The 55,184-nt window shown below is 40.7% G+C and carries 64 protein-coding genes, 4 tRNA genes and 1 pseudogene; 17 read left to right on the top strand and 52 right to left on the bottom strand.

Annotated elements, in window-relative coordinates; translation table 11 throughout:
- The first annotated feature begins 20 nt into the window (after positions 1-20).
- From QZ106_RS01490 to QZ106_RS01465, 6 genes are all read left to right on the top strand, one after another.
- Complete coding sequence (locus tag QZ106_RS01490; RefSeq protein WP_295973350.1) at positions 21-227, top strand: hypothetical protein; 207 nt, start codon at positions 21-23, stop codon at positions 225-227.
- Positions 228-254: 27 nt separating this feature from the next.
- Positions 255-713, top strand: a complete 459-nt coding sequence (locus QZ106_RS01485; RefSeq protein WP_295973347.1) for a hypothetical protein — start codon at positions 255-257, stop codon at positions 711-713.
- A gap of 233 nt (positions 714-946) precedes the next feature.
- Complete coding sequence (locus QZ106_RS01480; protein WP_295973344.1) at positions 947-1,405, top strand: hypothetical protein; 459 nt, start codon at positions 947-949, stop codon at positions 1,403-1,405.
- Between the two features lie 22 nt (positions 1,406-1,427).
- Positions 1,428-1,715 carry a hypothetical protein gene (locus QZ106_RS01475; RefSeq protein ID WP_295973342.1) on the top strand — a complete coding sequence of 96 codons (288 nt, stop codon included), beginning with the start codon at positions 1,428-1,430 and terminating at the stop codon, positions 1,713-1,715.
- Between the two features lie 19 nt (positions 1,716-1,734).
- The gene (locus QZ106_RS01470) at positions 1,735-2,070 is read left to right on the top strand and encodes a hypothetical protein (protein ID WP_295973339.1); all 336 of its coding nucleotides are present in this window, start codon (positions 1,735-1,737) and stop codon (positions 2,068-2,070) included.
- Between the two features lie 32 nt (positions 2,071-2,102).
- Entirely contained in the window at positions 2,103-2,696 is a 594-nt protein-coding gene (locus QZ106_RS01465) for a recombinase family protein (protein ID WP_295973337.1), read from the top strand.
- A 36-nt stretch (positions 2,697-2,732) separates the two neighbouring features.
- Here QZ106_RS01465 and QZ106_RS01460 read toward each other — a convergent pair whose 3' ends face one another.
- From QZ106_RS01460 to QZ106_RS01445, 4 genes are all read right to left on the bottom strand, one after another.
- On the bottom strand, positions 2,733-3,494 hold the full coding sequence (locus QZ106_RS01460) for an N-6 DNA methylase (protein ID WP_295973334.1): 762 nt from the start codon (positions 3,492-3,494) through the stop codon (positions 2,733-2,735).
- A 108-nt stretch (positions 3,495-3,602) separates the two neighbouring features.
- On the bottom strand, positions 3,603-4,550 hold the full coding sequence (locus tag QZ106_RS01455; RefSeq protein ID WP_295973332.1) for a zincin-like metallopeptidase domain-containing protein: 948 nt from the start codon (positions 4,548-4,550) through the stop codon (positions 3,603-3,605).
- Positions 4,551-4,691: 141 nt separating this feature from the next.
- Complete coding sequence (locus tag QZ106_RS01450) at positions 4,692-4,922, bottom strand: hypothetical protein (RefSeq protein ID WP_295973329.1); 231 nt, start codon at positions 4,920-4,922, stop codon at positions 4,692-4,694.
- A gap of 81 nt (positions 4,923-5,003) precedes the next feature.
- On the bottom strand, positions 5,004-5,348 hold the full coding sequence (locus QZ106_RS01445; RefSeq protein WP_295973328.1) for a hypothetical protein: 345 nt from the start codon (positions 5,346-5,348) through the stop codon (positions 5,004-5,006).
- A gap of 393 nt (positions 5,349-5,741) precedes the next feature.
- Between QZ106_RS01445 and QZ106_RS01440 the strand changes: the two genes are divergently transcribed.
- From QZ106_RS01440 to QZ106_RS01420, 5 genes are all read left to right on the top strand, one after another.
- A complete protein-coding gene (locus QZ106_RS01440) occupies positions 5,742-6,182 on the top strand; it encodes a TIGR03757 family integrating conjugative element protein (protein WP_295973325.1) in 441 nt (146 codons plus the stop codon).
- A gap of 1 nt (position 6,183) precedes the next feature.
- Positions 6,184-7,104, top strand: coding sequence for a TIGR03756 family integrating conjugative element protein (locus QZ106_RS01435; protein ID WP_295973322.1), 921 nt, complete (start codon positions 6,184-6,186; stop codon positions 7,102-7,104).
- Between the two features lie 12 nt (positions 7,105-7,116).
- Positions 7,117-9,126, top strand: a complete 2,010-nt coding sequence (locus QZ106_RS01430) for an integrating conjugative element protein (protein ID WP_295973320.1) — start codon at positions 7,117-7,119, stop codon at positions 9,124-9,126.
- 11 nt (positions 9,127-9,137) lie between these two features.
- Entirely contained in the window at positions 9,138-9,548 is a 411-nt protein-coding gene (locus tag QZ106_RS01425) for a hypothetical protein (protein ID WP_295973318.1), read from the top strand.
- A gap of 185 nt (positions 9,549-9,733) precedes the next feature.
- Positions 9,734-10,069 carry a hypothetical protein gene (locus QZ106_RS01420; RefSeq protein ID WP_295973315.1) on the top strand — a complete coding sequence of 112 codons (336 nt, stop codon included), beginning with the start codon at positions 9,734-9,736 and terminating at the stop codon, positions 10,067-10,069.
- A 54-nt stretch (positions 10,070-10,123) separates the two neighbouring features.
- Here QZ106_RS01420 and QZ106_RS01415 read toward each other — a convergent pair whose 3' ends face one another.
- From QZ106_RS01415 to QZ106_RS01285, 27 genes are all read right to left on the bottom strand, one after another.
- Entirely contained in the window at positions 10,124-11,644 is a 1,521-nt protein-coding gene (locus QZ106_RS01415; protein WP_295973312.1) for a conjugal transfer protein TraG N-terminal domain-containing protein, read from the bottom strand.
- 8 nt (positions 11,645-11,652) lie between these two features.
- Positions 11,653-11,976 carry a hypothetical protein gene (locus tag QZ106_RS01410; RefSeq protein WP_295973309.1) on the bottom strand — a complete coding sequence of 108 codons (324 nt, stop codon included), beginning with the start codon at positions 11,974-11,976 and terminating at the stop codon, positions 11,653-11,655.
- Positions 11,977-11,985: 9 nt separating this feature from the next.
- Positions 11,986-12,396, bottom strand: a complete 411-nt coding sequence (locus QZ106_RS01405) for a hypothetical protein (RefSeq protein ID WP_295973307.1) — start codon at positions 12,394-12,396, stop codon at positions 11,986-11,988.
- 1 nt (position 12,397) lies between these two features.
- On the bottom strand, positions 12,398-15,271 hold the full coding sequence (locus tag QZ106_RS01400; RefSeq protein WP_295973305.1) for a conjugative transfer ATPase: 2,874 nt from the start codon (positions 15,269-15,271) through the stop codon (positions 12,398-12,400).
- A 14-nt stretch (positions 15,272-15,285) separates the two neighbouring features.
- Complete coding sequence (locus QZ106_RS01395) at positions 15,286-15,696, bottom strand: TIGR03751 family conjugal transfer lipoprotein (protein WP_295973300.1); 411 nt, start codon at positions 15,694-15,696, stop codon at positions 15,286-15,288.
- Between the two features lie 9 nt (positions 15,697-15,705).
- On the bottom strand, positions 15,706-17,097 hold the full coding sequence (locus QZ106_RS01390; RefSeq protein ID WP_295973298.1) for a TIGR03752 family integrating conjugative element protein: 1,392 nt from the start codon (positions 17,095-17,097) through the stop codon (positions 15,706-15,708).
- 10 nt (positions 17,098-17,107) lie between these two features.
- Positions 17,108-17,971 (bottom strand): TIGR03749 family integrating conjugative element protein, encoded by an 864-nt coding sequence (locus QZ106_RS01385; RefSeq protein WP_295973296.1) that lies wholly within the window; start codon positions 17,969-17,971, stop codon positions 17,108-17,110.
- Entirely contained in the window at positions 17,971-18,615 is a 645-nt protein-coding gene (locus QZ106_RS01380; protein ID WP_295973293.1) for a PFL_4703 family integrating conjugative element protein, read from the bottom strand. The genes QZ106_RS01385 and QZ106_RS01380 overlap by 1 nt, the downstream gene beginning before the upstream one ends.
- Before the next feature lie 11 nt (positions 18,616-18,626).
- Complete coding sequence (locus tag QZ106_RS01375; protein WP_295973290.1) at positions 18,627-18,998, bottom strand: TIGR03750 family conjugal transfer protein; 372 nt, start codon at positions 18,996-18,998, stop codon at positions 18,627-18,629.
- Between the two features lie 19 nt (positions 18,999-19,017).
- Positions 19,018-19,425: a DUF2976 domain-containing protein gene (locus QZ106_RS01370; RefSeq protein WP_295973289.1), complete on the bottom strand. Its 408-nt coding sequence runs from the start codon at positions 19,423-19,425 to the stop codon at positions 19,018-19,020.
- A 17-nt stretch (positions 19,426-19,442) separates the two neighbouring features.
- Complete coding sequence (locus QZ106_RS01365; RefSeq protein ID WP_295973286.1) at positions 19,443-19,691, bottom strand: hypothetical protein; 249 nt, start codon at positions 19,689-19,691, stop codon at positions 19,443-19,445.
- A 3-nt stretch (positions 19,692-19,694) separates the two neighbouring features.
- On the bottom strand, positions 19,695-20,015 hold the full coding sequence (locus QZ106_RS01360) for an RAQPRD family integrative conjugative element protein (RefSeq protein ID WP_295973284.1): 321 nt from the start codon (positions 20,013-20,015) through the stop codon (positions 19,695-19,697).
- 158 nt (positions 20,016-20,173) lie between these two features.
- On the bottom strand, positions 20,174-20,863 hold the full coding sequence (locus QZ106_RS01355; RefSeq protein ID WP_295973280.1) for a TIGR03747 family integrating conjugative element membrane protein: 690 nt from the start codon (positions 20,861-20,863) through the stop codon (positions 20,174-20,176).
- Positions 20,863-21,198, bottom strand: a complete 336-nt coding sequence (locus QZ106_RS01350) for a hypothetical protein (protein ID WP_295973277.1) — start codon at positions 21,196-21,198, stop codon at positions 20,863-20,865. Before QZ106_RS01350 ends, QZ106_RS01355 begins: the two co-directional genes overlap by 1 nt.
- Complete coding sequence (gene traD / locus QZ106_RS01345) at positions 21,182-23,431, bottom strand: type IV conjugative transfer system coupling protein TraD (RefSeq protein WP_295973275.1); 2,250 nt, start codon at positions 23,429-23,431, stop codon at positions 21,182-21,184. Before traD ends, QZ106_RS01350 begins: the two co-directional genes overlap by 17 nt.
- Positions 23,428-23,934 carry an integrating conjugative element protein gene (locus QZ106_RS01340; RefSeq protein ID WP_295973271.1) on the bottom strand — a complete coding sequence of 169 codons (507 nt, stop codon included), beginning with the start codon at positions 23,932-23,934 and terminating at the stop codon, positions 23,428-23,430. The genes traD and QZ106_RS01340 overlap by 4 nt, the downstream gene beginning before the upstream one ends.
- A gap of 15 nt (positions 23,935-23,949) precedes the next feature.
- Positions 23,950-24,708: a transglycosylase SLT domain-containing protein gene (locus QZ106_RS01335; RefSeq protein WP_295973269.1), complete on the bottom strand. Its 759-nt coding sequence runs from the start codon at positions 24,706-24,708 to the stop codon at positions 23,950-23,952.
- A complete protein-coding gene (locus QZ106_RS01330; RefSeq protein ID WP_295973266.1) occupies positions 24,687-25,424 on the bottom strand; it encodes a TIGR03759 family integrating conjugative element protein in 738 nt (245 codons plus the stop codon). Before QZ106_RS01330 ends, QZ106_RS01335 begins: the two co-directional genes overlap by 22 nt.
- Before the next feature lie 4 nt (positions 25,425-25,428).
- Complete coding sequence (locus QZ106_RS01325; RefSeq protein WP_295973263.1) at positions 25,429-25,971, bottom strand: hypothetical protein; 543 nt, start codon at positions 25,969-25,971, stop codon at positions 25,429-25,431.
- A 177-nt stretch (positions 25,972-26,148) separates the two neighbouring features.
- Positions 26,149-26,916, bottom strand: a complete 768-nt coding sequence (locus QZ106_RS01320; protein ID WP_295973261.1) for a TraX family protein — start codon at positions 26,914-26,916, stop codon at positions 26,149-26,151.
- 127 nt (positions 26,917-27,043) lie between these two features.
- The gene (gene radC / locus QZ106_RS01315) at positions 27,044-27,514 is read right to left on the bottom strand and encodes a DNA repair protein RadC (protein WP_295973259.1); all 471 of its coding nucleotides are present in this window, start codon (positions 27,512-27,514) and stop codon (positions 27,044-27,046) included.
- Between the two features lie 253 nt (positions 27,515-27,767).
- Entirely contained in the window at positions 27,768-28,040 is a 273-nt protein-coding gene (locus QZ106_RS01310) for a hypothetical protein (protein WP_314370765.1), read from the bottom strand.
- A 132-nt stretch (positions 28,041-28,172) separates the two neighbouring features.
- On the bottom strand, positions 28,173-28,607 hold the full coding sequence (locus tag QZ106_RS01305; protein ID WP_295973254.1) for an STY4534 family ICE replication protein: 435 nt from the start codon (positions 28,605-28,607) through the stop codon (positions 28,173-28,175).
- Between the two features lie 83 nt (positions 28,608-28,690).
- Entirely contained in the window at positions 28,691-28,846 is a 156-nt protein-coding gene (locus tag QZ106_RS01300; RefSeq protein WP_295973252.1) for a hypothetical protein, read from the bottom strand.
- 861 nt (positions 28,847-29,707) lie between these two features.
- A complete protein-coding gene (locus tag QZ106_RS01295; protein ID WP_295973249.1) occupies positions 29,708-31,744 on the bottom strand; it encodes a DNA topoisomerase III in 2,037 nt (678 codons plus the stop codon).
- Between the two features lie 10 nt (positions 31,745-31,754).
- Positions 31,755-32,021, bottom strand: a complete 267-nt coding sequence (locus QZ106_RS01290) for a hypothetical protein (protein WP_295973247.1) — start codon at positions 32,019-32,021, stop codon at positions 31,755-31,757.
- Positions 31,996-32,208, bottom strand: a complete 213-nt coding sequence (locus tag QZ106_RS01285; protein ID WP_295973245.1) for a hypothetical protein — start codon at positions 32,206-32,208, stop codon at positions 31,996-31,998. Before QZ106_RS01285 ends, QZ106_RS01290 begins: the two co-directional genes overlap by 26 nt.
- Before the next feature lie 124 nt (positions 32,209-32,332).
- Between QZ106_RS01285 and QZ106_RS01280 the strand changes: the two genes are divergently transcribed.
- The gene (locus tag QZ106_RS01280) at positions 32,333-33,013 is read left to right on the top strand and encodes a hypothetical protein (protein WP_295973242.1); all 681 of its coding nucleotides are present in this window, start codon (positions 32,333-32,335) and stop codon (positions 33,011-33,013) included.
- On the opposite strand, the gene QZ106_RS01275 is transcribed toward QZ106_RS01280, so the two are convergent.
- From QZ106_RS01275 to QZ106_RS01210, 14 genes and pseudogenes are all read right to left on the bottom strand, one after another.
- Positions 33,010-33,432, bottom strand: coding sequence for a hypothetical protein (locus QZ106_RS01275; RefSeq protein WP_295973239.1), 423 nt, complete (start codon positions 33,430-33,432; stop codon positions 33,010-33,012). The two genes, QZ106_RS01280 and QZ106_RS01275, sit on opposite strands and share 4 nt — an antisense overlap.
- A gap of 243 nt (positions 33,433-33,675) precedes the next feature.
- Complete coding sequence (locus tag QZ106_RS01270) at positions 33,676-34,191, bottom strand: membrane lipoprotein lipid attachment site-containing protein (protein WP_295973235.1); 516 nt, start codon at positions 34,189-34,191, stop codon at positions 33,676-33,678.
- Positions 34,192-34,274: 83 nt separating this feature from the next.
- Positions 34,275-34,616: pseudogene (gene ssb / locus QZ106_RS01265) on the bottom strand (single-stranded DNA-binding protein); the annotation flags it as partial.
- 231 nt (positions 34,617-34,847) lie between these two features.
- Positions 34,848-35,336, bottom strand: coding sequence for a DUF3158 family protein (locus tag QZ106_RS01260; protein ID WP_295973233.1), 489 nt, complete (start codon positions 35,334-35,336; stop codon positions 34,848-34,850).
- A gap of 17 nt (positions 35,337-35,353) precedes the next feature.
- Entirely contained in the window at positions 35,354-36,118 is a 765-nt protein-coding gene (locus QZ106_RS01255) for a PFL_4669 family integrating conjugative element protein (RefSeq protein ID WP_295973232.1), read from the bottom strand.
- A gap of 335 nt (positions 36,119-36,453) precedes the next feature.
- Positions 36,454-37,671 carry an STY4528 family pathogenicity island replication protein gene (locus QZ106_RS01250; protein WP_295973229.1) on the bottom strand — a complete coding sequence of 406 codons (1,218 nt, stop codon included), beginning with the start codon at positions 37,669-37,671 and terminating at the stop codon, positions 36,454-36,456.
- 153 nt (positions 37,672-37,824) lie between these two features.
- The gene (locus QZ106_RS01245) at positions 37,825-38,376 is read right to left on the bottom strand and encodes a DUF2857 domain-containing protein (protein WP_295973228.1); all 552 of its coding nucleotides are present in this window, start codon (positions 38,374-38,376) and stop codon (positions 37,825-37,827) included.
- Positions 38,373-40,082: a ParB family protein gene (locus tag QZ106_RS01240; RefSeq protein ID WP_295973225.1), complete on the bottom strand. Its 1,710-nt coding sequence runs from the start codon at positions 40,080-40,082 to the stop codon at positions 38,373-38,375. The genes QZ106_RS01245 and QZ106_RS01240 overlap by 4 nt, the downstream gene beginning before the upstream one ends.
- Positions 40,075-41,451, bottom strand: a complete 1,377-nt coding sequence (gene dnaB / locus QZ106_RS01235; protein ID WP_295973223.1) for a replicative DNA helicase — start codon at positions 41,449-41,451, stop codon at positions 40,075-40,077. The genes QZ106_RS01240 and dnaB overlap by 8 nt, the downstream gene beginning before the upstream one ends.
- A gap of 5 nt (positions 41,452-41,456) precedes the next feature.
- Complete coding sequence (locus tag QZ106_RS01230; RefSeq protein ID WP_295973220.1) at positions 41,457-42,290, bottom strand: ParA family protein; 834 nt, start codon at positions 42,288-42,290, stop codon at positions 41,457-41,459.
- 77 nt (positions 42,291-42,367) lie between these two features.
- Positions 42,368-42,443: transfer RNA gene (locus QZ106_RS01225), tRNA-Lys, on the bottom strand.
- A 50-nt stretch (positions 42,444-42,493) separates the two neighbouring features.
- Positions 42,494-42,580 (bottom strand) — tRNA-Leu (locus tag QZ106_RS01220).
- A 27-nt stretch (positions 42,581-42,607) separates the two neighbouring features.
- Positions 42,608-42,681, bottom strand: a tRNA-Cys gene (locus QZ106_RS01215).
- Positions 42,682-42,688: 7 nt separating this feature from the next.
- Positions 42,689-42,764, bottom strand: a tRNA-Gly gene (locus tag QZ106_RS01210).
- Positions 42,765-43,005: 241 nt separating this feature from the next.
- Here QZ106_RS01210 and QZ106_RS01205 point away from each other — a divergent pair.
- The 3 genes from QZ106_RS01205 (at position 43,006) to trxA (ending at position 45,574) form a co-directional block, all read left to right on the top strand.
- The gene (locus QZ106_RS01205) at positions 43,006-44,115 is read left to right on the top strand and encodes a methionine biosynthesis PLP-dependent protein (protein WP_295973217.1); all 1,110 of its coding nucleotides are present in this window, start codon (positions 43,006-43,008) and stop codon (positions 44,113-44,115) included.
- A 19-nt stretch (positions 44,116-44,134) separates the two neighbouring features.
- The gene (locus QZ106_RS01200) at positions 44,135-45,130 is read left to right on the top strand and encodes a 2-hydroxyacid dehydrogenase (protein WP_033002311.1); all 996 of its coding nucleotides are present in this window, start codon (positions 44,135-44,137) and stop codon (positions 45,128-45,130) included.
- 120 nt (positions 45,131-45,250) lie between these two features.
- On the top strand, positions 45,251-45,574 hold the full coding sequence (gene trxA, locus QZ106_RS01195) for a thioredoxin (RefSeq protein ID WP_021615158.1): 324 nt from the start codon (positions 45,251-45,253) through the stop codon (positions 45,572-45,574).
- Positions 45,575-45,851: 277 nt separating this feature from the next.
- On the opposite strand, the gene QZ106_RS01190 is transcribed toward trxA, so the two are convergent.
- The 7 genes from QZ106_RS01190 to QZ106_RS01160 all read right to left on the bottom strand — a co-directional run bounded on the left by QZ106_RS01190 (position 45,852) and on the right by QZ106_RS01160 (position 52,422).
- On the bottom strand, positions 45,852-46,802 hold the full coding sequence (locus tag QZ106_RS01190; protein WP_021615156.1) for a ribose-phosphate pyrophosphokinase: 951 nt from the start codon (positions 46,800-46,802) through the stop codon (positions 45,852-45,854).
- A gap of 41 nt (positions 46,803-46,843) precedes the next feature.
- The gene (ispE, locus tag QZ106_RS01185) at positions 46,844-47,770 is read right to left on the bottom strand and encodes a 4-(cytidine 5'-diphospho)-2-C-methyl-D-erythritol kinase (protein WP_295973208.1); all 927 of its coding nucleotides are present in this window, start codon (positions 47,768-47,770) and stop codon (positions 46,844-46,846) included.
- 3 nt (positions 47,771-47,773) lie between these two features.
- Positions 47,774-48,400 (bottom strand): lipoprotein insertase outer membrane protein LolB, encoded by a 627-nt coding sequence (lolB, locus tag QZ106_RS01180; protein ID WP_295973205.1) that lies wholly within the window; start codon positions 48,398-48,400, stop codon positions 47,774-47,776.
- Between the two features lie 6 nt (positions 48,401-48,406).
- On the bottom strand, positions 48,407-49,699 hold the full coding sequence (locus QZ106_RS01175) for a multifunctional CCA addition/repair protein (RefSeq protein WP_295973203.1): 1,293 nt from the start codon (positions 49,697-49,699) through the stop codon (positions 48,407-48,409).
- A complete protein-coding gene (locus QZ106_RS01170) occupies positions 49,699-50,310 on the bottom strand; it encodes a TIGR04211 family SH3 domain-containing protein (protein ID WP_021615152.1) in 612 nt (203 codons plus the stop codon). The genes QZ106_RS01175 and QZ106_RS01170 overlap by 1 nt, the downstream gene beginning before the upstream one ends.
- Before the next feature lie 141 nt (positions 50,311-50,451).
- Entirely contained in the window at positions 50,452-51,717 is a 1,266-nt protein-coding gene (locus QZ106_RS01165; protein WP_290521527.1) for an inorganic phosphate transporter, read from the bottom strand.
- Positions 51,718-51,741: 24 nt separating this feature from the next.
- Positions 51,742-52,422, bottom strand: a complete 681-nt coding sequence (locus QZ106_RS01160; RefSeq protein ID WP_295973197.1) for a TIGR00153 family protein — start codon at positions 52,420-52,422, stop codon at positions 51,742-51,744.
- A 162-nt stretch (positions 52,423-52,584) separates the two neighbouring features.
- On the opposite strand from QZ106_RS01160, the gene QZ106_RS01155 reads away from it, so the two are divergent.
- Both QZ106_RS01155 and radA read left to right on the top strand, forming a co-directional pair.
- Positions 52,585-53,658, top strand: a complete 1,074-nt coding sequence (locus QZ106_RS01155) for a CYTH domain-containing protein (protein WP_295973195.1) — start codon at positions 52,585-52,587, stop codon at positions 53,656-53,658.
- Positions 53,659-53,667: 9 nt separating this feature from the next.
- Positions 53,668-55,041: a DNA repair protein RadA gene (radA, locus tag QZ106_RS01150; RefSeq protein ID WP_295973193.1), complete on the top strand. Its 1,374-nt coding sequence runs from the start codon at positions 53,668-53,670 to the stop codon at positions 55,039-55,041.
- Positions 55,042-55,184: the final 143 nt, after the last annotated feature.

Raw genomic sequence — 55,184 nt, 5'->3', positions numbered from 1 at the left:
GACTATACCAAGGGGAATGAATGAAACCTAGCTTCACTAAATTAGAAAAAATATTAGGAATTATTTTTCTTATGTTAATGCCTATTTTTTCGTTATTAGTCCTTTTTGTTAAGGGTTACACTGAATGGATTCTGTTACTTGGGCTAATTACATTCATTGTTGGGTATTTACCAGTAAAGAAATATGGAAAAATAAAAGATTTTGAGAAGGAATCAAGAACATTTTAAGTTTTGCACATACATAGGAGAAGATTTATGGATCAAGAAGAAGCTATCACAGGCATTAGAAAAATCAATATAAGTTTAGCTGAACGAGAGTTTAAAGCTAAACCAATCTATGCTTATGATGTATTTATAAGTGAAAAAGAATATGCGGAAATGTTGGCAAATGAGAAGAAAAGTTTGCGTAATTGGGCTTACCAAATTTGGTACTATATTTTGTATTTTGCAAGACTTGCCTATAAATCAGTGAGTGTTGCGCTAAGTATTATTTTTGTAATATTGTTTTTTTCTTTTATAACAAACGATCCTGTAAAAGTAATGAGTTTAGATGAACTAATACTACTAATTAGAAGCCTCACTCCTTTAATATCTATATTTGCTTGCGTTGTTTTATTGTTATCAAATCCTAGTTTAAGATACCCTAAAAATATATTTATGGTTGAGGTGTTAAAAAAACTTTATCGGAAAGCTCAAGAAAACAATAATTGTTAAGTTTTGAATAGGGATAAATCTTATGGAGATGATATTATCATATGTTTCTTTTATATCTCTCACCATTTCAATGTATATAAACATTTGGAATTTAATATCAAGTAAAACAACAATAAGAAGAATAAAGTTTTTTTACTTTTTTTTGATATTAGGTATTGTATCAATCCTATTAGATATTTATTGGCAAGGTAAGTTTTTCTAAGTGTTAAGTTTTGAATATAAGGAGTTAAAAAATGGAAGAAACTGGAATTTATGTAAACGGTGCATTTATCAATTGCGATATAAAAAACTTAGAAATTTTGATTAAGGGTAATGTTCAAAAGCTAAATATTGGAACAAATGCTCAAGCAGTAACAACAACGAATACTCATACTGTTACAAATATAGGAAATATAGGAAATATAGGAAATATAGGAACAATTATCAACTATTCAGTAGATAATGAAAAAATAATTGAAGAGATTCCATCTATAAGAATAAATGTAGATGGTGATATAAATAGTCTTATAGCCAATATCGGTAATGTTTTTTGTAAAAATACAAACTCAATTGAAACAACATCAGGTGGGGTAAATGTAAGTGGTAATGTATCTGGCTCAGTCAAAAGTATGTCTGGGGGTATCAATGTTAAAGGTAATGTAGGAGGCAATGCAAGTTCTATATCTGGCTCAGTAATTGTAAATAAAATTTAAGTTTTGAACAAAGGAACAAAAAATGGAAAAAATCACAATTCGCCTAAATTATTGTCTAGCAGACAATGAAATTCGATTAGCAAACATAGATAAATTAAAGCTAATCATTTATTTATGTGAAATGAAATTGGAAAAAGGTATTGATTTACCTTTTAAAGAGGTAACAGTAATAGGTACAGATTATATATCTGATGATTACACTCTGACAAAATCGTTGGGGCAGGTTGTAGCACAATCAAGAAAAATAGGGGTCGTTTTCATTCTATGGGAAAAATGGGAACAAAAAGAATCTGATTTTTCTAAGTGTTGAAAATATAAAAGGAGGATATATGATTACAAAATTACATTATCTAGAAAAAATATCTTCATTAGAGGAACGATTAAGTGAAATTAATGCCAAGGTAAAAAATGATAATCCTGAGTTCATGCAAGAAGATATTGAATCTATAACAATTGAAGCTTATTTCTCACAATTAAACAAAGTACATTATCGTTCAAGGGTTCACCTGATTTTTGTTAAATTAGACTTAATTAAGTCAAGTATAATAAATCTTAATGAACGATTTACTATAGAAGATCTTTCGGAAGATGAGATGAAGGTTATAAATTTTATTATTGAATGTACTGAAGAAGAGTTAGATGAGCTAAGTACTAAAATTGAATAGAAAAAATAGCTTTTATTACCGGGGCATAAGGTATGGCAAAAATTGGTTTTGCTCGTGTTTCTACACTACAACAAGATTTAAATGAACAAATTCGGATTTTACAAGAGTATGGATGTAAAAAAATATTCTCAGGCAAGCATTCCGGAGTATCAATTAAAAATAAAGAACAACTTGATGAGCTTCTTAATTATATCCGTGAGGGAGATGTTGTCGTTGTGACAAAACTTGACCGACTAGGGCGGAGTCTGACCCAGTGCCTAAATACGCTTGAACTATTTAAAAAGAGAAAAGTTGGATTTATAGCTATTCAACAGGGTATTAATACACAAACCCAAGATAACCCAATGGGAACGGCATTGATTCAACTATTGGGCATTTTTGCTGAATTAGAGCGTTCTTTCATTGTGGAGCGTACTCAAGAGGGTAAGCGAGCAAAACTGGCCGCCGGACAAAAAAATGCCCTGGGTGGTCGCCCTCCCAAAGTTACAGATAAACTCCGACGTGAAATTTATAAAGATTTTGAAAAAGGGGTATCAATAAATATTGCAACACAAAAATACAATCTCTCTCGAGCAACTATTGCAAGACTGAAAGGCAATTTTAATCGTTCCAAAATCAGCACCTAATAAAAAAGGCGCCCACCTCCTGGTAAGCGCGCTTTATTAATAAAACATCGGTTCATTTTCCCAGTCAATATCAAACGGCAATTCTTTTACTGGTTCAGTCTTAATTATTCCAGAATCTGATTCAGTTCCTAAATTGACTCGTTCTAATTTACTGTTCCAATTCCCCAATATATGAGCAGGCGTGTATAAATGAAAGTGAACTTCATTTGTTAGGCTATTTCCAATTATGACTTCTCCTGGAATATGTAAGAGAGTCATTTGTATATAACACATTAATGCAGCAGTAAAATCCAAATCTCTTGCTTGAACCCACATTTGTTGCTGAGGGTTAAAGTCCTCTTCACGCAAATAATTATAGGCCTCGATAATCATTACGCCCGAACCACAAGTTGGCTCTTGCAATGTCAAAAAACCACGTCGCTGAATTAAAGCGTGACAATCTGATAATGTCATTGCAGCCATTGCATGTGCGATGTGACTGGGCGTGAAGTGTTGCGCTTTATATCTATCGCCGAGTTCTAATCCCATAAAGACCGAGCCTAGAAAGTCGTAACTTTTATACTCTAAGGCTTGAACGAGAATTACCGACAAGCGAACAAGCGCTTGTTTTTCTTCTTCCGTATAATGCGACACAGCAGTTTGATAACGTTGTTTTAACGTTTCGTCTGCGTGCACTCCATACAAAATGAGATAAAACTCAAGTCCGATAATTGTAATAAAGTCATAAAATACTTCAGAACGTCTATAGTGCGGTGCAATCGATTTAAAAAGTGCGGTAAATTCTTTCTCAAAATCCATAAGATTACTCCTAAAATAACGGGAGTAATCCCACTTTGGGGAATACTCCCCAAAGGGTGGAATGGAAAGTGCCAACAAATTTGTTGGCACAGTAGGTCAAATAAAGATTTAAGCGGCTAATTTATCTTCCGGTAATTTGGAAGCCAAAGCATCAAGCAAGAATTGTGTTGCTTCACGCGCTTGTGAAGATGCGCGGAAAATGGCTTTCTTATCTGCTTTTAGCGCTTTAATCCAGCTGTCGATATACGCTGCATTCTGGGAAATATCATTGCGAACATGAACGTGAGCGCAAGTAAATGCACTGGTGAGTTCGGCGATTAACTCTTCAAATGCATATTGCTCAGAGCCAAATTTATCAAATTTAGCTACACCGTCACGATTTAATCGGTCTTTATGCCCAGTGGCGTGACCACATTCATGCAGTAGTTTTGCATAGTAGTCGTCAGCTGTATTGAATTTTTTGAAATCCGGCATCACAATGCAATCCTTGCGCGGGATATAACAAGCACGATCTTGTGCTTTGTTATAAAGTTGTATACCCATTTTATTGGGTAATACATCTAAATCCGGTCTAGGTTGCATTTCTGAAGATTTTTCCGGTTCAGGAAATTCTTCATAGTATTTTTCTAGACCATCACACTGTTCAATATTGAACACATGATGGCCACGAATAAATACCGATGACTTCATTTTCGGATCACCGTTTTCATCAAGTACAACGTTTCCGTTATCATCTTTTTCTTCAAACATATTTTGTTTATAGAAAATAATAACCGTACTTTTTTCACCAGTACGCACTTGACCACCTAAATGATTTGCACCTTGAAAAGTTACCCACTTGCGTTGAGTAAAGTTTTTTCTCATTGCGCTCATCCAAAGCAGAAGTACGTTGATTCCGGAATATTGACGACCGCTTTCACCGTTGCATGGAATAGCCATTTGTGGCCAACCACTATCCCAAGGTTTCTGCCAGGGCATCACGCCTTGTTCCAATGCTTCAATGATTTGGTCTGTAATTTGTTGATACAAATCTTTTTGTTGAGTTTCTTTTTTCATGGTTGTTCTCCTAATAAAAAAGGGAACAACCGTCCGAATGGGCAATTGTTCCCATTCGGGTAAAAGAAAACCTTGAACACGCCAATGGCATGAGCAAGGTTTATTGTAAAAGAATATGTTTTTTGCTCTTGTTAACGTTTTCTACCTTACATTTAACAAATCTTTTCGGTTTGCGTACGGCGAAACCGTAAAGAAGCGGTATTTTTGTCCGTATTGACTAGGGATATTCACTATAATACGAGTAGAAAACTCATCTTTTCCTCGATTTTTCCAAGCATTTACTGCCTGAGTGCGAACCTCCTCAATAAGAGATTCTGAGGCAAGATGTTTGGTTAAATAAGCAAAACAACTGTTGTGTAATGTCACTTTCATCAGTTTTCTCCTACAACAGGGGAAACTTTTACCCTTAGGGTAAAGTCCCCCTTTGGGTTGAAAATGAATAGCTTATGCAAATTAATGCATAAGATAGTAAAGAGTACCTACTGTACCAACAATACCGACAATCAAAAATAAAATGCTAAATAACGTTGTTCGTTTTAACCACGTTCTTTGCACATCATTAATCATTGCCTCATATTCTTCCGCTTGGCTATCTAGCATCATTTGTAATTCGCAAAGCCGGCGAGCTTCCTCGTCTTCAATACTTTGGTTGATGCCGGATGTTACTTGGGTTACTTTGTTTTTAGCAACAACGAAAAAACGGCCCAAGTGTTTTCCCACACGAAATGAAAATGTTGGAGTTTCAAGAGGGTTACTTGATGGAACATCATAGTGTTCCAATTGAGTGGATGAGGACATAGTCATTCTCCTAATGTGAAATAAAAAAATTCCTTGGAAAAATGATATGTCCCAAGGGAATCATTTTCCCTCGGAAGGTCTTTAAGGTGGCACACCCCACAAAGAGCGTTAATCAATGTGAGAAATTCCTTTCAGCGTGCTGGAATCATTTTGGCTATGATTCTACTTACTCAAAGGTAAGGCGTTGCTTCTCAAGAATCGTGCAACTTATAAGGACTGTTTACACAGCGACTTATCAAAATCAATCATACTTAATAAGATTACTGAATTTCTATTAAAAATTGTTTTTTCAAAATGGAGAATTTATCTCAAAATCAAAAAGAATTTTCCCTATATTCCGCCTTATCATTTCGCTAATGTTTCAACTATCTGATTTCATCGTAAAGGATAGTTATGTCTATAAAAAAATCACTGTTTCTTTTCGGTTTATTACCATTATCAGTATTTTCCCAAGGGACTAATCCCATAATTACTGTTTATTCAACACAAGACTATTCCATCGTTCACGCTGAGCTCGCCAGTCAAATATATTACCTTGATCAGGTTGAGCAATGGGAAAATCGGATGAGTCAACGATTAAGTCCAAACCCCAATATTGCCGCTCAACAAGCGACTCAAATTTTCCAATCCGCTGAATGGAATCAAGCTGAAGAACAGTTAAAACAATCTTATCAGGGACTTATCAGCGGGTGGCAAAATGGCATCAAAAAAGTCCCGGCAATTTTATTTCAATATCCTGGAGCAGAAAACTTGGTTATTTACGGTGAAACGAATGTGGACAAAGCGATCAAGCTATTAACTTCATGGCAACAAAAAAATAAAGAGAGGGATTAAAATGAAATTAATGAAAATGACTTTACCGGCTCTTTGTATTGCCGTTGCATTTTCCGGGCTTCCGGCGCACGCCTCTCTGAACACCGCCTCAATTATGGCATCAAGCTCTTCATTAAGCTGTATTGACTATAAAATCATCGGTACATGCTTTTGGTTATATTGTACAAAATTCGGTTGCGTCATACGTACCTCTATGAAGGTAAAACACTACATTCCGGAAACAGTGATTTCCAGCTACAACCACGATGGTCAAAACCCATGGCAAGAGATGAATCAGTTTAATCAAGGAGCAAAAGGAGGAGAATATCGCTCGCCACAAAAAAATTATACCCAGCTCACATTTAAAAATACGGCAGCGATTGGCCATCCTCAGGGAGCAATAACTCAAATATTGAGAGGTAGCTATTATTGTCAAAGTCAAACAAAACCTTTTGTACCTTATTTCCTGAGTAGCTTGGACTTTTTGGCATGGAACCATGGTATTCCGGAAATGTTTTATCCTGAATCCTTAGTCCCGGGAATGCGGGAGATACGGGAAAATGGTGATACTTGGGGTAATATTTTCCCTCGTAGTGGAACAGTAACACAGGTACATGATTATAAAGCCGCCGCCGTTACAGCTCACCGGGTTGCTGATTTCCTCACACGCAGTGCCCAACCCCACATTTATATTCCGACAGCCAGACAAGAACAAGGACAAAATGGCTATTGGTATCCGGAACCTGTCAAAGAGGCTGTGAGTAACAATCATAAATGGCAGCAATTACATCCCAAAATGTCGCAATCCTGCAGTATTTTTCCGGATACGCCTCCCAATATGGTATCAGAGGATGGCAGTTATGCGTGGGCATTATGGCGTCCTTATAAATGTTGTAAACGACGTGGGCAAAGGTTTTTACACAGTATTGATTGGTCTAATTAATAGGAATTGAATATGAAATTTCACTATGCCGTTAAAGCATCGTATATCGCAATTTCATGCGCAATCTTATCGGTAACTACGCCGGTATCTGCGGATGATAATCCTTTTGGTTTCAATAAGGCGGACTCTATTTTATCGGACAAAGTGTTCTATCAAATTGGCGGTGGTGCTGGCTATATGGCGCCACCAAGTCGAGGTAATATTCCGGCAGCCGAATTTGGTATTGGCTGGAGGGCTAATCTCACGTGCGGTAATTTTGATATTAAAACGAGTATTAAAAATCAGCTAAATGGTTTAACAGAGGGTTTTAAAGAACTTTATAGTAACGTTATAGAATCAGCCACTGGAGCCGTAGCGAGTTTGCCTGCAATGATTATTCAGCGTGCTAATCCTCAGCTGTACGACATCCTGACGAACGGTTTGTATCAAGGGAAGATTGACTTTAATAATCTCAAAACTAGTTGTGAAGATATGTCTAAAAAGCTTGCAGATGTGACTTTAAATGGTCGCTGGTCGCAAAGTGCGGATATGGAATCTTACAAAGATATTACATCTACGGAGCCTGATGCGACAAAAGCCAAAAAGAAATTTGAAAGCCAACAGGGTAGAGAAGGTAAAGAGTGGGTCGGTGGGCAAAAACGAGGCGGAGAAGGACAAGAATCAATCAAGATTGTTGAAGATGTTGCTAAAGCCGGCTATAACATTCAAAACAAACGCAATGTACTTGAGTCAGGGCGCGTTTCCAAGAGTAATTGTAGTGGGTTACTTTGTCAAACTTGGGACAATCCCAAAGAGATGACCGATTGGCTTACACATGTCATTGGTGAGAAACAATTAACGACTTGTAATACAAATTGCGGCACACCAAGTAGTTCTCGTGCCGGTGTAGGGTTGTCTCCAGAAATTGAGCAAGAAAACATTAAAACAGTTACCTTGTTGCAAAAAGCATTGAATATGAGAACTCCTTCAGTTGATATTTTGGCTGAACTCAGTTCAAGTACGGTACCGGTTACACGTGGTTTGATCGAATCTTTACGAGATGATCCGGATGCGCAAGTATTAGGGCAACGCCTGGCTAGTGAAATAGCCGTAGCGAAAACAATGGAAAAAATGCTACTTGCACGCCGTGCTGTATTGACCGGCATGCGTGAACCGAATGTCGCTAATAATAAAGATGCACAAGATGAATTAGAAAAAGTACTCGTCCTAATTGACCGGGAGATTGAACAAATCAGAATGGAAATTGACTTGCAGAAGTCCCTCACCGGTAACTCGGCTGTGGCCATTTTACAAAACAAAGAATTACGTGAATATCATGCAGGTGCGGCGAATGTTGCACGTGACAATGTAGATAAACGTATCAGTGACTTAGCCAATGGTCTTAATGATACATCTGCTGAAACGATGAATGCAGACGATATTACTATTCCACATAACAACATTACGTTCCAACTACCTCAGGTATCAAATTCCTTTTCTTATACCGGAATCGGTGGAACATCCGGTACAGGCTCCGGCCAAAAGGGAAATGCGGCTTACTCTTCCATTCCGGCAATTAACGGTACAGCCTTTGAACAGGCTACCGGGCTCTTAAAAAAATTTGAGGGATTTAGTGGCAAGGCATATTGGGACGTTAATGCTTATCGAACCGGATATGGTTCTGATACAATTACCAAAGCTGACGGGACCATTGTAAAAGTCACGAAAGATACCGTTGTAACTCGTGAGGATGCAGAACGAGACCTAGCTCGTCGCACGCAAGAATTTGCAAATCGTGCTCGAAGTAACGTATCATCAACAACATGGAATAAATTACCGGCAAATGCACAAGCAGCATTAACATCTTATGCGTATAACTATGGTTCATTGACAAAAGATGTGATTGCAGCAGCTCAAGCATCCGCACAATCTGGCGATATGACTGCACTAGCAAATGCTGTTAGAAATCGTCAAACTAATAATAATGGTGAGAATGCAAGACGTCGTAATCAAGAAGCCGATTACATTTTGGGAAAATCTTAAAAGGAGCATTTATGAAAAAATTACTCACTATTGCGATGATGACCGCATGTACGACACCGGTCCTCGCTGCCAACAACACAATTTTTGCTTGCACTACGGACAATGGAAACAAAGTTTCCGTTACAAAATCCGGGACAGATTATGAGTTTGTTTATGGGCAAATTACTTTCAAAAATCCAGTGAAACAAGTTCTTGCAAATCAAGATTCATATGTGGCCGTCGGTTCAGGGTTTATTACCAGCTCATTAGAAATGAAAAATAACGGCACAAGTTATACTATCCAATTCGTGCAGCCTCGTGATGGTAAAAATATTGAGGAGCCGACCCTCTACATCACTAACGGCAGCAAAATGGATACTGTAAGCTGTAAAGCTGGAAGTGCGGTTCAAAACTTTGAACGCCGTAGTATGAAATCCTCCTAAAACATCCAATACGTACAAAATAAGCGGGAAAACCCGCTTATTTTTTTACCTCTAAATTCAGGTATCAAATTACTAAAATAGCATCCATTACTCATTAAAAGTCAATTTTATGCAAATGTTTCGCAAAATGATAAATGAGAGTATACTGAAGCGTATGGATACGTTGATGGATACAGGAGAAAATGATGAGAGATGCAGAAAAATTCGGACATACCGTCGGGCGATTCTTTAAGAAAATTGACCGCACTTTATCGTTTCTCCCGGAAAGGCCACGTAAAGCGGTTATAACGGCTGCTGTACTTACGGTGAGTCCGGTTTGGTTTGGTATTATCGCTTATAAAACTAAGGGTAAGGATGTTATTTACAGTACACAAACAGAAAATGAATACGAACAAGAAGAAAACTGTACATTGTTAGGTGGAGTTGATCTTCATGCCAGTTTGGGAGATGATAACTATGATGGTTGGCGTTTTGGAAAGGATGGCTATGGTCTTTATGCTCAAGGTAGGAAAGTTATCTAATGTCAAATAAAAAAGAATAAAGCAGAAAGTTTAACATTTCTGCTTTATTTTGTTTTAGGCTTTATCAAAGCCACTTTTTATTATTTCACCAGCAGCTTTAGCTACGTCTCCGCCTTTAGCGCCTGCGCTGTAACTTAATTCTGTTCCTTTAGACAAGTGGGTGGCCATATTGCCCAAATTAAATCCAGCCCAAGTCATTGCCCCAAACCATAAGCTCGGAAGTACAATAAATAAGCTGCCCATAACAAAATTCGAAATAATGTCATCTTGTGCATTTTCTAGAAAATGGATATTTAAGATATTATGAGAGGGTGAGCTATATAAGATATCGATCATAGCCGAATCGAGCCAGCGAGCCAATTCCCACCAAAATGTTGTTGTCACGAGTGCAAAATGCACGAAGCTTAGGGTGACTACAGTTTTGATAGAGAAGCCGCTTAAGATAGTGATAACCGGAATTAAGATAATCAATGCCATCATCATAAACGCTTGTACCATCGGCAGTGCTTGACGCATTGCATCAAGCCCGGGAAAAATAGCGAGACTACCTACCGCACTTCCTACGGTTGAGGTTAAGCGCGTCACGGCGTTCCAGAATCCACCTTCCACACTACCACCGTATCCTTGGTATATTTTTCCTTTCGAAACATCCATATTTTCCACACGTAATAAGGTTCTTAATAAGGCCTCATCTCGATTATCAATGGAATTAAAGAAGTCACTTACTTGCGCCGAAAAATTTTGTCGGACATCAGCAAGTAAGCGAGACTTGAGTCCGGCACCATTTTCATCCCACCATTGGTCGCAACTTGGATATCCACCTTTGCCAGTATCCGGTAATGCCGTATCACGTGTTGCATTATAGGGAAACGTACTAATCGGTTGTTGCGCTCGAAAGCGAGGGTAGAGCTCGCTGTTATTAATCAGTAACTTTCCTCCCAGCCAAGAGGTTTCACGGATCTGTGCCGGTGTTAAAGTGAGTTGACTTGTTTGTAACTTTTGGCGTGCTGGGATATAGCATTGTTGCACAAATTGCTGTACTTCTGTCAACAATGCCGGATTATTAATTTTTTGGTGTTGAACCTCAAAGCGTATTTGACGTAAATCACGCTGACAAGGCAGTATGGACGTCATGCCATAAGTTACCCCTTTGTTAATCTTATGCATCAACATCCACCAAATCGGCATTCGAGCCTGTCTGTCTCCCAAAGTTGTAGAAAAGGGAGCGTAACCGGATTTATTTGGTGCATTGGGGACTTTATAGCCACATTGTACGGAGGCACGTTCATTATATTCGATATTATTTAGGGATATTGGAATTAATGGTGCAAGCGTCAAAACGATAATTAGCATTGCAGGAAGTAATTCAATGGTTAGCCAGCGAATTAAAAGCTCACCTTTTTCCCCTTCATCATCCCCTTGTTTTGATACATCACGCCAAATTTTGATAACCATGCCAATAAGGGGAATTAACCATAATCCGGTACCAACAAATAACACAAAAATCCCATTGTTTAGTAACCAGCCTAATAGTGTCAGAAAATATTCAAGGTAACTGTCGACTGAAAATGTCATATTTCCTCCTAGGCGAGACTTATTTGAGTAATAGCTTCAGCTACAATCAATATCATGGCAATTAACCATTTGGCCCTTGTTGGCATAGCGGTCGGCTGACGTCGAGCAATGGCGAATACCATGGACATCACCATCCCGTAGAGTAGAAAGCGTACGATAAACCAGAACCATCGAGTTTCGATAAACCATGCGCGAATATCTGTATTTTGTAGATATTCACCGGCAAAAATACCGATAGCGGTTAAGATGAGACATAGGAATATAAAGCTCCCAAGAAGTCGAAGCGCACTTTTGCACCATTCTCTTGCCATTGATTGTTTACCTTGTAACATAAGCGCTCCTTATGAATTACTCACAACCTTATCCCCAAAAACTGGGGATAAGTCCTCTGTCATTAGCCACGTGGCTGAGAGTTGCCAAAGCAAATATTGAATAAGCCAATACGCATCGACATGATCGGTGACCTCCACATTAAGCCTTGCCGGCCAATTTTCAGGAGAAAACATCTCAGGTAATTGAAAATGCCCAGCAATATTCAATAATAAATGTACGTCACTTTTTTCACCTACAATATGCACTTTCCAACTTGATTGAGTAAATATCCGTTGAGGAAAAGCACTTAATCGGCAATTTGCTCCGATTTTTGCTTTAATTTGTGCAATGAAATGCGCAATATATGTTTGTACTTCATCAGAAGTGAAGACCAGTGATTGAATGCGCGGACCAATCTCAAAAATACGATGAAAAATCATGTTAGGCTGCGATAGAGTTAAGTGCGTCATTGACTGCAATCCCCCGTTTTTTATCTAAGTCTTTTGCAACCATCAATGCCGCATCTAACTCAGTACAGTTATGTTCCATCATTAATTGTTTGCGTTGTGCTTTTTCGTGTTTCTCAGTCATCCCAAGAGCCAAATAAAGACTTGGTGGCACCACACGGAATAAGGCTTCCATATTGGTCGCAAGTACAACGCCTTCAGTATATTTCTTGTCTGCTTTTTTGGCCGACAATAACATGAGTTTTTGTGCTTCAGATAAGCGCCGGAAACGGTTAACTTGTTCCACTTCATCGTTGGACAGGTTAAGCAATTCCCACCATTCAACCATGCTGAGTAACTTACCAGCCTCTTCCGGAAAGTCAGCCATATTTTGTGTGGCTAACCACAACCAAATACCCAGCTTACGCCACATTTTTGAACCTTTAACGAGAAATTTCGCCAACAGCGGGTTGACCGTAATAATGTGCGATTCATCCGTAATATTGACGATAGGGCGGAAGCTGTGTTGGTACTTTTCACCCAATGAGTTGATATGGTTAATCAGGGAAATATACGCAATCGCCAGTTCAGCTTCGTAGCCATCACGGGCAAACATGGCCAGATCTACCAGGGTAATATCTGCCTCCGGCCAAATTTCGCCTTCTCGGTTAAAGAAACGCCCATTGACACCTGTACAGAAGATATCCATTGCCTCTGCCATATCTGCAAGACGAGAGGCGCGCTCCGGGCGAATATCCGGACGACGACTGAGTTCTTCTAGAGCCGCTTTCACATCTCCGGTTAACACTTGACGAGGTGGTATTTCTTGAACCGTTTTCTCTGCCGCCAATAAAATTGCCTGGCGAATTGCTGAACGGTCGGCTCGACTCATTTTGTCATCTTCTTTGGCTTCGCCACCGGTGATCATCAAGCGCGCAGTTAATTCCATTTCCGCTAATAAATCACGCTGTTCTTCGCCTTCTTCGTCGCTATCGTCGTCATCTCGTACCTCGAGATCTACATCCATTTCCAATAAACGGTGAGCTTCAGAAAAGAGTGGTAAGGCAATATTACTACTTGGCTCAAGGGATACGCGGTTTACCGTTAAACCGTAACGTTCCGCATAATCGGCAAACAAACCAAAGGAGTTACCGGCTTCAACGATAAAAAGACGTGGACGATGTACCGCCATAAGCTGTGCCATCTGTCCGGTTAAAGTTGCGGACTTACCTGAACCAGTCGGCCCTAAAATGAGTTTATGGGCATTTTTCGTCCGGTCTTTAGGGTTTAATGGGTCAAAATCTAATGGGCTTCCACCGCGGTTAAAATAGGTAATTCCCGGGTGTCCTGTGCCGGTTTCCCGACCGAATACGGGCAACATATTGGCAATGTGTTGTACCCAATAATATTTGGTATAAAAACGCGATTTTGCATCTAATTGCGGATTAAAGTTCATTGGTAGCCAGCGTAGATAGCTATTTAGCGGGGCAACTTCATTACCTTCTTTAACTGGCACGAGATTGTTACTTAATAAAACGGTTCTTAGCTCTCTTGCACGATTTCGAAGCTCTTGCTCATCATTACCATGCACATAAAACACAATACTTGCCTGATAAAGTTTATGACCATCTTTTAAGTATTCCGTTACCGTAGTAGCATCTTGTTTTAAATAAATAGATTCATAGTTATTGCCTACCGCTCGACTGCTTAATTTATCCAAATGCATCTGTAATTTATCTTGCGGATGGATCACAATCGTAATGCCCATAATGGTTGATTCCGGCAATAAATCAAATAACGCATTAATATTACGACCTCGAGTGACTTCACCTGTCATGTGGCCAACATCCGGCTGTTTACGGATATTATCAACTACGATGACTTCATGAGGTTGCTCATTAAAAAACCAGTAACCGTTTTTGCTTTCCGGTGGCGTAAAAAAGAGATTTTCACTAAAATCTTGGTCTTGCAAGGGGAGATCTGACGCACCGGAAAGAGACAATAAATCGTAACAAGCCTTATCGTCCAATCCGCTAAAATAACGTGATGGATTTGGATTAAACCACTCTAATAACCAACGATGAATTTGGGCTTCATTTTGACGTTCTAGCGTTAAACCTGCGGTGATAAAAGCACTTTGAATACGATCACATGCAGTATTTAACTTTTCAATGGTATCTGTCTCATGGTTGCTAGCATAACGATAAATGACCATGCGGGTCTTGCGCACTTTTCCGGCCCAGGCGGTATTTGTTACCCGATCATCAACAAAAAGCCCACCAGGTTTACCTACCGCTTTTAAATGGCGTTCCATTTCATCAAGCCACTGCTCTGTAAAGGCACTACCGCTAGCTTCAGGTGAGCTGGTTTTAATATACTGTCTTAGATTTTCAACATAACTGCTTAGATTTTTGTCATCCTGGCAAAAGAATTGCACGACGTAAGGATGGGTATCAAGCTCATCGAAACTATCTTGCAAGGCATCTTTAACCAGTGTGCGAACACGATTAAGGTAATCGCTACTTCTACCTTCAGTCCCTATGGGCTTAACATCAAATACTACACCGGCACTTTTCGCATCATCAAAGAGCATGACGCCTTCTTCTGCAAGATACTCAGCGTAAGGCAGGTGACTGATAAAAGAGGGATCACGGCCATAAAGTGTTTTGACATGCTGTGCTTGGGTTATTTTACGATTACGAAGAATGGGGCGAATCTCGACTGCTTCTTGTATCCCATTCTCATCCGCTATTGGTGTATTTCCCTTAATCGATGCCGGTATCGGATTTTCTTTAGATTGAGCGCTTTTCGGGCTTTTCCCCTGCTTATCAGGGAAAAAAGCACCTAATACATCTTGGAATAGTGCCATCGTTGTTACCTTACTTAATACATTTTTGTACGTTCACCTGGCTGGGCATATTGCACCCGACCATAAAACGGAATAACGGAAGAGTAGCCTGGTACGGGCATTTGTTCGGAAGAGTCTGTTAAGTGCGGATAAACATACATTACTAAATCCGGATTAGGTAAACGAGGAAATAGATTTTGGGTTTCATTTTCAGCCGTCCGAGTATATGTTTGTTGTTCACGTGCCGAGACATAATTGGGTGCATCAATCAAACGACCATTGTGCGAGCGATAGGCACTAATATTACTGTTATCGCCAGCCCCCTTATTCCAAATATCTTTCATGGTTGAATCACCAGTCGGCAATAAATCACGTTGAGAGGTTGAGCAACCGGTTAAAAGACTGCCAATGGCGAAGATCACGCCTGTCATCATTAATACTTTCATTATTGCTCCTTAATCTAAATGAGATTGTTGTGATGTTTGGCCATATTTCACTTGGCGAGCTTGGCGGTCATAGTCGATGTTGATTTGTTGATCGATATGTACGGCGACTTCTCGACCCGGCGGAACGTAAACGGCATCAAACATCTGGCCGTAGCGTTGACGGAACCAGTCAGCTGTTTCTTTCAACCCACCGCCTAATGCCTGCCCTAAAACGTATTTGCCGTTATTACCGGTGACTGCACCGATGACGGCTCCTCCGTCAACGACAGTGGTTGACTGAGAAGACGAAAGTCCTTGCGCTGCCGCTGACGCACCGGTCAAGAGGAAGTTTGTCGTGAGATATTCGGGCGCATTGGTTTTACGCTCGCCCGGAATACAAGGCACACCATGCGGATCGGATAACCAACCAATTTTATTATTGTTATCCCCAGTTGAAACAATACGGCCATCACTAAATACAAAGGTTAAACTTTTCACATCGCCACGTACGCAAGATAAGGTCCAGTCACCGCTTGCGGTGCCAGAGACAATTGCGCCTTCAATATCCGGCAGCTCAATGCCGTTGGCAATGAGGTTGTCACGTCCAATTAATAACTTGAACGGATAAGGTTCTGTCACGTTGTTATCAATTGGCACACGGCCTACAAGTGCGGTCATCGCAACAGAATTCGTCAAGGTTGAGTTTGCTGCAATGGTAAAAAATGGCGTTGCGGTATTTAACATGGAATTACTGCCGTTATTCATAGGTTGTAACCCTTCAGCCTTTCGGATGTCATTAATGCTGTTATCAAACATTTTGGGGAAACCGATTCCGGTGCCGTTTGAACCGATAGGTAGCGGATTACCACGGTCGTCCGTCATCCGCATATCACTTGGATTAACCCAATTCATACCACCGCTATTTTCAATTTGAGCCCCAACGGTAGCTCCATTAATCGGTAAAGGTGCATTTGTACTTTGTTGAGCTGTCCCCATCACCTGATTACTGCCTTGCAATACTTGGTCTTTTAACGAGTTAATTTCGGCAATTAATGCGCCGGTTTCTGCTTGTACTGCTTGCTGAATCTGATAGTCAGTATTACTACTTTGATTTTTTAATTGCTCGTTTTCTCGCATCAATCTGTCATTTTGGCTGATGACATCATCAAGACGTTTATTATTCTCTTTAACCCTGCCAACCAACGTTCTTACGGTATCTTTTGAGGTATCACCTTCGATTCCCATTGAACGTAATTCTTCCGGTGATAGATCATTAAGTGAAATATCCAGTACATCCTCTTTTTTGGCTTCAGCCGTATTGGATGTACTGCCACTGGAAAAAAGGAATCCCACCATGGTAAAGACCACCACTGCCGTGATACCACCGATAACGAAGAACGCTTTATTTGCTTTCATTTGCATGGCTAACTCCTTATTTTGTCGTGGTCACTGTCGTGGTGACTTTTTTCAATTTTTTGGGTTTGTACGTATTAGATTGTGGAATGACCGATTGATTAGGGTAACCTTCCGTCACTAAATACAAGGTTGTTGTATCTTCAGGCGCGCCATGTCCACCGAGCCAATGATGCTGAAAGGTTGCGGCGTAAAAATGACCCTGTAATTCGCGAGGGTCAAGTTCAATACGTGATTGTCCTTGGTTTTGCAAACGGATTGCAGTCACCACATACTCATCAAGCTGCCAAGCGAGTAATGGGGTGGCGCGTATTGGTAATGCCGGTAAAAGGGTTTTTATCGGGGTAGGAAGACGGTGTGCCACTTGGCGAACGCCGTCCAATGGTTCAACTGTGCGTAATGGGGCATAGATCATTTGTGCTGCATAGCGTGTAAGTGCCGCAGGCACCGGTAGTGCAGGACGGGCGTTTGGTATCGGTTCATTGTTGGCACTGACCTCTTGATTATAAACCGCCCCTTGATTTTCAACTTTGTTTTCATACACTAAACGAATAGGCTCATCCGCATTGACGACAGACGATTTTGCCTGTACATCTAATAAGATCATTTCCCCGGTGGCTAAATCCATCAAATGTAAACGTGTTTTCGGGAAATCCGCTGTGGCTTTGAGATACACCGCGCCACCGGTTGATTGAATACGGAGTTTGTTGTCCAGTTCCGGCGGATACCCCACCTTCACATTTTTATCAACGAAAATAATGCGTTCTTTCTCAATTTGTAAATCAACTGAGAGAGGCTTACGTGCCCATTTCATCAAGACATCAGCTGAGGCAACCGGCGAGAAAACAAAAGCAGCGGTCAGTAATAAGGTGAGTTTTTTCATTATGGGTTTTCCCTTTCTTTAAATTCTTTTGCTTCTAAACGTAGCGGAATCGAGCTGTAGCAATTAAAGCCCAATCCCCATGGATTGTTTTGTAAATCCGTTTCCATGCGCACAATATTGATAGGAAAGCGGGTCAATACACGTTTTACCGGTTCATCTTTAACATATTCGTCTACGCTTAAATCAAGATTGACCGTCCAGCTATCCGGACTATGCACAATCACACTGCTGTCTTTAAACCCGCGCCCAACAATTTCATAGACGCCACGTGCCCGTTCACGTAACTCGCCATTGGATAAACGGTCGTAATAATCTTTTTTCAAAAATTCTTGGCAACTTGGTGTCAAGAAAGCTTTATTTTTTTCAATATTGACCTTGTACTCTTCCTCACCGGACTCCATCCAGCGATTCAGCTGTTGGAAGGTTTGATAAGCAAAGGCATAAACGGTTGATTTTGGCACTTCCCACCAGGGTCGTTGACTGCCCGCACGCAAATCAGGTGGGTTATAAATCATTAATCGACTCGGTGCGGTAAAAATAATGGCACATAGCACCAAACAAATCACAAGCAATGCACCAATCGCAATTCTCCCGGTAACGATTTCGCGATTTTTTTGGTGAACGACCCCTTTTAATTGACTCATAATAAATTCTCTTATTTTCTAACTCGGCGAATAGACCAGGTTCCTTGGCGGGAAATAAATTGATTTCCCCCTAATAAGCTATCTAATTTCACTTCAATGACACGATTCAAATATGCCTCTGGTTTACCGCGCTTGAGGCTGGCAATGACCACCTTGCCCACCAAAACCGAGATAATGCAAAACAACATGGCAAAGGAAGGAATCAGTAACCAAAAACCGAACCCGAAGGCAAAACAACAAAGGAGGCCAAGTACCGCACCCAAGATAAATCCGATAGCTGCGGCCAACATAAACTCACTCACCGATAACCCGCCGTATACATTCGCCTCGCGGTTAAATCGTGTAGGAAGGAAGGGGATCGTTTGTTCTTTATCGCTTGACACCTTGACCTCACAGAGACAATTAAAATAGACCAATGGCCATTTTCACCAACCAGAGGCTGAAGAAAATTAAAATAAAGCCAAGAATAAGAGCGATAACAAAAGGGCCCCATCCTTTTCTGTCGGCTTCATCTGTTGCGGCGTTATAGGTTTTAATTAATGCTTTAACTACAGTTAGGATCGCCCATGCGGCAAATAAAACTGCGGCTAAAGTGGCTAATCCCTTCGCAACAAAAAAGATGATTTCCATCGGATCTTTCGTGTTGCTATCTACCCCGGGAATTTTAAAATCAGGAATTTTAGCGGCATTAATACCACTCCCGCCGCCTCCGCCGGTTGCAAATGCATTTTCCATCGATAACCAAAGCAGGGTCATTACCGCAAGAAAACGGTTCGATAGTTTCTGAAAAGAAGATTTGATTAATGTCATAATATGTCCTTATGGTATTAGTAAATAAAAAAGCTTATGACGCATAAAATTAATGCGGCACCCCATAGAAGCAGTTTGAAGAAAGACCAAATATCACCTTTATTCAGCATAAACTTATAGCCATTATTGTTTGCCCACATATATGCAAGCAGTAATACGGCGATCAAAATAATGGCTAACATGATTTTTAGCTTTAGCGGATCTAAACCACTTACAGCATAAAAGCTCTCTAATGGAGAAACAGAAGGGAAATTTGCGTTACTCATGCCTTATTGACTCCGAAGATGAAGATAATCTTCTTTCAAACTTCGAATGGCTTTGGGATTACGTGGAATCGCACGTGAAGGATTAATGTATTGTTTAATACCTTCTTGTACAGTCGAAATATCTTGCTTTGCTGCAGCATAATCAAAATATTCACGACGCTTTTCAGAAACCTTGGCACTCGCTGCAGCACGTTGCAACGAAAGTTTAGCTGCCTCTAACTGTTTAATCGCCTGAGCTAATTGTTCCTGTTCTGTAGCTTGAACTGTCGCCACACCGAATAAAAGCCCGAGTGCAAGAGGTAAACTGAAAATGTTTTTAGTCATGGAGAACTCCTTACTTGAAACTGATTTCACGCAAAGAGTGCCAAAGATGAAGGGGAAATTTAATGAAAAACTCTTTTTGAATTCAAAACAGTTTCCCCCCATAAAAAAGGCATTTATTCTTCAAGAATAAATGCCCGTAATAACAATATAGAAAAGGTTTAAAGGTATTTTTTAAAGCTTGCTGCGGTTACACAGATAGATAATCCAAATAAAAATGCAGCGGGCACCAAAATCACATTTGGGTAAATGGAAATTGGAATTGAAAGATATAACACCCATGCGGATAACATAATTGGCCCAATCAAACGTCGAGCATGATGGTAGAGAAAGCTTGATTCCCGCCCCGCACCAAATTTTCGGCGGTCACGCATCATTAAACCTTCAGTAAATCCGGCAAACCCGGCCAATAGAAAAAGCGGAGAGGTAAAAATAATGACAATAAGACGAATGACAAAGGTAATCACGACATAAATCACAGACTCAATGTAAGCTCGTCCATAATGATACACCCACAAACCCACGCCACTGTGTTCACGAGGATTGGCTAACCAATCTTTCACACCTGTGTTGATAAAAAGCCATTCATGCAATGACAAGATAATCGCTTCAGCCAATTCTTTTGGAGAGTGATAAAAAAGCCCCCTAGTTAAGTTATCAGAAAGCCATTCAAGCTCAGTCAACATCATTTTTTGACTATGTAAATGACCTTGTTCAGGCCATAAAAATGCAATCCCTAACCACTCAAAAATGATACTCAAAATTAATGATCCGAATAGCGCAGCCAAAGTCGCATTAATGTAGTGAAAAGGCCCTCTCTTCTTTTTTCCAGTAGATTTATTATCAGCCATTATTGTAATGTTCCTACTGGAGATAATTTACAGTGAAAGAAAAGATAACCTTTTACTTCACCTTCTAAAAAAATTTGGATTGCACAGAGACCATTTTCAGTCGCTTTTACATCATTAGCCGTCCAAAGTGAGATACCTTTATTGGTATATTTTTTCAAAAATTCATGTGTGGTATAACGCTGATTATTCCAATCTTCCAAATAAGGTAAAAAATAATTAAGCAATTCATCTGCGTTTTCTAGCCCACAAGAACAGCTAGTGACTGAATCAAAATCTACGCGCATATCAGGAAGATTGAGTAAGTTCATATCCGGTTGGTTAATTATCTGTGTCATCAAAATTCTCCTCATCTGTGTCATCATTCTGATCAATATCTTCATCTTCCATCTCTTCAGCAACGGGAGTTTCTACATCTCCAAAAAGCATTTCTTCTCCTGCGTGTGAAGGTACTCGATTTAATGACATTGACTGAAAAGCGGTTGCTATATCTTGACTTGGCGCATAATCAGAAAATGCAGATTGCCACCAATTTGGTGAAATATGGTAATTTTTACGCATATAAGCCGTCAATTCTTGAAGTGATTCTGGCATCACATCATCTTTGTCAACTGCAGGTAAAGGCATTCTTAATTTATACAGTGTACTCCCCTCAAGAAGGGCAAATGCCTGACCTTTTGGTAGGTTTGTAATATGTGCTGGCGATAGCATCGGGACCATTTTTTCAGATATCCGCTCTCCAGTATTCGAGGTAAAGACTTTACTATCATCCGGATTACTATTATCTGTTGTACTGGATGTCACCATACTTTGATAAATCGTGACATCATTGAGCTGACGTGTTAAAAATTCAGCTGTTGCAGGTTCTTTCACACGGAACATTAAAAGGGTGTTAAAGTTACCAATAGTCTGCCCGGTCTTTGCCTTATTCCCAATTCGTGCTTCAATATCTGAAAGAGTTTGCGTATAGGCCGTCACTTGCATGCCCGCGCCACGTCCTTTATTAATTAATGGAATGAATTCGTCGCCCATTAATTCGTTAAACTCATCGCAATGAAGGTTGATTTTAGGCGGTTTGTTTTTAGTTTTAAATGCATCTGGCAAGCCCTCATCCACGCCGAATTTGTAAATATGACCAGCCATTGATACCAAATCAGCAAACATACTATTACCCACTGCTGCAGCCACGGTGGCATCGGATAACGCATCTAATCCGACATAAACAATGCCTCTCTTACGAATAATGGATTCCCAGTCAAAGATGGGGCGCTCATCATGAATATCGGTGTAATCAGGCGAGAGAAGCTCAGCAGTTTTACCTGTTGTGAGTTTTTCAAGTAACGGTAAAAGCGATGCCACAATTTTATCAAAATAGGTTTTATCGTAACGTACCGCACTGGATAGCCCTTCAAGTACCGGGTCAAAAATTTTATTTTCCAAAATATACTGGTTAATCACCGCAATAAGCGGTCTATCTTTCATTGAAAACGGGAGATTTTTCACATCCAATTTAGCCGCAACCTCAGATAAGGTTGGCCAAATTTTCTTATCTATCGCATCAAAATGAAGCTTCGCATAATCTAAGAAAAGCGCGTCAATGTTTTGCACAAAGCGAGAAATCTGTAGGTAATCCGGGCGTTTTCCCATCTCTACTAATGCTCGAGAAACGATATTTACAAAACGCCATGCAAATTCTTTAAATGCGGCACTATTTCCGGCACCGCTTAATTGTCCGGAAATCCGTCCCGCGACTTCAGAGATTCGACCAAAACGGCCAACCGGGTTATAACGGGCAGAGATTTCAGGATGACCGAGATGGAAGACATAAAATTCATTTTCACGTCCGGCACGTTTTGCTTCCGCATACATTCGCTTTAGCATATCCGGGTCACCTTTAGGATCAAAAAAGACGACAACTTCGCGCTCTTCAGGTGTTTTACCTCGATGTATATCTTGAGTGACAAGCACTTCCGCAAAGCGTGTTTTTCCGACACCGGTTGTACCAAACACTAAAGTGTGACCGCCACGGTCGCCTAAAGGCAACATGATATTCCGTTCATTGGGTTCAACACCGTGCATCACCGGAATACCACCTACCGGTGGTAAAGGACGAACCGGATTTAATGGAGAGTCTATAGAGGTGAGTCGAGAGAACCAATTATCATGGATCTTTTCGTAATCACGAGCGGCTTTAAACCACTTTCCACTTTTCCAATAAATTTGTCCATTTGCAGAGAAACAATCATAAAGACGTTGGGTATGTTTAGGTTCCCATTCAAAACCACGTCCTAAGAATAAAGCTTTTTTACTGACTGGAATCTGACGGCTAGTCAAAGCATAGTGAGGGAGTCTACGCAAATTCCGGTGATAGCGTACAATTTCCATGCCTTGACGCAACCGCATTATCCCCATGCCGGCAAATCCTGCACTGAGGCCATAACCAATAAGGGGATTTAGCGCAAGCGACCATGGCGCACCATAGCAAACTAAAGCACAAGCGCCATGCACTGCAGCTGGGAAGAATTCAACCGGTGGGCGCAGTAAGCCTTCTAACACATGTTTTTGACTCATTGTGACAATCCCTCTGAAGTCAATAAAGCAGGGTAGTGAGCAAGATTCAATCTTAAAGCCAAGTCATCCCCAGGTGTTGGGATTAAGGTTAAATCAGGCGCTAATTGACGTAATTCGCTTAATTCATTTATTGTTTTAACGCTTACGACAAGTCCCATTGCCTCAATTTTACGAAGGTAGTCATAATTACGGTATAACCAGTTTTTCGAAAAGTTATCGGTGCCAATGAGGAAAATCGGCAGCATACCGGGTAAATTCATTTGAACCGGTTGAATTTGTCCTGGTGTCATTCTGTGAGAAACAACAGGCAAGATATCGGCCTCGGTTAATGTTGACGGAACGCTATTAGGGTAGGCTTGAACCATTGATTCATCCGGTTGTAATGCTTCATAAAAACGGACTGCACTTTCCCCGCCAAAATCACCAATAACTTTTAATTCGGCTTGCGCCTGAACTACTGCTCCTAAGCAGACCAAAGAGAGGAAAAAAGATTTGTACTGCATAATGTTGTTCTCGTATTAATTGGTTGGATTTTGCCAACGAATCGCTTGTTGATTTGTTTGATGTGAAGCCGGTTCAACCCAACGCATAGCGGTTTCCGTTGGCGAAACCCAATGTAAATTTGCAGGTAAGGGTTTATTCTTAATTTGATAACGAGGTGATGCAGAAGAACGCTGGAAATTAGCGATTTGTTTACTTTGATTAAATCGTCCGCTTTGATAACTCAAAAAACCTTTTACCGTCATGCCATATTTCATACCGTTGCGTTGCATATTATGAATATCTTCGATAGTCGATTTACCCTGTAATGCGCGATGTAACCCGTCAAGGCCAATATTATGTGCAAGATATAAATGCTCATCTGTCGGTTGAATCCCCCGTTCAGCGAATTGTCCAAGATGCCAACGGGCATAAAGTGCGGTTGCTAAGGTGTTCAGTCGCTTATTTTTACGCGGATCAATTGCTGTATTACGGTTGTTCGGTGTAATTAGTTTCATACCCAATGCTTGACCTTCGTTGGTCGTGGCTAACCAATTCCAGGTGCCTTGTGTAAATTGCCCGACGCCGGTTGCACCGGTTGGTGAAATTTTGCCATACCATCCATCTTCGATTTTAACTAAACCGCGCAACATTGATTCACTGATTTGATAGCGCGAAGCGGCTTCTTGGATATAGCTATCTACATCCGAACCAAAGCCGCTAAATGCAGTGCTTTGGAATGAGAGCCCAAGGAGCATGGCACACCAAGCCATGTCTAATAAACGACTTTTTCCCATGTCCCATCCTTTTGAATTTGGAATGCAGCAGGCATCTTGCCATCGGCATATTGCAACCAAGCACCATTATCATGGTTTAACGTGATGAGTTTTTTCTGTACTTTATTCGGATCAATATGATGTTTTTTAGCCCAAGCATAGATATCGTCATTGCTTTTTACGTCGACAAAATAGATATCAATCGGTGTTTTCTCGTTAACATAAGAAAGCATGCGATCTGCATTGCTCTCACATTTATCACAATTATCTAAACGGGTAAAATAAATCACACGACCGATGCGCTCAGAAATATGTGGTTCAACGGTAAAAGGCTGTTCATTAGGATAAAGCTCTGCAAACACGCGATCATAGGTACGTTGAAACTGTAATTCGCGTTCCATACGATCATGCATTTTCTTTGCTAACAATCGTGCATAGTGTTCTCTTTCCTGTTCATTACGTGATTCCACGCCTAAGACGGTGAGAGGATCAAGCCCTGGAGACCATATACCACGAGCACCTTGATTAAGCTCTTGATAGCGCTGCCATTCGCTTTCCGTTAATCCCCACTCTTGCGGCTGCATCTGAAGCACTTGCTGATTTAGCTTATGTGTTAATACATTTTGTTGATTTAATGTTTGAGTGGCCAGCTTATTTTCTGTGGTTGTGTCAGATGATGCATTCAAAGAACATAATCCCAATGTCGCCACAATGGAGAAGATTGTTAAGTAACGCATCGCCTTACTCCTCAATGATTTCCGTGATTGTGGTGGTTACTGTTTGGGTTTCGATGGGGGAATGGCGTGTTGTAATATTTTGAGGAACCGAGCTTCTTTGTTTAAAGCAAACAGTACGTGTAATATCGTTTAAAGTAATTTCATACGCCGGTCCAGCCAACATTTGTAATGCTTCTCGTAATTTCATCGGTCCGAATTGATAATGCACTTTAGGGAGTGGACGGGAAAATAATGTGGGTAATGTCGGTTCATTATTATTGAAACGCTGACAAAGGGCTAAGCCGGTATTATTTAATGTGGCAGTAAGTCCGTTTTCCACATTGGCGTTAAAAACCTTTTTATTGTGTTGCGGTACAGTCACCGTAACGCTTTGATCTAATAAGTACTTTTGGCCATCTTCTGGTGCTAAAGAAACTAGCGTATAACGACCTTCACGCAAAACCTCCGGTGTTGTCGGATGATCGTCAATATAAATATCCGGTTGAACAACACGTTCGGTTGATTGAGGCGAGGCTATTACGCTTGTCGTAGACGGAACGTCAGTCATATTTTTTTCCGTTGGATGAACGGAGCAGGCATTGACCAGACAAAGAGCGATTGCCGTTAAAAGGATTTTCCGCATATAAAATTCTCCATAGATAGAGGTGAAATAAATTTGCGCTCACTATGGATAATCTGTAAGAGGATTTAAATCATTTATTGTTCTTCCGATTGAGATAATAAATTAATAGGCTGTCAAATATATTTTTCCGGCATATAACAAGAGGAGGTGTGTTGGATAAAATACATAGAAAAAGTAATGTTGCCATTGTGGATAGGAAACCGCTTTTTCTGCCGTCACGGCAGACCATAACTTGGGAAAGATTAGTGCTAATAAAGTCAATCCCATAGCGATTATAACGAATGGAAATAAGTCACTCTGCAAATACGTGATGAGCATTGTAGCATTGACATTGAGTACACAAATAAACAAGCCAATGAAACAGATAATTTGTTTCCATAATGTATGGGGGCGATGTCGTACATATAAATAACAAAATAGGCAATAGACAAAACCATATACTTGATAATCGGCAGTCATAGCGATGGTTATTGCCAATATAATCATTCCGATACCGCTTAATTGCTTGGTCAGTTGTTTTTGAGAAAGCTGTCCCCAACCGGAGACGTAGATAATGACAGCAAAGAATTGAAATAAAATATTGAGGCTCATCTTGTCGTTAAATGCCCATTGATAGGGAAGTTGTGAAAGCAATGCCCAGCATAACATTCGAAGCGCATATTTTTTTATATTTCCATTACCTTGAGCAAGATGAACGGCGACAATGAACCCAAAGATAAGGAATGCACTTCTTCCTATTATACGAAGCCATTGCAAATCAGGGGATTCAAAAATAACGGCAATGTGATCTAAGACCATGGAGCCTAGACCTATCCATTTTAATTGTTTAATTTGAGATGAAGTAAAGTAAGGCATAATTTTTAATTTCATTTTTACATGCTGGAATAACTTTATGACTATGAAGAAAATAGGAATTAAAAGGAAGATGTTATTCTGTTCATAAAACAATATAAAAACTTACCTACCAAGAAGAATCTCCTGGTAGGTAAAGTTCATGCTATATAATACCAAGCGAAGAAAAGCTTAAATGTTTGTTAGGTGAAACAATGAAGTGATCGAGTAATTGAATTCCCATCAACTTAGCTGCTTCTTTAATTTGTAATGTGATATTTCTATCAGCGAAGCTAGGCTCTAGACATCCGGAAGGATGATTATGACCTACAATCATAGCTGCAGCATTGAGTTCTAATGCACGTTTAATAATTTCACGTGGATAAACACTTGTACTACTGATGCTGCCTGAAAATAGTGTTTCTGCTTTAATTAAACAATTTTGGTTATCAAGGAATAAGACAACAAAATGTTCTCTTTCTTCACAACCAATTTTGTTTTGCAGATAACGCCCAACAATATCACTTTCCGAAGCTTGTAATTCGGTCTTATAGAGCGAATTTCTCTCCATTACCTTAGTTAAAATCTCTTCTGCTTGACTCAAAATCTGTTTTTCATCAGAAGTTAATTGGTACATAACGATATTCCTTACAAGAAAGGGAATATCGCCCATAGGGAAATATTCCCCATGGGATAAAAGAAAACCACAATACCCTAAAATTAGAGTATTGTGGTTGTGTGTGAAATTAGGTTATTTGGAATCGCTAGACTGCTTATTTTTCCCAGTAAGTTCGTCCCAGTTTACCCAGAGTACGAGACTGAAAAAAATCACGACAGCAAGCGTAAACGACCCGGTTGTTAAAATTAGAGGCCAATTCATACATCCTCTTTTAATTAAAGAACTTAAATAGCCCCATCAACATTCCCATGCCGGCAAGAAGAAAACCGGCAGTTTTGTATAATGTGGTGTGAAGCTCATTAACAAGGCGTGATTCAAGTTGAGCTATCTCAATTTTGAATTCACTCTTGGTTAACAGAGGATGTTGACTTTGCTCTAATGCTTCATCAAGAGCCTCTGCTAAAGCTTCAGCTTGCTCCTCAGTTTGTCCATTTTCTTTCAGTTTTTTGACAAATCTAAGTTTATCAAAACGAATACTTGCCATGGTATGCTCCATACAATTTCTCCTAAGACTGGTTTATCATAACACAAGGAGAAATTACCCATGAAGGGAATATTTCCCCTTATGGGTAAAGAAAAGACCAACAAAATTTGTTGGTCTTCGTTGGTTTATAGATTAGTCGTTACCTTGCTCATCTTGACGTTTTGCTTGGTACTTCAACTCACCGTCTACTTTAATAAAGTTGATACGGTAGAGTCTCCCTTTAATCGATACGCCGGTATCACCTTTTTTGTGATAATCACTGTCTTTTGAATAAGTGAATGTGTCATACCACAAATCACTCATTACAAATGAAACTAAGACTTTTTTCTTCGCTTCAACAGCTTCTTGGCAACGTTTGATTAAACTCACAGTCTCTTCACCTGAAACGTTCATATCAAAAAAACGATATTCCGGAGAATCGGAAGAACCTGTAAGAGCAGCAATTCGACAAGCCCAAAATGCTTCCCCTTTCTTTGGCTTGATTTCGCGAATATCATTTAAATATCCGACACCATGAGTATGCAAATTGAAGTATTGAGTTGAATTTTGTTGAGTTTGTGTAGTCATGATTTGTTTCTCCTAATGTGAAATAAAAAAGCGGAGAAACATTCCTACCCAAACCGGGAAAAATGTTTCCCGCAAGGGTTAGATTAAGGTAAATAAGTAAAAATGGCTTCAATAAGTTCAAAAATTAAAAAAAGCATAATAAGTACGAAAAGATAAGGTGTTATCTCATCTGCATACTTATCAATAAACTCATCAAATGCATTTACAAATTTACGATGTAGTGAACTGAATTTCATCATGTTTCTCCCAAGTGGTGAAAAATGGGGAAACATTTAATCCAACACGGGAAAATATTTCCCGCCGAGGGTTAAATTGTGATTAATCTAGAATAAGAAATCTTATTAGATTAAGGATGGTTTTAGGTGGCATTCCTGCAATAGCAGCGTATCCTTTCAGAATGCTGGATAACATTTTGGCTGTGATTCTACTTACTCAAAGGTAAGGCGTTGCTTCTCAAGAATCGTGCAACTTCTTAAAGGCTGTTTTCACAGCACCTTAAAACTGTTGTCATTAAAATCTAAAGCAAGTCTAAAACATAGGGAAAATTAAAAATTCTTTTTGGAGATATTTTACCCAAAAGAAAAGGTCACTCAGAAAACTGAATGACCTTATAGTTTTGACTATAGATTGATTAAATAAAAATTAAGTGGGCCAAACTAATTTGATTCATAAAAATACTGATACGTTCGTTACCATATACGGATTTTTATGGCTCGCCTTATCCGATTACTTTGTGGCCATTAATCGGTTATATCTGTGGCATCAAACTGACACAAAAGGCACCCATTGTTTCACCGGCGGGCTCCGGTAAAGAAGAGGTAGCAAGCCATTGCGGATTTTTAAAATGCACTTTGCAATACACTTTAAAAATCCGCAATGGCCGGCGATTTAGAAAAGTCGAGAGTAAATAGGGTGCGTTACGCCTGCATTACTCTGATAGTTTAGGTGGCACACCCCACAAGGCGCGTTAATCAATGTGAGAAATTCCTTTCAGCGTGCTGGAATCATTTTGGCTAGTGTGAATTGATAACCGACAATTCACGAACGGTCTTTCGAAGGTTTCACTATAGCATTATTTGTTTAAATTCGCTATCGCTAAGCTACTTCAATAAATCTCGCAAGCCTGAAATTTGCTCACTCACACTCTTGCCTGTTGTTTTTCGAGTTCCTTTAGAGCTCTTCTTACCGATGATATTCTCAATATATTGGCAAGAGGGATAGGCGGAACATCCCCAAAATTGTCCATTTTTCCCATTGCGTTTTGTCATTGGTGCACCACATTGAGGGCATTTCCGAATTTCAATATTTCCCAGGCTCATGCCTTGTTTAAGGCACTCTGCCATAAGGTGACGAACAAAAGTTTCTTGTTTTTGCATAAACACTTCTAGCGAAAGCGTTCTTTCAGCAATTTGATTGAGCGCTTGCTCCCAAAGTGCGGTTAACCCCGGGTCTTTTAACATTGTTGGAAGACTATCCATCAACATCATCGCTGCTTCTGTCGCCAATAAGGACTTTCCTTTTTTCTGTAAAAAACCTTTATCAATCAAGCCTTGAATCGTACCAGCCCTAGTCGCTTCAGTACCAAGTCCTTCAGTTTCTCGTAAGCGTTGTTTTAAACGCTCATCAGTGACAAAGCGAGCTGCATTTTTCATTGCGGTGAGCAATGTGCCTTCTGTGAAGTGATTAGGTGGTGATGTTTGTAAAGTTTTCATTTCTGAATCAGAAATCTGACAGATTTGCCCTTGCTTTAAGGTAGGCAAGGCTTGAGGTGTATCATCATCTTCATCAAGTGATTTGCCAAATAGAATTTTCCAACCTGGAGTAACAAGGACATTCCCTCGTGCGCTTAATATATGTTGACCGCACTTCAAAATGATTTGAGTCTTATCTGTTTCAGAAATAGGTAAGAATTGAGCCAAATAACGACGGCGAATTAAATCATAAAGCTTCATTTCTTCATCGGACATTTTACTGATATCAACTTTTACCATAGTCGGAATAATGCCATGGTGAGCGGTAATTTTCTTATCATTCCAAACACGTGATTTTTGATTAAGGTTTAAAACGGCTGATATCGGTTGCAACCGCTGATCTGACTGCAACACGTATTGAATAACACGCGATGCTTCGGCCAGTTGTGATTCCGGCAGATAACCGCAATCTGTTCTAGGATAGGTTGTCGCTTTGTGAGTTTCATAAAGTGATTGAGCTATATCAAGCACTCTTTGCGCACCCAATCCATAAAGGCGGTTAGCCTCCGATTGTAAGTCACTTAATGCAAAGCAAAGTGGGGCATGTTGTCTTTCACGTTTAGTTTCAACAGACTCTACTTTCGCTTGGCCTAATTGCCGAATTTGCCGGTTTGCCGCTTGTATCACTTGAACAGACAAACAAAGACCATCAGGATCGCAATATTGCTCCGGAATAACATATTGCGTAGCAAAATGCTGTTTCCCGTCAGAAAGCATTACCTGCAAAGTAAAGTGTTGCTTCGGGATGAAGTTTTTTATCTCTCGGTCACGATTCACAACCAGGCTTAATGTAGGACTTTGTACCCGCCCAACACTTAAAGGCTTTCCTTGATACCCTTTTTGTTGAGCCAATAAGGTATAGAGACGTGAAAAATTCATACCAATAAGCCAATCGGCTCGACTACGTGCAAGCCCGGCGTAGTAGAGTGATAGTGTTTCTTCATTGTTTTTGAGAGAGGCTAAAGCCTTACGAATACTTGCCTCATCTAGTGCAGACAACCAAAGGCGTTTTATTTGTCCTCGAAATCCTGCCAAATCCAGCAATTCTCTTGCTATAGTTTCGCCCTCTCTATCAATATCGGTTGCAATGACAACAAGTTTAGCTTGTTTGATAAGTTTCATGACGACATTGAACTGTTTTTTTGTTTCTTTTTTAGGTGAAAGCCCCCATTTACCCGGGATAATTGGCAAGGTCTCAAATGCCCACTTTTTAAAGGCAGGATCATATTCTTCAGGATTAAACTGTTCTACTAGGTGACCAATTCCCCAGGTAACGGTAAGCTGACCGTCAGGTGTTGATAAACAACCCTCACCACGCTTTGTCGCGCCTAATACTTTTGCAATATCGTTACCTTGTGATGGTTTTTCACATAAAAATAATTTCACTACTTCACCTTTAGTCTTCAATATACGCCAATGAATCTCTCCAGTCTTTGCAAGCACTGAGACGTATAAATTTTATATTGTCTAAATTCCATCCATGATAATAAGGACTCCAATGGCGCCAATTTGAGGGTGGTGATGCAAGTGAAGGTTTTTCTTCAAAACCATATACTTCTCCTGTAGGTTGAGTCACAACATAACGCACCCAATCCGGTGCAATATATTCTTTACCTCGATAGATGATCTTTTTCTCCTTATCGATTTTTATGAACGTTGTCATCATTTACTCCTTTTTTCTGTAACGCATACTGTCTCAATTCTTCAGTAGAGATATGTTGCAATCCCTTTCTAATGATTTCCTGCAAGATTTCAGTTTCCTTAACCATCACTTTAGTTTGAATAATTGTTTCAACTGTTTTTGCCTCGACCTGCTGCCAGAGTTCAATTTCAATGTGTTTAGTCGGCATACATCTCCTTAATCTAAATATTTAGAATAAATATTGATATTTTGAAGTTTTTAGATTAGAAATTAATAAGAAAGCAAACAATGAGAAATTGTTTTTTATTAAGTAATAATAAATAGGAGGTACTATGCCGGCAGACTTTAATTTGACTGGATTACATAATGCGTATCACGAAGCTATCCATCGTGGTGATTTTACTTTTGCTTTTGAGATTTCTATGCCACCGGGAAGGTTCATTTTCTTTATGTTTTTTGCACAAGATGATGAAAAATCTAAAGATTTACTATATTTATACTTAAAAAATACGAATCGACTGGAAGAAATAAAATTATATGGTAGTCATCGGAATGGAGATTTCGAGATTTATTTTAATAATCGGTTAGAAGAGGCTATCAAAGCTGAATTAGGAATAGTAGGCGGCGGAAATCGCCCCTTTAGCCTTTATAATTTTTTTGAAGAGCTAAATGGAAATATACCTCAGCATTTACCTGCTCAAGCGCAAATAGCGACCTTAAGACAATATTATCCGCAAATACGGACAAAAATACCAAGGGTAGTAAATGATGAGGATAAGATTTACTGGATGGGGTTTATGCGCCCTAAAAGCGGTGTGCCGAGAGAGCAAACTTTAAGAAAACTATATGTTCATACTGAGTGCAATCATCAGCAAATAGACCGCTTATTGGCGGCTATAGCACCTTATGGATTAACTTTGAAATGGACGGATAATCCGGACAGAGCAAAGAATGTGGATTTTGTTTCTATGATCAATGAACTAAACCAATACAAGGATAGAAATATTAGTTAATCTGTTATGTAAAAATTAATAGAAATCATGTCCGCTTGCGCTTTACGCCAATGCATAGTGTCGTTAAAAAGTTTCTCTAACAATCGAGCGGTTTCGGGAGAGGCGTATTCTTTACTCCATTGACAAAAATGGTAACGGAACACAACTAATGGCATCATAATGCAATATGGTGATTTTTCAGTGTTTAAATCAACATAGCAACGTTCACCATCAGAGATATATTGCATCCAATAATTAGCTGTTAGTCCCTCAAATAGCCAAGCAAGGAATAATTTTGCCTGTTTATCGTGCAATACTACTGATTCAAGGTCGGTAACATAAACAAGAAACGAGGGGAGTTCAATGTCATATTGAAACGGAACTAGTTCGACCGGAAAATTAAGATCGATGTGATTAAGATAAATTGCGGATTTATTCATTTCATTCCTCTCTATGATAATTTAGGCGCGATTATTGGATTCGTTTACATAATGATATATAGATGCATACTTTCTTTTAGATTAAATTGCGTATCATTGATAACTTATTTTTAATGAAGAATGATTGCCGAACAAGATTGAATCAAAATAAAAAAATGAGAATTTATAAATAAAAAAAGCCCTAACACAGTTAGGGCCAAGGAGAATGAGGTATTAATTACCTACACTATGTTTATTATCGTATTATTTTATTGCTTTTATCACTTCTGATTTAACAAATTGACCAAAATCGGCTTCATTCGATGAAGCAATCCAAGAAATTCTAACTTTACCGTCTTCTTTTGCAAGGGTCATATCTACTTTTCGATGACCACGATAGCTACTAACCATATGATAATATACACCTGGTGTCGTTTCGTGGGCATGTCCTTGTTCATCAAGCAATTCTTCATAACGTTTACGTTCAAAACCGGATAATCCATTTAATTCCTCATCTCGGGTTTTAAATAGGAGATTTCGTTTGATTTTAACGTATAGCGTGTCAATATTTTTCGAGGAAACCACAAAGTCCTCAACGTTATAACGGTAAGCGCTTGAGCTTCGAGTATACACGCCATCAGAAGCACCGGATGAATTTCCTTTACCAAGAACACTATTCAATTGTCCGGCAACATTACCAACTGCATCATTCAATGAGTTTAATTCAGCACAACCACTTAAAGCAGCGACTGCAGATAAAACAAAAATTATTTTTTTCATCACAATTAACCTTAATTAGATTGAGTTCAGAATGGTATTGAATCATCAAAAGCATTTGCCGATGCATCGTGTGCACCATCTGTACTTTGAGGGCGAGTACCTAACATTTGCATTACATCACCTTGGATTTCCGTGGTATAACGATCTTGCCCGTTTTGATCTTGCCATTTACGAGTACGCAAGCGTCCTTCAATATAAACTTGAGCTCCTTTCTTGAGATATTGGCCGCAAATTTCAGCTAATTTGCGATAAAAAACGATTCGATGCCATTCAGTCACTTCACGACGTTCACCGGTGTTTTTATCCGTCCAAGCTTCGCTAGTTGCTACACTGATATTTGCAACAGCCTCACCATTCGGCATGCTTCGCATTTCAGGATCATTACCTAAATGTCCCACGATAATTACTTTATTAATTCCAGCCATATTGATTTCTCCTAAATCACAAAATTAACTGTCAAGATTGTGCATTTTTTACATCTAATCCTTAAGGGTAAATTCAGTAAAAAACACAGAGATTTTTTAACACAACCACGAAAGGCAAAGGTTTTTTTTTCGTTAAGGTAAGGGGCTTGTCCCCTTACCTTTAAAAGGCCTTTTAGTGAGCCGATTACAAACTAGGTCAATCCGATGATTACAAACTAGAAGATCCGACGATTACAAATGTGAGCCGGATAAACTATTTTCCATTTCTTTAATTTTTTCACCCGCACTTGATACCTGTCTCATCATAAAATTCAACACGGAAACCTGCAGATTAATCAAAATGCGCTCTTTTTCGGCTGAGACAAGTTTTTGTCGTAACTCCAAGGGTACACGAGCATTATTAAATATCGGTGTTAATACCGAACCACCGTTCTTTGAGGCTTGAAAACTGCGCCAGCGAAGAAACGTTCCGCCGGATGACGATGCTTTATCTCGAATCATGTGGAGAGGTAGCGTGGTAAGTGGACTATGTCGAACATTATGTAGCATATCATTCTGCTGCAACATTAAAGCCTCCCGTACTGCTGCAAGGGCTTCATACAAATATTCATACTGTTGCAACGAATCCAATTCACTAAATAACTGCTTCAGTGCATCATTGAGAGGTGTCGTTCTGCCCAGTTGTTTATACATATCGGAAGGAATAAGCACATTATCCATATTGGCTCCTTATATCATTATTCAGCTTGCGTCGGGGCAATTTGAACTTCTACTGAACCGGTATCCCCATTTTCATTGGGATCAGTAATGGATGATTTTTTAATGATTGGGGCAAATGTTGCACGTGTCGCGCCTGAAAGCACATCCGGCGTTAGGGTGTATTTCATGCGTTTTATCGCAGCTTCGTAGCGTGCATTATTTTCCAAAGCGTCTTGGCGAGTAATGCCGGAATGCTTATAGGTTTCCAGAATCCCGAAAGCGCGGCGAATCAATTTTGCACCGGACTCTAACCAGTCATACGCATCATCTCGAGTAATGATTGCGATATGTGAAGCGGTCATGACGGTACGGGCTAAGGAATCGAAATCAGCCAAGAGATACAATAATTGATAACCCAGCTGAGTATTCACAAAAATAGGATATTGGATCGGAGCAATATTGGCGCAACGCTCAATTTTAAAGTTTTCGGGGATTTTATCGCTGTAGAGTTGGACCATGCGCCAAGTAATTTCTTGCATTTCTTTGCGAAAGCTCAGTACTTTTTGCTCAAAACGCAGCAAATAGTCATCTGCATATGGATCATCCTGTTCAGCTGCCTGCTGAATTTGGCTGAGTAGAGATAGGGCATTCGGAATACTCAAGATGGATGAAGTCACTACATCACCTTCCTCATTTTTAACTAAGTCACGCCCATTCCACAAACGGGTGGCATATTGCGTATGCAGCGTAAAAGTTATTTCACTACGTAGCGGTCCAAGTTGTTGGTTGTATGTTGTTGTCATGTTATATCACCTTTTATGATTGGTTAAATTTTGTACTTTGAAGAACCCTTCTTCAGTGATTAAATTTTGTACTTTGTAGAACCCTTCTACAGTGGTTAAAATTTGTACTTTGAAGAACCCTTCTTCAGTGATTAAATTTTGTACTTTGTAGAACCCTTCTACAGTGGTTAAAATTTGTACTTTGTAGAACCCTTCTACAGTGGTTAAAATTTGTACTTTGTAGAACCCTTCTACAGTGGTTAAATTTTGTACTTTGGAAAGTCCCTTTCCAGTGGTTAAAATTTGTGCTTTGTCCAGTCACTTGACAATGATTAAAGTTTGTTCACCATACAAACCTAACCGCAAATTGACATCTTAAACTGACGAATACGCTCGGCACGCGCTTGTCGATCTTCTTTTGATATTGTCCGCATCGAACTTCCCACGTTATCTGTTTTCACATTATTGACTACATGGGTTCCGTTGTGTGGCATTAATCCATTTTTCACCAAAGAAGATTGGCCTTGTAAATGCTGTTCATAAAGAAATGGTTTAAATTCACCATGATGCGCGCGTTGAATCAAGCTCATGACATAGCTTTGCGGTTTCTTTACTTCACCTTTCACTACGCGTTGTTCAAGCTCAAACAGGATTGCTTTACAAATACCTAAATCGAGTCCACGCATCGCTTGTGTGACAGCCTTTTTTTCCAAAGGGGAAAAATGAACATTGGCTGACCAATCCATTTCATTCGCATTACCGGTACAGTACGTATTTGTATAAATACTAGTACTTGTACTGTACTGTGAAAAACCTGAGTTCCCTTTGGGAACTAAGCCTGAAATCAATGACTTATCATCATTTTGGGTGCTGAGTTCCCTTTTGGAACTTAGCTTGATTTGACTGAGTTCCTTTTTGGAACTCTGGTCGTTTTTACTGAGTTCCCCTGTTTTTTCACTGAGTTCCCTATTGGAACTCAGTAAATTTTCTTGAATATCTACCGCACTTTCTTGTTCAACATCATTCATTTTTGGGCGCTGTTGATAATCTTGCAGACGGGCACGCATCCAATCAATGTGGGATATATAATGCCACTGTGTGTTATCGGAAAGGAGATTTTCCACAATATGATTGGCGACACCACGCACAAAACTATCTTTATGGTGAATAGATTTTTCGAGCAATGCGATATAGTCATGATTAAGTTGAATCGTATCGATAATCGGCATCGGCTCATCGTGAAGAATATAAAAATTCCCCACTACCTGACCTTGCTCATTACGCACGGTCTCACAAAGTGTCAGCCAGCGTGTGAGTCGAAGTAGCAATAATGTTTGACTCACCAATTTACGTGATAACAAAGCCTCATCATAAGGTTTATCCGAAAGTAATTTGGCCAGCGCCTCATAAGACGGAAACAAGCCGGATTGAAATTCTCTTGCTTTATATTTAATCAGCTGCCACGCTAATTTTGCTCTTGACGTGAGATAGGGGTCAAAAAGCAAGCGAGTTGGCACGGTTTCATGTTGGTTGCCAAAAAAGAGCAACCCATGTTCTTGTACTTTTGTATCCATAATTTAATTCTCTTTGAGAATATTTTATTTTTATTATTGCAATGCCTCTGAACACGCTTACAATAACGAAGGAATTTTCCCAAGTTCCTTTACTCACGATAACGGGTAACGCCCAACTTAACGTAACGCACTAGGTTGGGCGTTATATTGTTTTTATGCGGCGCTCCAGCGACTGACCAATTTCCAAATTTCCGTTAGGTTAATGCCGGTTTCTTCCGCAATCAAAATTAAAAACTCAAGTCCTTCCGAGGATTCAATCGTTTGAATATCACTTTTATGCGCTTGCCATAAATCCCAAATTTGCTTTTCCTCCTCCTCACTGGCAGCCGGTTTTCGTCCCATCGGCTCTTGTTTGCCCAGCAAGCTACGGCGTGCAGAGACTTTTGCGGTGGTTAAACCAAAGTAAGAGTTCAGCATTTGTATGGAGGCTCCCAACATTAAGGCGCGATCGATGAGACGACGCTCTTGTGACGAAATTCGCACTCGGGCAATTAATCGCCAAAACGCCTCATGATCGATTTCCACTTTGGCGAAAGGTGCTTTAGTATTGGCCAGCTCATAAACCTCTTCCGTACTGAGTTTTTCAATTTCCTGTAATTCTTGTTTTGAGAAACCATAGTTGCGGCAAACATTAATGTTGCCCTCTTGCAGATTAACAAGGATCTCATTTAATACCACTTGGTTTAAATTGCTGAACATACTCATTGCGCACCTCCTTCAGCACGAATGTAGCGAACAAGGCGAATTAAACGAAAGAGTTTTACCAAGGTAATGTCATTAATCTCTTCGCTATGAAGTAAATAGTTCGGTGATAGGTTAAAAGTCGTCTCTGGTTGGCTGTCGGTTTGTAAAAGAGTCAAGAAGTCATAACACATCTGTGTGGCACCATCGACTTCTTTATCCAGTGCTTTCATACGATAAGAGTAGTCTACCGGTGTTTTCACCATATGCTCGACATAATCGGTAAGCCCAACGCTTTCGGCAATATCTAAGGCAAGTGAATAGGCTTCCACTTTATGTTGACGCCCCGGATAAACCTGCCAAATGTCATCAACCGGTTGACGGCCAACACAAGCAAAGGTTAATCCATTTTCTTCCGCACGTTGTTGACGTTGCTCCTGTACTGTCATCCCCGGGGTAATACCGAACTGTTGGCTCAAGTTTTTGGCAAAATCAAAGGAAAGTCCTTCTAAAGGATGTCCCTCTTCAGCAGATTCTTGCGTTTCTTGTTCATCATCCTCTACCGCTTCATCGAATGAAGGCGGTAATATGTCATGCGTTGATGAGCTCGGTTTAGGAATACTGTATGGGACCTCTGTCACGGCTGCCGATGACGTACTCGTGGCTTTAGGCGGAGAAAGATGCTCATCAATAGCCGGAGAGGGTTCTTGAGGAAGTTTGAACGTTTGCACATCCTGGAGGCTTTCTTGTACATGCTGTTCAATTTCATGTTGTTTCTGTGCCATCTTTTTAAAGCGTTGTTCATCAAGATCGATTTCCAGATAAAGCACTTCATAACTCACGCGATCGCCAAGCATGGAAGACATTTCATCAATCAGGTAATCTTGAAAGGTCTTCACATGGAATGGTTGATCATCGTTGCAACGTGTAAGGCTGTGCCCCCAAATTTCATCAAAGGTAACCTCCATTTCAAATTGGTAATTTTGCCAAATCGCCAAGGCGTTATTGCGAATGGCAAGTAGCTTATCGATTGGCGCATTGCCTAGTCCGGCAAAAAGCACATCTGGAATATAAGGATAGAGATACTCAATACATCGCCCCATCTTCGAAACCATAGTGTAGTGAATAATATATCCATCATTTTCTAACTCACTTGAAAGCTCCCGAGAAGAAAGGGTTTTCCCCAACTTTTTCTCGTAGTATTCTTTCGCTTGCTGGATGCCTAAGGCTTTCTCGATAAACGTGAGGTCGGCTCGGGTGTCATTTTCAATTAAATGTCCGATCAGCAAATCTAATTCGGCTTCCACGCTATCCGCACTTTCCCCTTTCCAAGGTTTGTACAAACACTCAATTGACCAGAAGCGCTGATCTTGTGTTTCGGTGAAGAGTTCTTTTAATGCCTGAATGCGCGTATTACCGCCATCTGCAATAATGTAATAAGGTTCGCCCGGGCGTTGAGTGATATTCGGTTTATGATCTAAGCCACGACGGCGAATGGATTCTTTAATTATTTCAAAATTAGGGTTGCGCGTCTTACGTGGGTTATGTTCGTAAGGGCGCAATTTGTCTAATGTCACCGTAATATATTGAGATTGCACAGGATAATATGTCGCTGTCGTTTCTTGATAAGACGGTGATTGATTACTAATCGGTTGTACATTAAGTCCCTTTGCAATGGCATCTAACTGACTTTGTTGTTTTTTATTCTTTGCAATAAATGGGTTATTCATAATCTCTATCCTGTGTCGTTAAATTTTCAAAAATACTGTACTGTCCAAGAAATCGTGTTTTTACGGTGGCAAGCGGGCCATTACGTTGTTTACCGATAATGATTTCGGCCATCCCTTTATCCTCGGAATTCGGGTTGTACACCTCATCACGATAAATATAGATAATGACATCGGCGTCTTGCTCTAATGAGCCGGAATCCCGCAAGTCCGAATTAATCGGCCGTTTATTGGCGCGCTGTTCAAGACTGCGATTCAGTTGGGATAAGGCATAAATCGGGCAACCGATTTCTTTAGCCAGTTTTTTGAGCTCACCTGAAATGTCAGCTAATTCCAGATTACGGTTTTCAAACTTACCGGTACTGCGCATTAACTGGATATAGTCGATGATGATGGCTTTGGGCTTGCCATATAGACGGATGTTCTTACGAACTTTAGCGCGTAAGCGGTATGGGCTGAGGGAGGGTTCATCATCAATAAGCAGGCGATCTTGCCAGTTCTTCATGATGTAACCCGTTGTTTCCGCAATTTTTGCCCACTCTAGCTCGGTCAATTCAGTCGCTTTACGGATAGATTGCAAACTGACGCGGGAACGCATGGACATAAAGCGTTGAACCAATTGTTCCGCCGGCATTTCTTGGCTATAGAACTGTATTGGCGCGTCCATATATTTATCCAATGTACTTTGCGCGATGAGCTGCGCGAAAGCAGTCTTCCCCATTGAAGGGCGGGCGGCAACAATGATAAGTTCGCCGGGTTGACCGCCCGTCGTGGCTTCATCTAAGTCGTTAATGCCAGTTGGCGTACCACTCACCGGATCGGCGGATTCTGCCGCTTGTTCCATCTGGGTGAGAATTTTTTCAAAGGACTCTCCTAAATTAGCGACGGTATCTGTTTCCTCATCAACTGTAATATTGGTGTATTGCTTATCAACCCTTTCTTCAAAGAGCGATAAATCTTCATCATCCTTTGAAACTTGCATTTCATTAACAATAAACTGACCCAGTGCCGCAAATCGACGTTGTTTACTATGGCGGGCAATCACTTTCGCATAGGCAACAATATTTGAAGAGGAAGGTGTGTTATTGACAATTTGTGCCAGATAACCCAAACCAAACTCATCAATGAGTGACTTGTCGGTAAAGTACTGCTCCAGTGTCAAAATATCGACGGGTTTGCCGAGTTGTAACAAATGCACAATACCTTCAAAGATAATTTTGTGGGTATAGTTAAAAAAATCATCCGCATGAATTAATGTGGAAATTTCATCAAATAACTCATTCTTTAAAATAAGGCTCCCCAATACGGCGGCTTCCGCCTCAACGGAGAAAACCGGTTTAGCCTTGATTTGAGGGATTTTTTCTTTTGTCATGACAATTATCCCCGTTGCATCGGTTGTTCAAAATGTGCTGTAAATTGGGGTAAAAGAAGACAGCATAATTGCTTAATAACCGGGTATTCTGCTGAACTGTGGCGATATACCGGTAGAGAGTAGGTCGCGGCCTCTCTATAAGCAACATGATCCGGAATGGAAAAATCAAGGAAGGTTTTGCTACCATCAAACGTACTTGCAAATAACGTATGTAGCTGTTGCATAACAAATTTGACATCGTTGGTATTATCAACACAATTTGCAATCGCTTTTAATGGGGGAAGTTTGAAGCCAAAGGACTCAAATGTTTGTAAATCTTGATACATCCCAATGGTGCCACGAATGAATTCTTTTGCCGATAAAATTTGTGGAAGAATAGGGCAGAAGAGGACATCAGCGGCTAAAACTGACATATCTACGGTAATGTCGCGTGTACCGCGTGTGTCTACGACAATCACATCATAGTTATTAATGCTTTTAATGAGGTGACTAAAGCGGATGGCACCATCTGGTGCATTGCGCAACATTTGGCTAACATTATTAGAAGGGTCATTCGATTGGATTAAATCTAAATTCTTAATGACAGTTTGAGAAATGATATGGGAAGGGTCTATATCTCGTTGTGATAAAAATTCATGAATCCCGCCGGGGGCAGTACGCTCTAAGCTATAGTAAGAACTTAGTGTAGGCTGTGTATCAGTATCAATCAGCAGCGTTCTTAAGCCATGATCAGCGCAAAATGCACCAATGTTTGCCGCATTGGTACTTTTTGCAGAACCGCCTTTAGTACAGGCAATAGTAACAATATAAGGTTTTTTTGAAGTGTGGTTAACATTCATAATTTACTCACTTAACAAGAAAATTTACGTTAAGGAGTATTGACTTTAGGTAATTGATCTAAGAATGTTAACTGCTTTGGTGGGTCGTGAAGGATTCGAACCTTCGACCAACGGATTAAAAGTCCGCTGCTCTACCGACTGAGCTAACGACCCATGTGTACATTAGGTAACCATTTAAGAAAGGAAAAAAGGAATCTTTAAAATGGTGCCCGAGGCCAGACTTGAACTGGCACGCCTCGAAAGGCGAGGGATTTTAAATCCCTTGTGTCTACCGATTCCACCACTCGGGCAAAATAACTAACTGCGATAAAAGGTTATGGAGGCGTGTCCCGGAGTCGAACCGAGCTACATGGATTTGCAATCCAGTGCATAACCGCTTTGCTAACACGCCGTTAGTTTGGAGCGGGAAACGAGGCTCGAACTCGCGACCCCGACCTTGGCAAGGTCGTGCTCTACCAACTGAGCTATTCCCGCATTCGCTGTTAGTGGCGTGCATTTTACTGACTTATGTCTCACTGTCAATAAACAATTTAGAAAAATAAATGTGTTTGTTGAAAAAAAATGCAAATTTTAAAATTTCAATAGTAAATTTTTCATTTATTTGATGAAACCGTTATAAAAATCTCCTTTAATCACATTGTGCTTTGTGCCAAAATGCATGCACGATTTTTATCAAAAGTGCGGTATAAAATTTTGTTATTTTATCGGAGGATTTATGACGCAAGAATATGAGATTGATACCTTATTGGCTCAAGCCGGTAACCGTACAGATGCGCGGACCGGTGCAGTTTCCACACCAATTTTCCTTTCTACGGCTTATGGGCATCATGGCATCGGTGAAAGTACCGGATTTGATTACACAAGAACGAAAAACCCGACCCGCAGTGTACTAGAAGAAACTATTGCTAAATTAGAAAAAGGTGATCGCGGATTTGCTTGTTCTTCCGGTATGGCGGCAATTCAATTACTAATGTCTCTCTTTACCTCACCGGATGAATGGATTGTATCCAGCGATGTATATGGTGGCACCTATCGATTATTGGATTTTTGCTATAAAAATACGCACGGTGTGAAACCGGTCTATGTGAATACCGCGTCTGTCAGTGAGATTGAGGCGGCGATTACGCCAAATACCAAAGCCATTTTTATTGAAACCCCTTCTAATCCGTTAATGGAAGAATGTGATGTGGATGCGATTGCGAAGGTGGCGAAAAAACACAATTTATTACTTATTGTGGATAATACGTTCTTAACACCGGTGTTGTTCCGTCCAATGGAGCATGGTGCAGACATTGTTATCCACAGTGGTACGAAATATATTGCCGGTCATAATGATGTATTGGTTGGTTTAATTGTGGCGAAAGGGCAGGAATTATGTGATCGTCTATTTTACATTCAAAATGGTTCCGGTCCGGTGCTGTCACCATTTGATTCTTGGTTAACCATTCGAGGCATGAAAACTTTAGCTTTACGTATGCAACGTCATGAAGAAAATGCGAAAGCGGTTGCCGAATTTTTACGCCAACAGCCACAAGTTAAAGATGTGTTATACCCAAATAAGGGCGGGATGCTCTCTTTCCGTTTACAGGATGAAAATTGGGTAAATACTTTCTTAAAAGCCATTAAATTGATTACCTTTGCTGAAAGCCTTGGCGGCACGGAAAGTTTTATTACCTATCCGGCAACACAAACGCACATGGATATTCCTGAAGCGGAGCGTGTTGCTCGCGGTATTACAAATAATCTATTGCGTTTTTCAGTAGGATTAGAAAACATTGAGGATATTAAAGCGGATTTAATGCAGGCGTTTGCACAACTTAAATAAGTCATTCAGGGAGGGCAAAATGAAAGTTGCGGTGTACAGTACAAAAAGTTATGACCGAAAGTATTTAGAATTAATTAATGCTAAGTATGGGCTGGTGCTAGAGTTTTTTGATTTTATGCTTAGCGAGCGAACAGCAAAAATGGCGGAACATTGTGATGCCGTATGCATTTTTGTCAATGATGACGGAAGCCGAAAAGTATTGGAAAAACTGGCCGCACTTGGCGTAAAAATTATTGCATTACGTTGTGCCGGCTTTAATAATGTGGATTTAAAAGCGGCACAAGAGCTAGGCTTAACCGTGGTTCGTGTACCGGCCTACTCACCGGAAGCTGTTGCGGAACATACGGTTGGGTTAATGCTGACGTTAAATCGCCGTATTCACCGCGCTTATCAACGCACTCGTGAAGCGAACTTTTCTTTGGAAGGGTTGATAGGTTTTAATATGCATGGCCGAACTGTTGGGGTGATTGGCACCGGTAAGATTGGTGTGGCTGTTATGCGCATTCTAAAAGGGTTCGGTATGCATATTTTGGCGTATGATCCGTTTAAAAATAAGGCAGCAGAAGAGCTTGGAGCAGAATATGTGACGTTAGATGAAATTTATCATCGTTCACATATCATTACGTTGCACTGCCCTGCTACACCGGAAAACTACCATTTATTAAATCGTGATGCGTTTGCCAAAATGAAAGATGGCGTCATGATTATTAACACCAGTCGTGGCACTTTAATTGATACGCAAGCTGCGATTGATGCGTTAAAACAACGTAAAATCGGTTCTTTAGGAATGGATGTGTATGAAAACGAAAGAGATTTATTCTTTGAAGACAAATCTAATGAAGTCATTTTAGATGATGTTTTCCGCCGCTTATCATCTTGTCACAATGTCTTACTCACTGGGCATCAAGCCTTTTTAACAGAAGAAGCGTTAACCAGTATTGCCGATGTGACCTTATCGAATATTTATGCGGTGGGGAGCGGTAAGCCTTGTGATAACAAGGTGCTACCATCTTAGTTTTCAGCAATTAAACTAATTTGTGCGAATGGCTCTACGCTATGCTATTATGCGCAGACACTTAAACAAGCAATGCCAGATCAAATGGCATGATTCATTAAAAGAAATAAGGACAGAAAAATGAGTGAAGTATTACATTCCAGCGATGCAACTTTCGTAGCCGATGTGGTCAATTCCGACGTGCCGGTATTGTTAGATTTTTGGGCACCATGGTGTGGTCCGTGCAAAATGATTGCCCCAGTTTTAGATGAGTTGGCAGTTGAGTTTGCCGGTAAAGTAAAGATTGTGAAAATCAATATCGACGACAATCAAGCTACACCGGCACAATTCGGTGTTCGTAGCATCCCGACATTATTATTGTTCAAAGACGGCAAACCGGTAGCAAGCCAAGTAGGTGCATTGCCTAAAAATCAATTAGCCGCATTCATCAATCAAAATATCTAACGCATTTTGATGCGAGGATAATATTGAATCTGGCAGCGACTTCTAAGATTTGTTGCTGTCAGATTAATCTATCTTAAAATGTTTTCTAAAGGAGGGTATCAGTCCTTTAATTGAATGCAGAAACCCTCAATTCTCTGATATCACTTCCAGAAACTTATCCTGCCGTTTTACTCATCAAAGATCGTTGGGTTCATCTAAGAAAAACGCCCAACCTAATGCATTACATTAACTTGGGCGCAATAAAGAAGATTTGAATGTATTAGCGTTTATTTATGCCTTATTCATCAAACATCGCTGAAATAGATTCTTCATTACTGATACGGCGAATCGCTTCGGCAAGCATTTTTGAAAGCGTTAAGGCACGCACTTTTCCTAATGCGATAATTTCATCGGTAAGAGGAATGGTATCGGTCACAACGATTTCATCAAGGGCATCACTGGCAAGATTTTTTGCTGCGGAACCGGAGAAAACCGCATGAGTCGCATAAGCAAATACACGTTTTGCGCCACGTTCTTTTAATGCTTCCGCGGCTTTGCATAAAGTACCGCCGGTATCGATCATGTCATCTACTAAGATACAGTCGCGATCAGCCACATCCCCGATAATATGCATGACTTGAGAAACGTTAGCACGTGGGCGACGTTTATCGATAATTGCCATATCCGTATCGTTTAATAGTTTGGCCACAGCACGGGCACGCACAACACCGCCAATGTCCGGAGAGACCACGATTGGATTTACTAAATCGGTTTTCTTTAAAATATCTTCAATTAACACCGGAGAGCCGAATACGTTATCCACCGGTACATCAAAGAATCCTTGGATTTGTTCTGCGTGTAAATCACAGGTTAATACACGGTCAACGCCGACACCGGATAAGAAATCTGCCACCACTTTTGCGGTAATTGGCACACGCGCAGAACGAACACGGCGATCTTGGCGGGCATAGCCGAAATAAGGCACCACAGCGGTAATACGGCCTGCAGAAGCGCGACGCAGTGCATCAACCATTACTAACAATTCCATTAAGTTGTCATTGGTGGGTGCACAGGTGGATTGAATAATGAATACATCGCTACCACGAACATTTTCATTAATTTGCACTTGCACTTCACCGTCACTAAAACGGCCAACGGTTGCATCGCTTAATTTGGTTTTTAAGCATATTGAAATACGTTTGGCGAGTTCCGGTGTTGCATTACCGGCGAAGAGTTTAATATCAGGCATATTCGTTTAACCTCGGGAGTTATAGATTTATTAAGTAAGTATTAGTGGCTTGAGTCGGGCAAATTTTCAACATTTGTGCGTTGTAACATGGCATGTAATGGAGAAAGGTTTAATCCTTTTGCAACAAAGCCAAAGCAATTTTGGGGCTTTGCCTCAAGAACCCATTGTGCAGATTTTTCATCATCAAATTCTGCAAAAACACAAGCGCCGGTTCCGGTGAGTCTGGCCGGTGCATATTTTACCAACCAGTTAAGCAATTCTTCAACCTCAGAATAATGATCACGAACAACTTTTTCGCAATCGTTTGCGTATTCTTCTTGGAGTAATTGTGACAACGGTTTCTTTGGTGTTTGGCGTGGTAAATCGGGATCTGAAAATATAACGGCTGTGGAAATGGAGACATTCGGTTTGAGCACGACATACCATTTTTCCGGTACTTCACAATAAGTGATTTGTTCACCGACGCCCTCGGCAAATGCGGCCTTGCCATGCACAAAGATCGGCACATCCGCTCCTAAGCTTAAGCCCAATTGGGCTAATTCTTCAGTCGTTAAACCTGTTTTCCATAAATCATTTAATGCTACTAAAGTGGTTGCTGCATTGGATGAACCACCGCCGACACCACCACCAATCGGCAAAATTTTATCCAATTCCAGATCGGCACCAAGTGACGTATTAGTATGGCGTTGAAGCAAGGTTGCGGCACGATAAATTAAGTTATCTTCTACGTTTAAATCAGGAATGGATGAGACTAAATTAATTTTGCCATCATTTCTCACTTTAATTGATAGCCAATCACCAAAGTCTAAAAATTGAAATAATGTTTGTAATTCGTGGTAGCCATCGGGGCGTTTGCCATTGATGTATAAGAAAAGATTTAATTTAGCCGGGCAAGGAAAGCGCAACGGTTGTGCGCTTTCCAATGACGGATGAGATAAAAGTGCGGTGGAAAATTGATATGTTTTCATGCCTTAGAATTTCCATTCATCAACACGGATTTTCAGCGTTTGTCCGTCAGTTTTCAGCAAGATATTTTCCGGCATTGGTGGTTGAGAGCTGGATTGATAAGACAAATAATCCGCCGTCCACGTTTTACCGTCAAAGAAATGCGTGAACGAGGCGAGTAGATGATTTTCACCCACATGGTAGTCATCACTGCCTTTCGGTTGACCTTTTAACCAAAAAGCAAATTGATCCAATGGGAAGTCCATACCAATAATTTCCCGTAACAACATTTTGGCATCTGCCGCAGAACGTTGACGTCCTTTGTTATCAGAAATGGTCATGCCTTGGGCGTGCATTTGAATTTGCAACGTTTCGCTACTGAGGGTCGAATACAATTTCAGCGTATAATTTTGGGGGTTATGGTATTGCCAGTCAAAACGAGTAGAAAACCGTTCTTTTTTGCTGATATAGCCAAGCTGCCCTAAGGCTTGATAGCCTTCAATTCGTTTAATTTGTTGCAAATGTTGTTGCCAAGTCGGATCGGTGCTGTCGATATGTTTGACATCTGTTGGGCGTTGTTCATCGGTGACGACACAACCGGTTAAGAGTAAACCGATAAATAGCATCCACAAATAAGAGGTTAGTGTTTTCATAAGTCGTTATTTTTCCTGAGTGATCGTTGGGGGAGAAAAGTGTGGTAAGATTTCCGCACGTTTTTGTTTTACGGCGAAAATACGACCGCGATTCAGCTGATCGCGAATGGCTTTATGTTCAAAACCGGCAGCAATAATAGATTGAACATCAACTTTTAAGGCCGCTTGATATAAAGCCAACGCAAATTCTTGTTGTGGGTATTGGCTATGTTCAAAGCCCTTTCTGCCGCAGGTATCGGCAAAACACACTAAGAGAAATTCCATAAAACGTAATGGTTTACGCCACACATCAAAGGTATTAAACAGTTTCACCACCGTTTCCGGGCGTAGCTCAAAGATTTTGTGAATATGCGTGTGGTATTCACAAGTTAGCTCGGCTAGTTGTTGATAATAGGAGGGGACTTTGAGACGTTTGCACAAATTTCGCGTAGGCGTAATACCCAGTTTTTCATGGCCATGATGATGTGGCCAATTGGATTTTGGTGTTTTTGCTTTGCCTAAATCATGACAAATGGCGGCAAAACGCACCGCACTTTTATGACAATCTACCTGTTCGGAAAGCAAGGTGGCTTGTTGTAATACCATCATGGTATGCACAAAACTGTCAATTTCAGGATGATATTTGGCAGGGTTTGGCACACCATATAAGGCGTCTAATTCGGGAAATAAGACGGCAAGGGCGCCGACCTGACGTAAAGTTTCAAAATAAATTTCAGGATTTTTTTCGTTTAGCGCTTTTTCCGTTTCTGCCCAAACCCGCTCGGCGGTGAGATGTTGCAATTCGCCTTGCAGCGTGAGTGTTTGCATTAATTGCAAAGTTTCCGGCGCAATGGTAAATCCCAAATGATGATAGCGTGCGGCAAAGCGAGCAACGCGTAATACGCGCAAGGGATCTTCCACAAACGCCGGGGAAACGTGGCGCAAAATACGCTGTTGTAAATCATCGGCACCGTGGTAAGGATCGTATAAATTGCCTTGTAAATCTTGCGCTATGGCGTTAATGGTGAGATCGCGGCGAATTAAATCTTGTTCAAGGGTAATATCGGCGGAAAAGTCACAAATAAAGCCCGTATAACCTTGACCTGATTTACGCTCAGTGCGTGCGAGCGCATATTCTTCTTTACTTTGCGGATGGAGAAAGACAGGAAAGTCTTTGCCGACTTGTTGATAACCGAGATCGAGCAAGGCTTGCGGCGTCGCCCCCACAATCACCCAGTCACGGTCTTTTACCGGCAGGTTAAGCAGTTGGTCACGCACTGCGCCACCAACCAAATAAACGTAAAATGGCGTCTTAACCATTATGCCCAACCATCACGACGACGGCGTTTTGGCATGATTAATGGTAGGATTAAACCGATTAATAAGCCGACACCCAATACGGAACCGCCGTAAATAAACCATTGAATAGCAATTTCGCGTTTGCCGGCATCCAACATGGCTTCTAAATCACGGTTTTTATTTTTTGTGATTTCTAATTCGCGTTTGAGTTGCGAATTTTGTTCTAGTAATTCGCTGCTTTGTTGTTCCGCTTGTTTGGTTCGACGTTGCATTTCTGCCGTACGTTGTTGCCAAGCGTCATCTAATCGATTGAGTTTTAAGCTTAATTCTTGAATCTGGCTTTTGAGTTTTGGGTTTTCCAACTTGCTGCTGGCATTCGGGCTGAGTTCACTACTAAGAATCCACGCTTCACGATTTTTGCTGTCACGAATCAGTGTATAGCGATCTTTTTTATCAAGCACTGTGACGGCTTCACCGGCTTGAATTGAGCCTGCAATTTTAAATTGTTCTCCGGCACCTTTACGTAAAAAAGTAGAAAGATTTTCTGTGACATATTGTGTTTCCGCATAAGCGGCAGAAATTCCAACACTTAAAAAAAACGGTACAAGCAAATAATGCATGACTTTTTTCATATTGAACCCCTTCTATTGTATAAAATAATGAAAAGCCTGATTCCGGATCAAACCGATTGTCCCACTAATGCTGAGATGACACAACCGGTTAACTATGCCGTCAACAATCCGCTGCCAAATTAGACCGCACTTAAGCCGATATTAATGGAAAATGGCTTGTAGCAGATAGTAAATAATAATGGCAAATAATGCACCTGCCGGCAGCGTAACAATCCAAGAAACAAAAATATTACGAATAACCGTTAAATTAATGGCGGCAATCCCTCGTGCAAATCCAATCCCTAATACCGCACCAACAAGCGTTTGCGTGGTAGAAATCGGCAAACCGGTACCAGAGGCGAGAACCACAGTCATCGCTGTGGCAAATTGCGCAGCAAAACCACGGCTTGGGGTCAAGTCCGTAATGCCGGTACCGATAGTCGCCATCACTTTGTATCCCATAACAATCAGACCGACCATAATGCCGGAGGCGCCAAGAGGGAGAATCCACCATGCCAGTGGAGCGTTATTGATAATCTGTCCATCGCTTTCGATAATGGCAACAACGGCAGAAAGTGGGCCGATAGCATTCGCAACATCATTTGAACCATGTGCAAAGGCCATCGCACAAGCGGTCATCAGCATTAACATGCTGAAAACTTTTTCTACACCACCGAAAGCGCCGCCTTCTAGCATTTTGAATTTGAATTTACTGCTACGAAAATAGAAATGGCTGTAAACAATACTGATCAGACTGATGCCGAATGAAAGCAGAATATTTTCTGTATTGCTTAAGTTTAAGCCAACGTGTTTTAACCCTTTGGTTAAGGTGACGATACACAAAATGAAAATGGTGATGCCCATGTAATAAGGGCCGTATTTTTGCGCGTTTCGAAGTGGACTTTCTGTATCAAAAATCAGTTTTTGCGTACTATAAAAAATGGCATACGCAAGGAGACCGGCAATGACCGGTGTAATGAACCAACTGCCGACAATATTTTTAATATTGCTCCAATCCACCGACTGAAACCCTACTGTCACGCAAGAAAAACCCACAATAGCGCCCACAATAGAGTGTGTGGTGGAGACAGGCCAGCCCATTTTGGAGGCAATTAATAACCAAGCACCGGAGGCAAAGAGGGCGGCCATCATGCCGAAAACTAAGACTTCAGGTTGGTTGATGAATTGAGTGGTGTCAATGATACCGCTTTTAATGGTTTCGGTAACTTCGCCGCCGGCTAAATAGGCACCGGCCGCTTCAAAAATCATGGCAATAATAATCGCTTGTTTAGGGGTGATGGTACCTGAGCCAACGGATGTTCCCATTGCGTTTGAAACATCGTTGGCACCGACACCAAAGGCCATGAAAAAGCCGAAAACGGCTGTAATAATAATTAATAGTGAACCGTATTGAGAGAGTAATTCCATGAAGAATACCTAAATTAATGAAAATTAGGAGCGAGCCAGCATAAGTTCAATACGTGAACCGACACGTTGTGCTTGATCGGCCAATACACCGACCCATTCGATAATTTTATATAAGAACATGACATCAATAGGGTTATAACGCCCTTCGATTTCAAACAACATTTTTCTTAATTTAATTTGCATTTGATCCGTATCGTCTTCAATGGTATCAAGTTCGTTAATCATTTGATTAACAAAATTTAATTCACGTCCTTTAAAGCCGGTTTCCAATAATTGATCCATTTCTTCAATCACTTTATGCGCTTGTTCTGTGGCATCTAAGCTGCGTTTAACATAGCTCATAAACTCTTCCTGCATTTCTTGCGGAATACCGAATTGACGCCCTACCATGCGACCTGCAATATCCTTGGCATAATTGGCTAATTTATCTTGCTGGGTAACGAGTTCTAACAAATCGGTGCGTTCAATCGGCATGAATAAACCGCGTGGCAATTTTAATCGAATTTCACGTTTTAACACATCGGCTTGGCGCTCATGTGCGGAGATATCAAGACGAAGTTGCTCTGCACCGCTCCAGTTTTCTTTAAAGATAGCTTCAAAGAAAGGAATTAATAATTCACAGCATTCGGTAACTTTGCTGGAATGTTTTTGGAGAGGTTTTAAAGGGGAGTGAGCAAATAATCCAAGGATATTATTCATCGCCATAAAAGGAACTCCTTAGGAGATAAGGTTAATAATTCAGCGCGCATATTACATGATGTCAATGAAAAATTCACGATTTTAATCGAAAAAATCAGGCTTTTATCGGATAATGCAGAGAGAAAATACGAATAAAACAGAAAAATGAAGGAATTTAAAGGAAAGCGTATGCAGGATGAAATTGAATTAAAACTGGCGGTAGAAAATATTCAGATTGAACAATTCGCCTCGATTTTGGCACAATTTAACGTGATTGCGCATCAAAAAGCCTTCTTGGCGAACACCTATTATGATACGGCTGACGGATATTTTACCCGCCATAATATGGGGCTGCGTGTTCGACAAAAAGGCGATGATTATACGTTAACGCTAAAAACCGATGGCAAGGTGTCAGGCGGTTTGCACGTTCGCCCTGAATATAATGTGGCCTTGCCAAATGCGGAACCCAATTTGGCGGCATTAACGGAACACTATGAATTATCGCTAGAAATAACAGCGCCACTAAACCCGATTTTTAGCACGGATTTTGAGCGTCATATGTGGTTAATTCAAGCCACGCCGACGAGCCAAATTGAAGTGGCGGTGGATGTAGGCAAGGTGATTGCCGGTGAAAAACAGCAGTCCATTAGTGAAATTGAATTTGAAATTAAAGAAGGTGGATTAGTATCTTTTTTTGCCTTTGTGGCGGATTTTCTAAACCATTATCAAGGCAACGTGCATTTTTATTCTGTGAGCAAAGCCAAACGGGGGTATCAACTGGCGCAGGGTACAGCACCGAAATCATCAGATTGGATTGAACGCTGGCGTGGCTTTTTGCATACGGAAAAATACGCCAAAAAAACATCGGAAAAACTGACCGCACTTTTGCGTTACGAACAAGATTTACTCGAAGAAACGTTGGCGTTGGGTGTGGATTTTTTTGCGACCGATTTTATTAAAACCGTTGAGCGTGTCGGCGCCTTTTTTAATTTGACACATTATTATGACGATAACAAAAATCTCTTAGAAACGGCGCTCAACGAACAGGTCGCAGCAAATCATCACTATGCGTTGGAAAATGTGCTGACGGTATTGACCGAGGCCAACGCCCAATTCTTGGCGCAAATTCGTGAAATTATTCGCTTGCATAGCGAAACGAAAGACAACGCGTTAGCAATGAATAAATTGTTCGATCTTATCCAAACGCCACAGTATGCACAGCGTATGCTTCATCTGATGACATTAACGCTTGGCGAAGAATAAGGGGCGATCATGGCAAAAGCAAAAACGGCGTATGTGTGCAATGATTGCGGTGCAGAGTATTCTCGTTGGCAAGGGCAGTGTTCCGCCTGTAAAGCATGGAACACCATTTCCGAAGTGCGGTTGGTTTCTACGCCAAATAATAAAGCGGATCGTTTTTCCGGTTATGCCGGTGAAACCCGTGCCAAAATCCAAACCTTAGATCAAATTAGCCTGCAAGAAACGCCGCGTTTTAGTAGCGGGTTTAAGGAATTGGATCGCGTATTGGGCGGTGGTGTTGTGCCGGGCAGTGCGATTTTGATTGGTGGCCATCCGGGCGCAGGGAAAAGTACGTTGCTGTTACAGGTGATGTGTGATTTGTCGCAAAAAATGACCGCACTTTATGTGACCGGTGAGGAGTCTTTGCAACAAGTAGCAATGCGCGCTAAACGCCTCGGGTTGCCGCCGGAAAAACTCCACATGCTGTCGGAAACCTCTGTGGAACAAATTTGTCATTTGGCGGATCAGTTAAAGCCACAGATTATTGTTATCGACTCCATTCAAGTTATGCACTTAGCCGATATTCAATCCTCGCCCGGTAGCGTGGCGCAAGTGCGTGAATGCGCTTCTTTTTTAACCCGTTATGCGAAAACCCGTCAGGTCGCGATCGTGATGGTGGGTCATGTGACGAAAGATGGCACTTTGGCAGGGCCGAAAGTGTTGGAGCATGTTATTGACTGTTCTTTATTACTAGAAGGCGAAACTGATTCACGCTATCGTACGTTGCGCAGCCACAAAAATCGCTTCGGCGCCGTGAATGAATTAGGCGTGTTTGCCATGACGGAGCAAGGGCTGAGAGAGGTAAAAAATCCATCAGCGATTTTTTTAAGTCGTGGTGATGAGCAGACTTCAGGCAGTTCGGTTATGGTGCTGTGGGAAGGTACTCGACCGTTGTTGGTGGAAATTCAAGCCTTGGTGGATCATTCCATGCTTGCTAATCCGCGCCGTGTTGCAGTGGGACTAGAACAAAATCGCCTTGCCTTATTGCTTGCCGTGCTACATCGCCATGGTGGCCTACAAATGGGCGATCAGGATGTTTTCGTCAATGTCGTCGGTGGAGTCAAAGTCACGGAAACCGGCGCCGACTTAGCCTTGCTCTTAGCCCTCATTTCTAGCTTCCGCAATCGCCCGTTGCCACCGGATTTGGTGGTGTTCGGCGAAGTGGGATTAGCCGGTGAAATTCGCCCGGTGCCAAGCGGACAAGAACGTATCAGCGAAGCGGCGAAACACGGTTTTAAACGTGCTATTGTGCCTTTTGCCAATAAACCGAAAAGTGCGGTGGAAAATATGGCTGTTTTTACGGTGAAGAAGTTGGACGATGCGATTGCAGTGCTGGATAATTTCTAGGGGCGTTTTGGGATGTGTAATAGGACAGGTATTACCTGTCCTATTTTGTTTTGGCACGCTTTCCTGCAAATTTTCAGTTCGTAGCGTGCATCTTGATGCACGACCAAATTACGCACGGAACGTTATTTAACTTTTTCGGGCAT

The sequence above is a fragment of the uncultured Aggregatibacter sp. genome (assembly GCF_901873365.1).
In the GTDB taxonomy this organism is placed as follows: Bacteria; Pseudomonadota; Gammaproteobacteria; order Enterobacterales; family Pasteurellaceae; genus Aggregatibacter.
This window is presented reverse-complemented; position numbering and strand designations above follow the sequence as displayed.

Excerpts from the sequence above, each read along its gene's own strand:
- QZ106_RS01490 (WP_295973350.1), top strand. The coding sequence starts at position 21 with ATGAAACCTAGCTTCACTAAATTAGAAAAAATATTAGGAATTATTTTT.
- QZ106_RS01485 (WP_295973347.1), top strand. The coding sequence starts at position 255 with ATGGATCAAGAAGAAGCTATCACAGGCATTAGAAAAATCAATATAAGT.
- QZ106_RS01480 (WP_295973344.1), top strand. The coding sequence starts at position 947 with ATGGAAGAAACTGGAATTTATGTAAACGGTGCATTTATCAATTGCGAT.
- QZ106_RS01475 (WP_295973342.1), top strand. The coding sequence starts at position 1,428 with ATGGAAAAAATCACAATTCGCCTAAATTATTGTCTAGCAGACAATGAA.
- QZ106_RS01470 (WP_295973339.1), top strand. The coding sequence starts at position 1,735 with ATGATTACAAAATTACATTATCTAGAAAAAATATCTTCATTAGAGGAA.
- QZ106_RS01465 (WP_295973337.1), top strand. The coding sequence starts at position 2,103 with ATGGCAAAAATTGGTTTTGCTCGTGTTTCTACACTACAACAAGATTTA.
- QZ106_RS01460 (WP_295973334.1), bottom strand. The coding sequence starts at position 3,494 with ATGGATTTTGAGAAAGAATTTACCGCACTTTTTAAATCGATTGCACCG.
- QZ106_RS01455 (WP_295973332.1), bottom strand. The coding sequence starts at position 4,550 with ATGAAAAAAGAAACTCAACAAAAAGATTTGTATCAACAAATTACAGAC.
- QZ106_RS01450 (WP_295973329.1), bottom strand. The coding sequence starts at position 4,922 with ATGAAAGTGACATTACACAACAGTTGTTTTGCTTATTTAACCAAACAT.
- QZ106_RS01445 (WP_295973328.1), bottom strand. The coding sequence starts at position 5,348 with ATGTCCTCATCCACTCAATTGGAACACTATGATGTTCCATCAAGTAAC.
- QZ106_RS01440 (WP_295973325.1), top strand. The coding sequence starts at position 5,742 with ATGTCTATAAAAAAATCACTGTTTCTTTTCGGTTTATTACCATTATCA.
- QZ106_RS01435 (WP_295973322.1), top strand. The coding sequence starts at position 6,184 with ATGAAATTAATGAAAATGACTTTACCGGCTCTTTGTATTGCCGTTGCA.
- QZ106_RS01430 (WP_295973320.1), top strand. The coding sequence starts at position 7,117 with ATGAAATTTCACTATGCCGTTAAAGCATCGTATATCGCAATTTCATGC.
- QZ106_RS01425 (WP_295973318.1), top strand. The coding sequence starts at position 9,138 with ATGAAAAAATTACTCACTATTGCGATGATGACCGCATGTACGACACCG.
- QZ106_RS01420 (WP_295973315.1), top strand. The coding sequence starts at position 9,734 with ATGAGAGATGCAGAAAAATTCGGACATACCGTCGGGCGATTCTTTAAG.
- QZ106_RS01415 (WP_295973312.1), bottom strand. The coding sequence starts at position 11,644 with ATGACATTTTCAGTCGACAGTTACCTTGAATATTTTCTGACACTATTA.
- QZ106_RS01410 (WP_295973309.1), bottom strand. The coding sequence starts at position 11,976 with ATGTTACAAGGTAAACAATCAATGGCAAGAGAATGGTGCAAAAGTGCG.
- QZ106_RS01405 (WP_295973307.1), bottom strand. The coding sequence starts at position 12,396 with ATGATTTTTCATCGTATTTTTGAGATTGGTCCGCGCATTCAATCACTG.
- QZ106_RS01400 (WP_295973305.1), bottom strand. The coding sequence starts at position 15,271 with ATGGCACTATTCCAAGATGTATTAGGTGCTTTTTTCCCTGATAAGCAG.
- QZ106_RS01395 (WP_295973300.1), bottom strand. The coding sequence starts at position 15,696 with ATGAAAGTATTAATGATGACAGGCGTGATCTTCGCCATTGGCAGTCTT.
- QZ106_RS01390 (WP_295973298.1), bottom strand. The coding sequence starts at position 17,097 with ATGCAAATGAAAGCAAATAAAGCGTTCTTCGTTATCGGTGGTATCACG.
- QZ106_RS01385 (WP_295973296.1), bottom strand. The coding sequence starts at position 17,971 with ATGAAAAAACTCACCTTATTACTGACCGCTGCTTTTGTTTTCTCGCCG.
- QZ106_RS01380 (WP_295973293.1), bottom strand. The coding sequence starts at position 18,615 with ATGAGTCAATTAAAAGGGGTCGTTCACCAAAAAAATCGCGAAATCGTT.
- QZ106_RS01370 (WP_295973289.1), bottom strand. The coding sequence starts at position 19,425 with ATGACATTAATCAAATCTTCTTTTCAGAAACTATCGAACCGTTTTCTT.
- QZ106_RS01365 (WP_295973286.1), bottom strand. The coding sequence starts at position 19,691 with ATGAGTAACGCAAATTTCCCTTCTGTTTCTCCATTAGAGAGCTTTTAT.
- QZ106_RS01360 (WP_295973284.1), bottom strand. The coding sequence starts at position 20,015 with ATGACTAAAAACATTTTCAGTTTACCTCTTGCACTCGGGCTTTTATTC.
- QZ106_RS01355 (WP_295973280.1), bottom strand. The coding sequence starts at position 20,863 with ATGGCTGATAATAAATCTACTGGAAAAAAGAAGAGAGGGCCTTTTCAC.
- QZ106_RS01350 (WP_295973277.1), bottom strand. The coding sequence starts at position 21,198 with ATGACACAGATAATTAACCAACCGGATATGAACTTACTCAATCTTCCT.
- traD (WP_295973275.1), bottom strand. The coding sequence starts at position 23,431 with ATGAGTCAAAAACATGTGTTAGAAGGCTTACTGCGCCCACCGGTTGAA.
- QZ106_RS01340 (WP_295973271.1), bottom strand. The coding sequence starts at position 23,934 with ATGCAGTACAAATCTTTTTTCCTCTCTTTGGTCTGCTTAGGAGCAGTA.
- QZ106_RS01335 (WP_295973269.1), bottom strand. The coding sequence starts at position 24,708 with ATGGGAAAAAGTCGTTTATTAGACATGGCTTGGTGTGCCATGCTCCTT.
- QZ106_RS01330 (WP_295973266.1), bottom strand. The coding sequence starts at position 25,424 with ATGCGTTACTTAACAATCTTCTCCATTGTGGCGACATTGGGATTATGT.
- QZ106_RS01325 (WP_295973263.1), bottom strand. The coding sequence starts at position 25,971 with ATGACTGACGTTCCGTCTACGACAAGCGTAATAGCCTCGCCTCAATCA.
- QZ106_RS01320 (WP_295973261.1), bottom strand. The coding sequence starts at position 26,916 with ATGAAATTAAAAATTATGCCTTACTTTACTTCATCTCAAATTAAACAA.
- radC (WP_295973259.1), bottom strand. The coding sequence starts at position 27,514 with ATGTACCAATTAACTTCTGATGAAAAACAGATTTTGAGTCAAGCAGAA.
- QZ106_RS01310 (WP_314370765.1), bottom strand. The coding sequence starts at position 28,040 with ATGGCAAGTATTCGTTTTGATAAACTTAGATTTGTCAAAAAACTGAAA.
- QZ106_RS01305 (WP_295973254.1), bottom strand. The coding sequence starts at position 28,607 with ATGACTACACAAACTCAACAAAATTCAACTCAATACTTCAATTTGCAT.
- QZ106_RS01300 (WP_295973252.1), bottom strand. The coding sequence starts at position 28,846 with ATGATGAAATTCAGTTCACTACATCGTAAATTTGTAAATGCATTTGAT.
- QZ106_RS01290 (WP_295973247.1), bottom strand. The coding sequence starts at position 32,021 with ATGACAACGTTCATAAAAATCGATAAGGAGAAAAAGATCATCTATCGA.
- QZ106_RS01285 (WP_295973245.1), bottom strand. The coding sequence starts at position 32,208 with ATGCCGACTAAACACATTGAAATTGAACTCTGGCAGCAGGTCGAGGCA.
- QZ106_RS01280 (WP_295973242.1), top strand. The coding sequence starts at position 32,333 with ATGCCGGCAGACTTTAATTTGACTGGATTACATAATGCGTATCACGAA.
- QZ106_RS01275 (WP_295973239.1), bottom strand. The coding sequence starts at position 33,432 with ATGAATAAATCCGCAATTTATCTTAATCACATCGATCTTAATTTTCCG.
- QZ106_RS01270 (WP_295973235.1), bottom strand. The coding sequence starts at position 34,191 with ATGAAAAAAATAATTTTTGTTTTATCTGCAGTCGCTGCTTTAAGTGGT.
- QZ106_RS01260 (WP_295973233.1), bottom strand. The coding sequence starts at position 35,336 with ATGGATAATGTGCTTATTCCTTCCGATATGTATAAACAACTGGGCAGA.
- QZ106_RS01255 (WP_295973232.1), bottom strand. The coding sequence starts at position 36,118 with ATGACAACAACATACAACCAACAACTTGGACCGCTACGTAGTGAAATA.
- QZ106_RS01250 (WP_295973229.1), bottom strand. The coding sequence starts at position 37,671 with ATGGATACAAAAGTACAAGAACATGGGTTGCTCTTTTTTGGCAACCAA.
- QZ106_RS01245 (WP_295973228.1), bottom strand. The coding sequence starts at position 38,376 with ATGAGTATGTTCAGCAATTTAAACCAAGTGGTATTAAATGAGATCCTT.
- QZ106_RS01240 (WP_295973225.1), bottom strand. The coding sequence starts at position 40,082 with ATGAATAACCCATTTATTGCAAAGAATAAAAAACAACAAAGTCAGTTA.
- dnaB (WP_295973223.1), bottom strand. The coding sequence starts at position 41,451 with ATGACAAAAGAAAAAATCCCTCAAATCAAGGCTAAACCGGTTTTCTCC.
- QZ106_RS01230 (WP_295973220.1), bottom strand. The coding sequence starts at position 42,290 with ATGAATGTTAACCACACTTCAAAAAAACCTTATATTGTTACTATTGCC.
- QZ106_RS01205 (WP_295973217.1), top strand. The coding sequence starts at position 43,006 with ATGACGCAAGAATATGAGATTGATACCTTATTGGCTCAAGCCGGTAAC.
- QZ106_RS01200 (WP_033002311.1), top strand. The coding sequence starts at position 44,135 with ATGAAAGTTGCGGTGTACAGTACAAAAAGTTATGACCGAAAGTATTTA.
- trxA (WP_021615158.1), top strand. The coding sequence starts at position 45,251 with ATGAGTGAAGTATTACATTCCAGCGATGCAACTTTCGTAGCCGATGTG.
- QZ106_RS01190 (WP_021615156.1), bottom strand. The coding sequence starts at position 46,802 with ATGCCTGATATTAAACTCTTCGCCGGTAATGCAACACCGGAACTCGCC.
- ispE (WP_295973208.1), bottom strand. The coding sequence starts at position 47,770 with ATGAAAACATATCAATTTTCCACCGCACTTTTATCTCATCCGTCATTG.
- lolB (WP_295973205.1), bottom strand. The coding sequence starts at position 48,400 with ATGAAAACACTAACCTCTTATTTGTGGATGCTATTTATCGGTTTACTC.
- QZ106_RS01175 (WP_295973203.1), bottom strand. The coding sequence starts at position 49,699 with ATGGTTAAGACGCCATTTTACGTTTATTTGGTTGGTGGCGCAGTGCGT.
- QZ106_RS01170 (WP_021615152.1), bottom strand. The coding sequence starts at position 50,310 with ATGAAAAAAGTCATGCATTATTTGCTTGTACCGTTTTTTTTAAGTGTT.
- QZ106_RS01165 (WP_290521527.1), bottom strand. The coding sequence starts at position 51,717 with ATGGAATTACTCTCTCAATACGGTTCACTATTAATTATTATTACAGCC.
- QZ106_RS01160 (WP_295973197.1), bottom strand. The coding sequence starts at position 52,422 with ATGGCGATGAATAATATCCTTGGATTATTTGCTCACTCCCCTTTAAAA.
- QZ106_RS01155 (WP_295973195.1), top strand. The coding sequence starts at position 52,585 with ATGCAGGATGAAATTGAATTAAAACTGGCGGTAGAAAATATTCAGATT.
- radA (WP_295973193.1), top strand. The coding sequence starts at position 53,668 with ATGGCAAAAGCAAAAACGGCGTATGTGTGCAATGATTGCGGTGCAGAG.